The following is a 57671-nucleotide window of genomic DNA, read 5'->3' on the forward strand; positions in this document are numbered from 1 at the left end:
TGCTAACAGGTGGTAGTGAAGTTGGAGCGTGGTTGACAGAACACCCTGGCGTGGCAAAAGTATCGTTCACTGGTGGTACCACTACTGGCAAAAAAGTGATGGCCAGTGCTTCAGGTTCAACACTAAAAGAAGTAACGATGGAGTTGGGCGGTAAGTCGCCATTGATCGTGTTTGCCGACGCTGATCTGGAGCGCGCCGCTGATGTTGCAGTGATGGCTAATTTCTACAGTTCTGGTCAGGTCTGCACCAACGGCACGAGAGTGTTTGTACATCGCTCGTTGAAAGAGTCGTTCGAGGCCATGGTGTTGGAACGAGTTGCACGCGTCCGTCTTGGTGATCCGCAAGACATGAATACAAATTTTGGGCCTCTGGTCAGTTTTGCGCACATGAATAACGTGCTGGGTTATATCGCTTCCGGGATTGCGGAAGGTGCGCGATTACTCATCGGTGGTGAGCGTGAAATGCACGGTGATTTTACGAGGGGCGCGTTTGTGCAGCCAACCGTGTTCACTGATTGCCATGACGAGATGAAGATTGTCAGGGAAGAGATTTTTGGCCCGGTGATGAGTATTTTGGTGTTTGATGACGAGGACGAGGTGATTCGCCGCGCCAATGATACGCAGTATGGATTAGCGGCTGGTTTGATCACGGAGAATATAAGCCTTGCGCATCGGGTAATTCATCAGTTGGAAGCGGGGATTTGCTGGATTAATACGTGGGGTGAATCAGCGGCTGAGATGCCAGTTGGCGGGTATAAACAGTCGGGAGTCGGGCGGGAGAATGGCTTGGCTACGTTGCAGCATTACACGCGTGTTAAGTCGATTCAGGTGGAGTTAGGTGGTTTTTCGTCGGTATTTTAGGGCGTCTGGTGACGGTCTTACTTTATTTGCCGAGCATCCACAGAGTAAGAGCTGCGTTAATTAGAGATGACCATAAAATACATGAACCTAAAACGCGTGAACGTTATAACTCATCTTCAACGTAGCTGAAATTACCTCAAAAAAACCGAAGGAGTGATCTCTTGCACCAATCAAAAGAATACGACTACATCATCATCGGAGCTGGTTCCGCTGGCAACGTTCTAGCGGCCCGCCTGACCGAAGACCCGGACGTTACCGTGCTATTGCTAGAGGCTGGCGGCCCGGATTACCGGCTCGATTTCCGTACGCAGATGCCAGCCGCATTGGCTTTCCCGCTCCAAGGACGTCGCTACAACTGGGCCTACGAAACCGATCCCGAGCCGTTTATGAATAATCGCCGGATGGAATGTGGGCGCGGTAAGGGGCTCGGTGGATCATCGCTTATTAACGGCATGTGCTACATCCGCGGCAACGCGATGGACTATGACGGTTGGGCGCAACTTGATGGACTGGAGAGCTGGTCTTATCTGGATTGTCTTCCCTACTTCAAAAAAGCGGAAACCCGCGACGTCGGCGGCAATGATTATCACGGCGGAGAAGGGCCGGTTAGCGTGACCACGCCAAAGGCGGGGAATAATGTATTGTTTCACGCTATGGTTGAGGCCGGGGTTCAGGCGGGATATCCCAGAACCGATGATCTCAATGGATTTCAGCAGGAGGGTTTCGGTCCGATGGATCGCACCACCACGCCTAATGGTCGTCGTGCCAGTACCGCGCGCGGTTATCTGGATCAGGCGCGTGGTCGTCCCAACTTGCATATCCAGACACATGCATTGACGGATCGCATTCTATTCTCCGGAAAGCGCGCTATCGGCGTCGCCTATCTACATCGCGATAAGTCAGTTGTATCTCGCGCTAAACAGGAGGTGTTGTTGTGTTCGGGGGCAATTGCGTCGCCCCAAATTTTACAGCGATCAGGTGTCGGACCGGCAACATTACTACGCCAACATGGCATCCCTGTGGTACAAGATCTGCTTGGTGTAGGAGCGAACTTACAGGATCATCTGGAAGTTTATCAGCAGTATGAATGCAAGCAACAGGTCTCACTTGCACCCGCATTGAAGCTATACAATCAGCCAGTGATTGGGGCGCAATGGTTGTTTATGGGAACCGGAACCGGGGCTAGCAACCAGTTTGAAGCTGGTGGGTTTATTCGTTCTGATGAACGCTTTGAATGGCCAAATATTCAGTATCATTTTTTGCCGGTGGCGATCAATTACAACGGTAGTAATCCGATTAAAGTGCATAGCTTTCAAGCGCATATGGGGTCGATGCGCTCGTTAAGTCGGGGGCGTATTCAGTTGCTTTCGAAAGATCCACGTGATCATCCGAGCATTCTGTTTAACTACATGTCTGATGATCAGGATTGGCAAGAGTTCCGCGCTGGTATTCGCATTACTCGCGAGATCATTGGCCAGCAAGCATTGGCCGCTTATGCTGGCAACGAAATTTCTCCAGGCAAAAATGTGCAGACGGATGCTGAGCTTGATCAGTTTGTCCGTGACCATGCAGAAACAGCGTTCCATCCATCTTGTTCAAACAAAATGGGAGTGGACGAAATGGCGGTGGTTGATGCGCAGGGGCGCGTACATGGAATTGAAGGATTACGCGTAGTTGATGCATCGATTATGCCGATTATCACCACTGGTAATTTGAATGCTCCAACGATTATGATCGCGGAAAAAATTGCTGATTTAATTCGTGGGCGTACACCTTTACCACGACTGGAAGTGCCGTACTACAAGGCAGGCGATGCACCTGCAAAACGTCTGAAATAGCGATTTATCTTAGTTGAAAAAAATGCGACCAGATGGTCGCTTTTTTTTGGCTATGCTATCTGTGCCCACTCCGAACTTTGAGTGCTTATAGTTAGATACTAGTTGCCAGGCAACATTTTCTAGGTGGCACACATTACCGTTACAGAGCATAAATACCCAATGACTAATGCCCAAGGAGCATTGGTTAATGACTTATTGACGTTTCTTTTCTTCTTTTTTAACTTTTTTATCAGCCTTTTTTTCTTTCATTGTCTTGGCTGGTTCTTTCTTTACCGCTTTTTTTGTATCTTGACCCTTGCTCATGATTTAACTCCATTGGTAAATTTCGATACGCCATCGTTGATCAAATAATCGCCGTAATCGGTATCGTTGCGTGATGATAATCCTTTAGTCACAGTCTGTGACGGGTTACATGCAATAACCGTAGGTATTGCATAGAAAAAACACTATTTATCTTCAATAGTTATTGGTCTGAGCAACTATCGCGTTGATCCATGCGTATTTTTACACTGAAATTTCTTTTGGTGTGTCAGGTTTTGAATGCAATTTTAATTCATAAACCGACTGTCAGATATAAGCAGATCGGTGCGATTTTGATGGAATCAGTCTATAAGCCAGACCATGATTTTATGAGGCGCTATTCTAGTGCGCTCATCCGAGCGCGTCCTGTTGATTGCTGCGGTTTATTGTCGATTTAAGACATCGCCTTAGAGAGTGTGGAAGCGCGGATAAAATTGACCAGTTCGCGCGCATATACCGGCAAAATATCTAATTTCTGTACCACGATACTTCTTTCACGTAGTGCCCATGGTTCATCCAGTTCAATGATAGAAAGTTGCATGGTGTGACTGTGGCGCTGCGCAGCTGATTGGGGCATGACGGCGATACCGACATTAGTTTCAACCATCCGACACATGGCTTCAAAACTCCGTACCTTAATCCGTAATCGTAGGGTTTTTCCGCTCTCAGAGACGATTTGATGCAAAAAATGCTGTAGCGAACTTCCTTCATACAAGCCGATTTGCTCGTAAGGAATTGTGTCGGCAAAGGTGATATTGCCGGTTACCGCAAGCGGATGATTGACCGCCGTCACCAAAACCAATCGGTCGGTCGAAAAATTAATAATCTCAAGGCCTTGATTGTGAACTGGTCCCGCGACAATACCGATGTCTGCAGTACCTTCCAGTATGCCTTGCAAAATACCCTGATTGAGTCGCTCTTCGAGTGAAATGTTGACATGCGGATACTTGGTGAGAAAAGCACCGAGAACTTCTGGCATGAATTCTGTTACGGCAGTAGTGTTGGCGAAAATCCGAATATGACCTTTGATGCCATTGTTGTATTGCTGCAAATCGCTTGTCAGTCGTTCAACCTGTTGCATGAATTGCTGTGCGTGATGTAAAAAAGTTTCGCCTGCGGGCGAAAGGCAAATGCCTTTATTTTCTCGATAAATCAGCCGCATACCGAAGCGTCCTTCCAACGCCTTGACCCGGCTGCTGGCAGCGGCAAGAGACATGTGAATTCGCTCGGCACTGCGGGTAAGACTTTTCAACTCAGCGATATATATAAATAAGCGTAAATCAGTCAGGTCAAACAACATAGAGTAATTTCCTTCGAAAAATAGCAAATGTCGGAATATTGTCGAACGGTAATGAATATGCTGTCTGCTTTGGTATTACCGCGATTATGAATGGGTTGCGTGTTATAGATTAGTTTGTAAGTTATTAAACTTTAATTTGGCTTTTTTTTTCTATATCCAGTGGGAAAATTCTTTTATTTTCATGTGTTTTTAGACCACAATTTATTCTTGGAAATGTTGTAAAATAAAAAATTCTTAGCTTCACGGTTGTTGTAATAAAACATCTTTCTGATAGTTTGAATGTGAAAATTCCCTATAAATATGTGGATGTAGCTAACTTCTCGTGGTTTGAATTACGAGGTAGCGCAGTTGTACACTATTTTCTGGGTTATAAATTTCTGTGTAAAAAATCCTTTAAACTTTGTCGGATTATGTTTGGTTTGCCGGATTTTATGTTCTGCATTTTTTTAGCTTACGCTTACTGCAATATAGAAAAAAATGGCTATGTGTTTAATTTCTTAAACCTTTTTGTTGTCCATCCTTTTTTAATTGTTGCGGCGCTGTTGATAAGCGTTCGGTTTTTTCTGAAACCTGCGTTGATGCGGACTTATTGCATGGCATGGTTGGCAATACAAGCTCTTTCCGAGATTAAGGTGGCAAGAAAATGTATTGCCCAAAAGATGAATTTTTTTGGGCTCAGGATGGATAGATAAAACTGATTTCTTATGCTATTCAACGGGATCGTTTAGCTATAACTTTTTTACGATCCGCATCTACTCTCTTAGACTAGTTTCTGAATGCCATTATTCAATCACCCTAAAACCCGGCGTTTTATCGAAGCCGGTAACCTATCTCAAATGTCCGCGTGGTACGAGGCTGAGCGAAATGTAATGTGGATGATGCTACACGCGCATCCTCGGCCCTGTTTCAACCCCGAACTTCTGAAGGACATTTCAAATCTCACGCGTGCGGCGCGTGAGTGTCATCTACCGATCGATTTTTGGGTCACTGGTTCAACGGTGCCCGGCCTTTACAATGTGGGTGGCGATCTATCTTACTTTGCGCAGCATATCAGGTCGGGTGAGCGCGCACCATTAATGGCATATGCCCGCGCTTGTGTCGACGCCGTCTATGAGGCGATGAATGGCTTTGGGGTTGGTGCCATTACGATTGCAATGATAGAAGGAACCGCTTTAGGAGGTGGTTTTGAAGCTGCTTTGGCGCACGAATATGTATTGGCGCAAAAGGACGCGAAGCTAGGCTTTCCAGAAATTGCGTTTAACCTATACCCTGGCATGGGAGCTTATTCGTTGGTCGCCCGGAAGGCGCATATGCGCCTTGCCGAACAGCTTATCAGCACGGGTGAAGCGCATAGTGCAACCTGGCACCACGAAAAAGGATTAGTTGATCGCTTATTCGAGCCGGGCGAGGCTTATAAGGCAACGCGCACTTTCATTGATAACGTCAGGCCAAAGCTCAACGGGATTCGCGCCATGCTGCGAACCCGTCGGCGCGTATTGCCGATTACGAAGACGGAACTGCTTGATATCACTGAAGATTGGGCGGAGTCGGCGTTTCGTCTGCAAGAGAAAGATCTCGCTTATATGGAGCGTTTGGTACTGCTTCAAAATAAGCGCGGTATTAAACCCGCTGCGATTTCTTCAAATGAAGGTCTGGCCACATCTACTGTAGTAAATGCCGGACCAGACAAACAAGCGTCGTCGAGCGTATCGTTGTCCAACGGTTAAATCGCGTTGCAAAGGCGGATGCGTGTTGGCACATTTTATTTATCGGTGAGCTGCTAACGCTTTTCATTGACTCGGCGTGTTCAAGAATAACTATTCCTGAGCACGCCGAAGTAGCATAAATTCCCGAGGGAAAGCTATTCTCAAGTCTGCTTTAATTCAGATTCCGGTGCGAATGCGCACTAGTAAATAGGTATTGATTTTGCATTAAATAGAGCGTGCCTTTGTCACGAGGCGCACGACCTTGTTAGAGGATGCTGGCATCCAAGCGTTAAAATCTGACAGTTTCATCGGTTTTGCAAACAGATAACCCTGCGCGTAGTCAATTCCTATATTACGCAGAAATTCTGCTTGCTCGGGTGTTTCGACGCACTCAGCCACAATTTTTAGACTCAACTCATGACCTACTGCAACCATAGAACGGACTAAGGCCTGGGCTTTGGCATCGGTGTGAATCGAATGGATGAAGCTGCCGTCGAGTTTAATGACGTCTAATGGTAAACGGGATAATTGCGATAGCGACGAGTAGCCAGTACCGAAGTCATCCAGATGTACTTCTGCGCCCAGTTCGCGGAACATCCGAATAAGACGATGGGCTAGTTTTTCGTCCTCTATCAGGCAGCTCTCGGTTAACTCAATGTCGACCATGGATGGACATAAATCGTTAGACAGAATGGCTTTTGTAAAGTCTTCTATGATGGTTGGAATACGTAATTGGCGGGCCGATATATTAATGGCTACGCGCACGTTAAGGCCTTGCTTCTTCCATGCTCCAGCTTGCTTGGCAGCTGTCTCCATCACCCAGCGCCCGAGTGGAACGATCAATCCGGTCTCTTCAGCATAAGGTATAAACTCACCCGGCATGATTAGGCCTCGCTCTGGATGATTCCAGCGAATTAAGGCTTCAACGCTATCCACCTTGCCAGTCAAAAGCGATACTTTCGGTTGGTAGTACAACTCGAACTGATTATCAGCCAGTGCGTTGCGCATGTTAGTGTCAAGCCACACGTATTCGCTGGCTTTTTTATTCATCTCCCTTGAAAATATACAAAATGTGCGTTTACCGTTGTCCTTAGCGACATACATTGCGGTGTCGGCGCTTCGAATCAACTCTTCGAGGTTTGCCCCATGTTCCGGGAACATGGCAATACCAATTGAACAGCCGGAATAGACTTCTGTGCGTTTAAGGTGGAACGGCAACTTCATCCGTTCCAAAATACGTTGCGCGGTAGCCTCAATAACGTCCTGCGAAGGACTAGCTATCATGATCAGGAATTCATCTCCACCGATTCGCGCTAGCACATCCTTTTCTGTAAGGCATGATGAAAGAGCAACGGACACTTCTTTAATAAGCTCGTCACCGGTGATATGGCCATAATGGTCATTCACTTTCTTAAAGTTATCCAAATCAAGGAATATTAGCGCAAAGGCTTCAGCATTCGGTGGCGCAATGGCGGTTGTGATTTTATCTTGAATAGCATTGCGGTTCGGCAAACCGGTCAACATGTCCGTTGTAGCCATCTCGACCATTCGCTCTTGCGTACGAAGTTCGTCGGTCACATCGGTACCAGAGCAGACCAGAAATTTTTCTTGTACGCCGCTTCCAGATTCGATGATGGTGTTGCGCCACTTTATGATTCGCACCCCTTTCTTTGTATTGATGGGGCGCAATGTTTCGTAAGTCTTTTCGCGGTGAAAAAAACTATTGACATTTGACCGCGTGTCTTCGCGTTGTTTCTCGTGGACAAACAAATCCAAAGCATTTTTACCCACAACATCGGATTCCATGACGCCTGTCACTTCTTCGCACAGCCGATTGAATCGTTGAATTTTTCCTGCGCTGTCGATGATGACGACTAATGAGTTAACCTCGGAGACAACTTGTTCAGCAAATGAGAGACCGCTTTCTAAGTCCTTTGCGACAGTATCTGTATCCCCGTATTGCGCTGCAGTCCCGCCCCATAACCAGGTATCAGTTTTTCTACCCACGAGATGAAGGCGAATGGGGTTGCCAAAAATAGTTACTGAAATCGCTATGCTTGAAGTGACCCCGGTCATTGATCGAACGTCCCGAGCTTGTGCCGGAGAGAGTTCAACTGAAACGGTGACTGAATTAACGTCGCCAGATAAATCGAGTGCATCGCTATCGGTTGTTAATCTCCAGCAGGGACTAGAGGTGCCGAAATGGGTAAAAAGCTGTGGGTTATCAATGTCTTCTTCGAAGTTAAGCATTGCGACTCTTTCATGTCAGCGTCTAAAGATATGTTGTGGAATATGTTCTTATAAGTAACATTACGCTAATAGTGTTTTTTACGCCAGAAATAATAATTTGTTTTATCATAAGAACGTTCTTTCGACAGAATAGCAAAGGAATAGTCTTAGCAAGTGAAGAAAGTATGACATTAATTAATTAGCACCACTATGACGTAATGTTTAATTAATTTCATCAACCAATTTGAACTAATTTGCCCAATCGAAGGATGCACGATGGCTGTACATAATCAAGGTACCCCAATTGCGTCTCGCTCCCGTGTGTTCCTGAATGTCCAAAAACTCACGGTTAGTTCTTCCCTCAGCGACCGTAAGCTGACTAACAGATAATATATTTTCGCCCTTTTATTGACCTTAACGAAGGCTGACCTAAAGTCGCTATTCTTATTTATGTTGGTGATCTGGAAAACATGGCTGCAACGTTGTATTCTACGAGAAGTTTGGCAATATAATAATCATAAACATCTAGTGAATAATGTTAAGAACTGCATAATCATGCAAGCCTCTAGTGGGAAAAGAAAATGCATAACAAACCAGATCGAGGCAATTTCAAATTGTGTGATGAGTCGGTATATATGAGCAGAGATATAAGCCCAAATACGAACCCAGCCAGACAGGGGTCAGACAGGGGTTGCATCTTGAGCGTGCCGTTCCAATCATGCTGAGGAACGTAAGCATGTAACGGAAAGAGAAAGATTAGTTACTGCTTATTGCGCTTTTGCGTTGCACCATTCTGAGGATGGTGTTGTTGCTTATATAACTGGGCGTAATATTGCCAGCATCACCAGCGAGGCTAGTCTGTAGTCGTGGACATGTTAGCCGGTTGTTTGTAACTGATGGAATGACGACCCGCGGTGATCCCGCCGTACATCTTCGATTAAGGAATATAAAACGTGCGCTACTAAATTGATTCTGAAGTGGCGAATAGTCGACTAGACAGTGTGTGACCAAGAACCACCCAATACAATAATTACATGGAGATAACGATGTTAAAAACAGCAACTGGCAATACCACGCAAGAAAAGAGCTTTGAGGAGGAAACGTATGCCAAGGTGACCTGGCGTCTGATTCCGTTTCTATTCATATGCTACGTATTCGCTTACCTGGATCGGGTGAACGTCGGTTTCGCCAAACTACAAATGCTGTCAGATTTAAAGTTCAGCGAAACCGTTTATGGACTAGGTGCAGGGATCTTTTTCATCGGCTATTTTCTGTTTGAAGTGCCAAGTAACATCGCCTTACATCGTTATGGTGCGCGTAAATGGATTGCGCGAATAATGGTCACTTGGGGCGTTGTTGCGGCAGCGATGGTGTTTGTAAAGACGCCAACCATGTTTTATTTGCTGCGTTTTCTTCTGGGGGTTGCTGAAGCTGGCTTTTTCCCTGGCATCATTCTGTATCTGACCTACTGGTATCCTGCCGCACGTCGCGCAAAAATCACCGCGCTGTTCATGACTGGTATCCCTATTGCCGGAGTCGTCGGTGGACCGCTCTCGGGCTGGATTTTAAACAGGTTTCATGGCGTCAATGGCCTTCCTGGCTGGCAATGGTTGTTTTTGCTGGAAGCGATTCCATCGGTCTTGACCGGTATTGCTGTGTTCTTTTATCTTGACGATAAGATCAACGTGTCCAAATGGCTGACGCCAGCGGAGAAATCGTTATTGGAAAAAAATATCGCGGGCGATCAAGGCAATCTGGAAGTGCATAGTGCCATGGGCGCATTTAAAACCAAACGCGTCTGGGTGTTGTGTGCAGGCTACTTCGGTATCGTGATGGGACTTTACGGAGTCGGTTTTTGGTTGCCAACCTTGATCAAGGCATCCGGCGTTACTGATGCGCTCGATATTGGGTTGCTGACGATGATTCCATATGGCGCTGCCGCGATCGTGATGGTATTGGTAGGTCGTAGTGCTGATCGCATGAATGAGCGCCGCTGGCACGTTGCGGCACCTGCGGTGTTGGGCGCCATCGGTTTGGTGTTCAGTACCTTTTATGCGGACAACACAGTATTAGCCATTCTAACCTTGACCGTCGCAACAGTCGGTATCCTGGCAGCACTCTGCCAGTTCTGGTCAGTGCCAACCGCATTTTTGGGTGGTGCGGCAGCGGCAGCGGGTATTGCGCTGATTAATTCGGTCGGTAACCTTGCCGGTTTCGTCAGTCCTTACCTCGTCGGATGGATTAAGGACAAGACGCATAGTACAGATATTGGTCTGTACCTTATCGCCGTTTCATTGGTGATCGCTGCAGTGATAATGTTAAGGATGCCAAAAGCTATTGTAAATCGATAAATTCTAGCGATTGAGTCAGATTTTTTAGATAAGATTGCTGCGGCTGCGGAAATATTCGGCAGTCGCAGCTTTTGCATTTAAAAGTGCAATAAGCGTGCCATTAAGCGTGACATTAAGCGTGCCCATAAGTATGCCAATAAGCGCGTCAATAAGTCGCTAGACAGCGGTTCGGTCCATAATGCTGGAAGTGCTTTAAACAGGAGGTCATGATGCAAGCAGCCGTTCTCAATCCATTTAGTTTCGACACCGTGGCGCACATTCATTCTGAGCCTGGTGCGACCAAGCGTCTCGGCGCACTCTTGACGCAACGCTTTCCCGCGGCGAAATGTGTGCTGATCGTCACCGATAGTGGCTTTTTATCTACCGGTCTGGTTGATCCAATTGTGGCCAACGTACGCAGCGCCGGTCTAACGGTACAGATTTTTTCCGAAGTAGTGGCCGATCCACCTGAAGCCGTAGTGTTACAGGCGGCTGCTTTCGCGCGACAGCATCAGATTGATGTGGTGATCGGATTGGGCGGTGGTAGTTCTATGGACGTCGCCAAACTGATCGCTGTGTTAGCCGGAGGAGCGCAAGCACTTGATACGATGTATGGCATCGGTAATATCAACGGTCATCGCCTGCCGCTGGTGCAGATTCCGACGACCGCCGGGACGGGATCAGAGGCAACCCCGATTGCGATTGTGACGACCGGCGAGACGACCAAAATGGGCGTCGTTGCGCCGCAACTTTATGCCGATCTGGCGTTACTGGATGCCGAATTGACGCTCGGCTTACCATCGCACATTACTGCTGCTACCGGCATCGACGCCATGGTGCATGCGATTGAAGCTTACACCAGCAAGGTGAAGAAAAATCCACTATCAGATATGCTGGCGCGACAAGCCCTGACGTTGTTATGGAATAACATTCTTCCAGCGTGCAGAGATGGCCGCAATTTGGCCGCCCGACAAGCCATGCTGCTGGGGGCGCTTTTAGCTGGGCAAGCCTTCGCGAATGCGCCAGTAGGTGCGGTGCACGCGCTGGCCTATCCGATTGGCGGCATTTTTCATGTTCCGCATGGACTATCGAACTCTTTAGTGTTGTCGCATGTTTTGCGTTTTAACGCGCCGATTGCAGCGCCGCAATACGCAGAGCTGGCCGACATCATCGCGCCATCTGCAAGCGGCAGCGCTGAAGCACGTGCCGAGACCATGATTATGGCAATGACGAGGCTGGCCCAAGAACTAGGGATTGAAACGCGGTTGCAGCAAGTTGGGATTAAGGCGACTGATCTTGATCGTCTGGCGGACGATGCAATGCTGCAAACACGACTGCTAGGCAACAACCCACGCGAAGTTACCCGGGCTGATGCGCATGCCATTTATAGCGCTGCATTATAAGAAGCAGCTAAAAGCTGGGCGGCTTATTGTGCATCTTGAATACTGAGCCGGTCGCGCATCACGTTTTATGCTGCGCACAGAACTTTGTCAACGTTTGTTTCGCAGCGGTTGAGGCGATATTTATGTAGGCTTATAAGCTGATCTGAAATACCACGGCGACGACCTTAAATGCACGTCGTCGCCGTTTTTTTTTCAAGTTTTTAGAGTTTGCTTATTTCCAGAGTGAGCATTTTGATTCTGCTTTGGTGGTGAATGCCTGATCGCCTGGAATCGTTTGAATGACTTTGTAGTAATCCCAAGGATATTTGGATTCTGCTGGCGTCTTGACTTGCATCAGGTACATCTCATGGACCATGCTGCCGTCTGGACGGATCTCACCATTTTTGGCGAAGAAGTCATTAACTTTGGTTTTGCGCATTTGCGCCATGACTTTCTCACCATCGTCAGTACCGGCGGCTTTAACCGCATTCAGATAAAACATGGTTGCTGAATAATCGGCGGCATGTAGCATCGATGGTTCTTTCTTTTCCTTGGCAAAATATTTTTTCGCCCAAGCGCGGCTTTCTTCATTTTGATCCCAGTACCAACCGTCGGTCAGGTACATGCCTTGGGTCAGCTTCAGACCGAGAGAATGCACATCGTTGATAAACATCAGAAGACCGGCCAGCTTCATGTTTTTAGTCAAACCAAATTCGTTGGCGGCCTTGATCGAGTTAATCGTATCGCCACCAGCGTTTGCCAAACCTAGAATTTGTGCCTTGGATGCTTGGGCCTGTAACATGAATGAAGAAAAATCGGCCGCTGAAAGGGGATGCTTGACTTCACCTAACACCGTACCACCGTTGGCTTTCACCACCGCAGATGTATCTTTTTCCAGTGACGCGCCAAACGCATAATCGGCGGTCAAAAAGTACCATGATTTACCACCTTGCTTAACGATTGCCGAACCTGTGCCTTTTGCCAGCGCCACGGTGTCATACGCATAATGAATGGTGTAAGGAGTGCAATCTTCATTGGTCAAACGGGCAGTGCCACCACCGATGGAGAGGAAAGGTTTTTTCTTTTCTGCCGCGACCTTGGCCATGGCCAGACTGGTTGCTGAATTGGTGCCACCAATCAACATGTCGACGCCTTGCTGATCGAACCACTCGCGTGCTTTGCTAGCCGCAATATCAGCTTTATTTTGATGATCAGCGACTATAAATTCAATTTTTTTACCGTTCAGCGTTCCGCCGAAATCGGCAATTGCCATTCGGATGGCATTGGCGCCACCGGGGCCATCGATATCTGCATACACGCCGGATAAGTCGGTAATGAAACCGATTTTAACCACGTCGCCTGAAATTTGCGCTGAAGCCGGACTGATCAACCCGGCCGTAGCCAGGGTGACGAATGTGGCAGCTAATATCTTCATTTTTGGTTTGATTTTCATGTCTTCTCCGTTGAGTGTCTGAACAGGGTCTTGAGGTTAAAAAATGCGTTGATGGTTCTTGTTTTTTATACGCCGGAATAGTGTGCAACACTGATAGCCTGGCCGTCAACCCCGTCTTATAGAGCTGCCGATAAATTATCCGTGTCGATCACTTAAAACTGATTCGCCAACTTAGTAAAAAATTTATTACTGTATTTTTCATGTTGATCTAATAAATTATAGAATTTACACAAAACCATCCCAACAACGGGCTTGCTAACCCTGCCGACGACGACAGTGTGCTAGTACCGGGCCACGCTGGCCGGGCCACGCTGGCGGCTAGGAGAGCACAACGCAGTTGGGGCGATTTTGCGTAAGTCCTATTACAAACTGCTGCATAAATGGCCACCGTCGACCACGATTTCCGAACCTGTCATATAACGACCTGCATCGGAAGCCAGCAACAGCAATGCGCCATCCAAACTTGAACATTCTCCGAAGCTGCGTGAGGGTATTCGTGACTTGAGCTGATCGCCAGCCGGACTGCGTAAAAATTCTTCATTCAACTCGGTCACAATATAGCCCGGAGCAATCGCATTAACCCGTATTGCGTAGCGTGCCAGTTCCAGCGCCATGGAGCGGGTGAGATGACTTAATCCCGCTTTCGCTGCACAGTAAGGGCCGACGCCACCTGAAACGCGCTCTGCGAGGATAGAGGTCACGTTTATTATGCTGCCGCCACGGTTGAAACCGACCATGCGCTGGGCTGCTTCCTGTGCCAAAATCCATGCACCTTTGAGGTTGGTGTCGATGATGGCGTCCCAATCGTCATCGTCGTACTTTAAGACATTTTTAGTGTTGCTGACGCCCGCATTGTTGACGACAATATCGAGTCGGCCGCACGTCTCAACGGTGGCATCAAGACACGCCTGTATTGAGTGACGACGGGTGACGTCAAGTGCAATTGCATGGGCTTTACCGCCGTTGGCTTCGATTTCCGCGACCAGTGTATGCAGCAGATCAATGCGTCGGGCGGTGACCATAACCTCAGCACCAGCGGCAGCAAGCGTCACCGATAGATGTCGACCGATGCCGCTGGAAGCGCCGGTAACCAACGCGACGCGGCCACTGAGGTCAAAAATGCTCATAATCGATTTAACCGAACTATCAGTCATTTAATTCTCCGGTGACCGCAGCATAATTTTTTTAGCCAGACTCATCCGATGTATTTCGCTCGGACCATCGTAAATACGGAAAGCGCGCACATCGCGGAAGATGCGTTCGACGATGGTTTCACCAGTGACGCCTCGCCCACCGAGGATTTGGACGCAACGATCAACCACGCGCCAGATGGCTTCGGAGCTGATGACCTTGGTCATGCTGGATTCGACGTTACCGCGACCGCCGCCGTCAAGTACATCAGCGCAATGCCAGATCGCCAGTCTGGTTGTATGCATATCCATCTCGTTATCTGCCAACATAAAACCGACGCCTTGATGATCGCCTAGCGGTTTTCCGAAGGATTGCCGGGTGCGCGCGTAGTCGCAGGCGATATCGTGGGAGCGTTGCGCGGCACCTAGCCAACGCATGCAATGCGTCAGGCGCGCCGGTGCCAGGCGGATTTGTGCATAGCGAAATCCTTTGCCGATTTCGCCCAAAATGTCGGTCGCCGGTATCCGCAGATTTTCGAAACGAAGTACTTGATGACCGCCAGCAAAGCAGCTGTCGAGAGAATCCATGGCGCGCTCGATGATAAATCCCGGACGGTCGGTGTCGGTCAGAAACATGGTGGCTGAACCGTCTTCCATTTTCGCCATGATGATGGATACACTCGCACCTTCAGCGCCAGTGATAAGCCATTTGTGACCATTGATCACATAGTCGTCACCATCTCGCACCGCTGTGGTGGCGAGCATTTGAGGATCGGAACCAGCACCATCCGGTTCACTCATCGCAAAGCAGGAACGGGTTAAACCTTGAACCATTGGTACTAGCCAGCGTTCTTTTTGTGCTTCGGTAGCCACCACTTCCATCAGATGGACATTACCTTCATCAGGTGCATGGATGTTTAATGCAACCGGGCCAAGTGGCGAATAACCTGCCTCTTCAAACACGATCGCTTTTTCGATATGCGAAAGACCCAGGCCGCCCATTTTTTTCGACGCATGGGGCGTGAGCAAACCATGCGCCCGAGCTTTCTCGATCAGCACTTGCCGCAGTTCTGCACTTGGGCCATGCGGCGACTGACGTGGATCGTTCTCCATCGGAATAATTTCTTCGGCAATAAAGCGCCGGGTTTTCTTCTGCAAAGCCAGCAGATCTTCGGGAATACTAAAGTTCATCTTGTTATTCCTATCGTAAAAAATTGTGTCAATACCTGCTCAATGCGCCTGAATGTAAGCGCAGTTGGGATCGCCTTAGTGGGCTTGCGTATAGGCCTGGTATATTTTTTCCATGACTGTGAGATTGCTATCGGATTTTGATAAATCATATGGCGTCAGATTAACGGTCCTGACCAGACGACGTATTACCTGATCACCAAGCATATCGATATCGATAATATTGACGCAGGCGGTATCTTGCTCCAACGCAGACAATCCGCTCAGACCGCAGCCGATGGCCCACCCAAGAAGAACGCGATTGACGCCATCGTGACTGGCAATGAGCAAACTGTTCCAATCCGGCTCGGCCAGAAAAAGGAGAAATTGCTCCACAACGCGGCGCTCAAATGCGATCCATGCTTCGCCGCCGATAAACTGCCCATTTGTGCGGTTTGCCAGTTCGTAGGCATAGCCCATTTCCGCCGACTGTTCTGATGTTGGAATGTCTGATAACCGGCCCGCCCTGATCTCGCGTAATGATGCTGTTTCCTGGATGTCGAGGCCGCGCCCTGCGACTAATAGATCCAGCGTTTGCCGCGCGCGCGGGTAGTCTGAACAAACTGCGCGATCCAATGGTAACGGCTGCAACATTTCGGCCAGTTTTTCAACTTGCTGCACGCCTAGTGTGGATAGCGCTACTGTGCGTGGATCAAGCGGTTTTCCATCATCGCTAAAATAGCGCACGTCACCATGACGTACCAGATAACAGCGACGCCGGCGAATTGCGTGCACTGACGTCTCCGACGACGGTGTTAATGTATTTGATATCTCCATAGACAGTTTATCCACGGTGAATTGCTCGCGGATTGGAGATCGCCAGCTTGGCCAGGGTAATCTCTGTCAGCGCTGTTATTAACGCGTCTTGTTTAGTATCGGTGGTATCAAACTCTCCAGCGCGGATAGCGAGACACAATGTACGCTGGTCTTTTGCGATTTTCTCTGCAATAGTGGATGGAGAGATGCTGCTATCGGTCTGCGTGCTGCCGACTAGCTGACTTAATATGTCCAACTCCAGATGGTTGGTGCTGGCACCTAGCGCTAGCTCACGACTGGCAATGCGCATTGCATTGGCAATCATTCTGACTTCGTAGTGCAGTCCTTCCGGCAGGTTCGGCAAAATATTTTGCAGCAACGCGTCGCGTGCGGTTGTCAACAGTTCGCGTGCATCTACTTGCTTATTCATCGTGTGCCCCTTTTGTCAGAGCCAGGATTTCACGTTCCAGGTCTGGCAGCATGCGACCGGTCAGAGCGAGTTCTAAAGATGTCTGTTGACCGGATAAATGACGGTCTGCTTGTTGTAGCGCAATAATGGCCCATCGTAAATGCGCCATGACTTGCCAATACGTCAGATCGCGGCGTGTTACGACCATGTCGGATACCGTGGCATATCCGCGTAAAAAGTCATCAATGTCACCGACACCGCCGGCTTCACGTTGCGGGGCGATAAAACGCCAGCACCTGGCGGTAAACCAGCCGATGTCTTCCCGTGGATCACCCCAGCCTGTGAATTCCCAATCGAGTAAGCCGCTCAATGCGCCGTCGTGAATCATGTAGTTTCCGGTGCGGTAATCCCGATGAAGCAAACAAATAGGGGCAACTGACGGACTGTTGAGTTCGCACCAGCGCAAGCCCCATTCCAACACCGGTGCAGATGCATTAAGTGCATCCAGATAACTTCGGTAGGCGGCAATGGTGGCGAGTGCCGGATTGAGGGCTGGCGGTGGTAAAAATGCGAGATCGTCATTCGGTGGTTTGATCGTATGCAAGCGTGCCATGTTGGCGCCGAGTTGTTCGACCAATGCAGGGCGATCAGGGACGAGAGCGTCATTGCCGGTGATGCGGTGTCCGCCCGCCACGCCCGGCACACATTCCATGAGGAAGAAATCGCGTCCGATGATGCTCCGATCCTGACAGCACCACAAAACCTTCGGAGCCTTCACGCCCGCCTGGTATGCCACACGCAATACGGCAAACTCTTGCGCCCGACTGAGACTGACAGGAACGCTGGACAGTGCGTCTGTGCGTAATACCCAACGCTGACAACCTTCGTAGGCACCACCGCTGACATGGGCAACGAGAAGCCAGTTCTCTTGTATTGCTCCACCTGAAAGTCGTTCGAGTTGCGTGATACGTACTTCCCTCGCGGCAGTCATCGCGCAAAGGTAATTTGTTAGTTGATCCTGTGATTCTGTTATTTCGCCTGAAGAAACGAGGGCTGCCTTATTGTTACTAGTTGTCATGTTTTACGTGCTCGCTTGTTCAAATAGTCGATGTCTGCGACATCAGAGTTTCATGAAGGCTAATACGCGAATAATGCAAAGGGCGTGCCAGATTAATTGGGAAGTAAAATGATTGCATAAGGGAAATTATCCACGTAAAGAAAGATAGGATTTCCTCTGAGGAAGCACGTTCTTATTTTTTCTACAATACACCTATTCGCTGTGAATGTAAGGCGTCTTTTAAGTGTGAGTTTCAAACTATTGATTAACATATAGTGATTTTTTGTATCGCCTGAATATGTGTCATATTTGAAAAATAATGTTTCAAATTTGCGATACACTGAAATGCTAGAATCAATTAGCGTGAATTGATTAAAAGGCTATTTAGTCAAATGCCATGTCAGCAACTATGCGAAATACTATGTTTAACTCTTCTGTCGCCGCCATCTCCCCCGCTTCAGCCATCACTTCCTCTTATCGTCCGCAAGTCGTGGTGCTGATCAGTCACTTGCGACGCCCTGATTTTCCTAGTCGGCTGGCACAAGTGGTACAAGAGGTCATGCCTGCTTATGAAGCCAATGCCCGTATTCAAGTTGTCGATACGGCCCTTTCGGATGCTTTGCAGATTGCGCGTGAACTTGAGAAGAACAACGCTGTAGATGTTTTTGTGTGTGCCAGTGCGACTGCAGCCTATCTGCGAAAACGTCTCTCCAGCGCCGTAATCTCGATGCGCGTGGGCGGACCGGATTTATTGCGCACACTGGACCAGGCCCGTATTGTCTCGCCAAAAGTGGCGATTCTCAGCTATCGAAGGATTAATGCGGATCTCGACAAAATGGGGCCGCTGTTCACTGTACAAATTCGGCAAGAAAGTTACACCACATTGGAAGAGGCGAGGCGCATTGTTCAACGCCTGGCGGTAGATGGCTATAAGGTGCTGATCGGTTCTTCGTCGACTACGGATCTGGCAAAAGAAGCGGGTATCGAAGGTATCTTGTCGTTGACAACAGATGCCGTGCGAAAAGCGCTGGACGACGCATTGGCGATATGTCGTAGTCAGAGAATTGAGGTGGTTAAAAGTCAGCGACTTAACGCCGTTCTACAACATTTGACTGACGGCGTCATCGCGGTTGATAGCAAAGGCGATGTACAGTCGATTAACCCGTCAATGTTACGGCTTCTCGATGTGAGTCTGGAATGGGCGCAAGGACGACCGATTAGTTCCGTTGCTCCGGGATTGGATGTAACCGACGTTCTACGCACAGGAATTAGCGAAGAGAATCGGGTAATTTTGATCAGTCATAAGTCAGGCGTCAGGCCAGAGAATAAGCTCGGTGAAAAGCCAAATGAAAAGATCGGTACTTTCGGAGACGACAAAGTAAGCAATAAATCGGGCAATACGCTTAGTAATCGTACGGTGATCGCTAACATCATGCCGATTCATGAGGACGGAATACTGACTGGAGCGGTGCTGACCTGTCAGGAGATGACGGCAGTGCAGCGCGCAGACCGACGTATTCGTTCTGCTACACGACCTAGCCAGTTTACGGCCAAATACCAGTTGGATCAGATAAATGGGCATTGCCCTGAAATTCGTGAAGTAGTGCGTCTCTCTCAGCGCTATGCCAGTACCGATTCAACCATTCTGGTGACGGGAGAAAGTGGAACCGGAAAGGAACTCCTCGCGCAAGGTATTCATAATGCGAGCCGCCGTCATCGTGGTCCATTTGTCCCGATCAACTGTGCGGGCTTTCCTGAGACGTTAATTGAAAGCGAATTGTTTGGTTATGAAGAGGGCGCTTTTACTGGCTCACGCAAAGGTGGGAAGCCTGGTTTGTTTGAAGCAGCGCATACCGGCACGGTATTTTTGGATGAAATAGGCGATATGCCGGTTTTTTTACAAACGCGGCTACTCCGCGTTTTGCAAGAACGTGAAGTGTTACGTCTGGGGGCCACAGAGCCGATCCCGATTGATATTCGGATTGTGGCGGCTACGCATTGTGATCTTCGTCAGCGGATACGCGAGGGGCGATTCCGTGAAGATCTATTTTATCGATTGAATATTTTACGTCTGGAGGTACCCTCCTTGCGTGAGAGAAAAGCCGATATTCCAGTTATTGCACGTAGCGTATTGCAGCATATGATTGCGCGTTCGGATAAGCCGATACAGATTGATTTGTTGCTTGAAGCACTCACACCTTATCTGCAAGAATATCACTGGCCAGGCAATATTCGGGAGCTTGAGAATATTATTGAACGTGCGGCATTATCGGTCGGTGATTTGGCCCAAGGTCGCGGTATTGACCAACACTGGCTGCGTAGTCTGGTCCCGGAGTTTTTTGAAAAGTCAGCCAGGATAGATTTTACAGATGGTATAGAGGGGATATCAACAGTAGGATCTGTCCCCGCAGTGTCTGATTTGCGCTCTCTAAGCAAAGCCGCAGAAATTTCGCATATCAAACAGGTACTCGACGATTGCGATGGCAATCTGGAAAGTGCAGCTCGCCAATTAGGCGTAAGTCGATCAACCTTGTGGCGGCGCTTGCGTTCCGGTCGGATAGTGGAATAGAAATAGGGTTTTTCAATTGCGTCCAACGTGTCATTTTTGTTTTGAGATTATCGCGCGCGATTGTGTTCGGTTGATTGTCTAAAATTGTGACCGGAAAAACACACAAAAATGCGCTGCGGGAACGCGCAAAAAATTATAGTGCGCGAAAGATATGTCCGGCAAATTGCACTCGGGAATATTATCCGATCGAGTTGTCGGGTAGATGTGAAGGCATTGAATAACTTTATTTCCCAGGTGATATTTTCATGGCGGATGTTGTATAATATTTAATTAATACATAATGTTTTATATCGTTTATGATCGGATTTTATGACCTTCTAAATGGTATGAAATGCTTCGCCGTCGCCTTCCTGTTTCCCTAAAGTTATCGGCGACTTGCATTTTGATGTTCGGATTACTTGTGTCCGTTGCGTTGTTTTTCTGGGTCTGTCATCAAGAGCAGCACAGCGAACAGATTAATTTTGAACGGCGTGCGCAGTTCCGGGCGGCAATGGTGAAACAGGGCATGCGGGATGCCGTGGAAGCGCTACGCGTGGTCAATCAGTTATTTGCGACAGACGGCAATGTCACTCGGGAGCAATTCCATTCTTTCACGCAGCCGCTGCAAGAACGCTATCCCTATATTGAAGCATTTGGCTTTCATCGATTGGTTTCTGCAGCGCAGAGATCTGCCTTTGAGGCGCGTATTCGTGCGCACTCTCCCGGTTTTACCATCGATGACATGGTCAACGGAAAGCGTGTAGTTGCAGGCGTAAAGAAAATTTATCGGGTGGTTGAATATATTGAACCGATGAAAGGTAATGAAGAAGTTTTTATTGTAGATGCCTCTTCTTTACCCTATCAAAATGAAGCGATTCAACGTGCCGAAGATACCGGTCTGCCTTCGGCAACCGGGTTGTTTCGATTCTTCAGGGTGACGGGTGAGCAGCGCGGTTTCCACATTATGATGGCGGTGTACCGGGATGGTGCGGCCCATGATAGTGTTGCTTCACGGCGACTCGCTGTCGTTGGCTATACCGTGGCGATGTTAAGGGCCGGCGATCTGTTTGAGAAAATATTTGCACCTTCGGATGGCTTTGCGAATGCTGGTCTGGATGTTCGTGTGTACGCTTCAGCGGCGGCGGATGAAAGCAAGCGTGTATATGGTGCATCAACTAGCATGGACGGTCAGCTTGACGGTAGGTGGTCGGAATGGATGCTTGGCGCTTCACCGCAACCTCTTGGCTATAGCATTGATATCGCAGGTACGACATGGCACATGATCGTTTCTGCACTTCCTAATCCGTTCATGGCAAGCCATGCCAGCGCAGTGTATGTCCTGATAATGGGGCTCATGGCCACGCTCGCCGCTACTGCTTACTTACAGTCGAACGCATTGGCCGCTCAGGGCGTAAAAAAATTAGTGACTCAGCGTACCGCCGAACTTAAACAGGTAAACCATCTGTTGATTGCAGATATCAAAGCGCGGAAACGGGCCGAAGAGGCGCTCCAGATTTCTCGCGCAAAGCTGCGCAAAATGGTTGATCACCAAGAGAGTATCAAAGAAGAGGAGCGCAAACGGATTGCGCGAGAAATACACGATGACCTGGGCGGCGTATTAACCGGCATTAAAGCAAACGTCTCGGTGTCTATCGAACGGGCTATCCGCGCAGGATACGCTGCAGACCCATTACTCCTTGAAGCAGCCGATCAGGCAGATACGGCCATCGAAACTGTTCGCCGCGTGATTTCTGACTTGCGACCAAGCGTACTCGATCAGCTTGGCGTATGGGCGGCGTTGGAGTGGTACGCGGAGCAAATTCAAGAGCGGACCGGACTCCTTTGCATCTGCAGTATTAGCGAAAGCGTTGGCAAGATTGATCTTGATCCCGAGCGTAGCACGATGTTGTTTCGGGTAGTGCAGGAAGCGCTCACGAACGTGGTGCGACATGCTGGCGCAACTCAGGTATTGATCGTAATATTGCACGAAAAAAACACCATCATTGCAGATATTAGAGATAACGGTAAAGGCATTGATGCGCAGCAATTACTCAATGGCGAGGCTTGGGGTATCTTGGGTATGCATGAGCGTACGCGGCATTTCGGAGGAGAGTTAAAAGTCAGTGGCGTGTCAGGTGTTGGTACGGCGGTGCTGTTGCGCCTGCCATTGGAACAGGATTATGTTGAATAAAAAAATACAAGTATTACTTGTGGACGATCATGCTGTCGTAAGAAACGGGGTGCGACTGATGCTGAGTGTGGCACAGGATATCTTGGTAATGGGCGAGGCAGAAACAGCCGAGCAAGCAGCAAGGCTGGTGAGAAAACAGGAGTTCGATGTTGCGTTGGTAGATATCGCACTCGCGGGACAAAGTGGTCTGGATCTGTTGAAGCGTCTGCGTGTCGAAAAGCCGACATTGGCTGTGTTGATTCTTTCGATGTATTCCGAAGAAGTGTATGCGGTCAGGGCGCTTAAGTTAGGTGCGGCCGGTTATCTGACCAAGAGCAATTCAGCTACAACGATGATTGAAGCAGTACGAAAAGCCGCCACAGGGGGGAAATATCTCAGTCCAGCCTTGGTAGAACGGTTAGCAAACATGATTGGGAATGACCGCGTGATCCCGCATGAGGCACTTTCTGATCGCGAACTGGAGGTGCTAAAACTGCTTGCACTGGGTGAAAGCTTGGTTAACATCGCCAAAAAACTACATCTAAGTCCGAAAACCGTCACGACTCACCGAACCCACATTTTGGAAAAAATGGGTATGAGTAGTAATACTGCTTTGGTGCGCTACGCCTTGGAAAATGGCCTCCTGATTTGATGGCACGCGCAAGGCGTGTCAGTTGGTTTCCGTCAGCAATAAGTCTGGTTATAGCAAAATATTCTCATTCCATATGGAACATTGTTTCTGTGTGGTATCAGGCAATCCCTTATACATAAAACTGTATTCCCCGATGGTAACTATCCCCTTGATTGGGGATACTTGTTGTGGAATCGCGATTCTATGCACCTTCTTTGCAGTTGCGGTGGTTTATCATTTTTATTGCTGTAAGGCTATTTATGGGGAGATATATATGTCGATTTCCAACGAATCGTACGGCACCATGGTTGCCGATTTTATTAATTCACAGCGCGCATTATCGAGGACACTTGGAGAAGCCTCTAGCGGCTGCTCTGAGGAATTAATGCGCGTTAGTATGGTTGCTGTTAAAACCGGGCTCGCAGAGAGCATAGTTTTTACCCGTCAATTAATGACCGCGGTCAATGCTAGTGATCGGTTTGAATTGATCTCCGCTCGGATGCAAGCGCGGATAGAAAGTTCTCTTTCTCTCACGCAACGGATTAGCGACATTTGCTTCAATGCACGATCACAGATGAGCGATGCAGTTCAGCGACAGATAGAAGTCGTAAAACCCAATGTTGATGGCATAGAAAATAATGTTGTGATCGCGGCGATTGATGGTCTGGAAATTCCTGCCGAAGTTACGGAGCCAGTAGTAATCAACGCGCAACAAGAGCCTGACAATTTAATTAGGTTAGAGAAAAATAAATTGCAGATCGACAAGATTTGACTGAAATTTATGTAGTTGATTTACCCTAAATAACCAAAATCGTTACGACGAACCGTCGGCGTCCTTCACCGGCGAACCGCTCATGAGTAGCGACAAAAATAAGATGGAGACGTACAGATGAAACGTATTGCGTTAGTGACTGGTGGTATGGGTGGCTTGGGTGAAGCGGTGTGCATAAAGTTGGCTGCCTTGGGTTATCAGGTAGTGACGACTTATTCACCTGGTAATAAAACAGTGGATCAATGGTTGACGGCAATGCGTAAGATGGATTTTGAATTTCGTGCTTACCCGTGTGACGTCGCGGATTACGAGTCCGCCAGAGAGTGTATCAAAATGATTCAGACCGAAATTGGCGCCGTTGATGTGCTGGTTAACAACGCCGGTATAACGAGAGATATGACATTCAAGAAAATGGATAAAACCAACTGGGATGCAGTGATGAGTACCAATTTGGACTCAGTGTTCAACATGACCAAACCGGTCTGCGATGGCATGGTCGAGCGTGGTTGGGGGCGTATTGTGAATATTTCGTCGGTCAACGGTCAAAAAGGCGCATTCGGTCAAACCAATTATGCCGCGGCAAAAGCGGGTATGCATGGCTTCACCAAGGCTTTAGCGCTGGAAGTAGCGCGAAAAGGCGTAACTGTTAACACGATTTCGCCAGGGTATATCGGCACCAAGATGGTCATGGCGATTGATAAAGAGGTATTAGAGGCCAAAATCATTCCGCAAATTCCAATGGGGCGCTTGGGAAAGCCAGAAGAGATAGCAGGGTTGGTCGCATACCTTGCATCGGATGAGGCGGCATTTTTGACAGGCGCGAATATTGCGATCAACGGTGGACAACATATGTCCTGAAGTGGACTGGATTCGTCGAAGTAAGGAGTTACTTATCGTTGATGTAGAAGCAGTCGAGCGCGCTGACCAGCGCATTCGCAGAGAATTTATTTTTAAAAATTTGTGCAACGTCTGGGGCGTCTCGGAAAAAGCGAATAAGGACAATATGGAACGCCAACAAAAAAGTAATCCGGAGATGCGGGAAATTGGACATCTTCAACCGGCCTTATTCGCAGAGCTTACAGCGCTTCGCTCCTGTGACGACAGTGAATTTGAGGACGGTTTCAGCACGTTTATTGTGAACCTTAAAGAGGATTTTTTTATTAAAGAAAAATTAATGGAGTCCAAGAATGTTCGTCAAGTCAAAGCCTATAAAAAAACGCATGCGGAGTTATTGATGCTGCTGCAACATGCGGAAGCACGTGCGATGTTAAAAGACCTCAATCTTGGTCGAAAAATTGTAGATATGCTTCCGCATTGGTACCTTCGCCATTGTTTTGTTTGATGGCATAAGCGTAATTCTTTCATTCGTGTGTCCGGTCATGAATGAGAAAGACGACTTTTAAGCGTTTTTTAACCAGACATTGGTTTTACTTTCATCCGAATTTTCAGGATGGATGTCGTTGTACTGATTAATCGGGGACGCATTAGACGGTCTTCATACGCTTATTTGAATTTTCTGTGGGATCAAAGGCGATCCTGCTCAAGATTGTTCATTCAAAATATCGCCTGTCCTACCCTCGTGCGTGCGCGTCCAATGTCAGATCATGCTTAAACATTAATTGAGGCTCAGCAATGCCGATTTTCTGGAATGGCTACTTGATAGCTCTCTCTTTATTGGTTCCTATGTTCGGCGTATTTGCAGCGCTTTCCCATGTTGAAAATATGCGCGAAAGTAACGGCAGAGTGGCATTTTTATTGATGTGCTGTGGCGCCGGTACGTTGGGAGTAGCTATATGGTCGATGCATTTTATTGGAATGTTAGCATTCAATATGCCAATTCGTATGGCATACGATATTTCGCTCATCGCCTTGTCAATCGTACCTGCCATAGCGGGCACACTTGCCGCGTTTTTGTTAGTTCAAAATCAAAAGTTAACGTTGGATCGGATTTTAATCGGTGGAACTGTAATGGGCCTTGGCATCGCTGCGATGCACTACACCGGTATGGCGGCATTGAAAATGCAGCCCGCCATTAGCTATGATCCATTGTTGTTCTCCCTGTCGATTTTTATCGCGATTGCTGCGTCTATTGGAGCTCTTCTGATCGTTTTCAGTGGGGAAAAAAAAGAACCGATGGCACTTAAACAGCAAATGATGGGTGCTATGGTGATGGGGTTTGCTGTTGCTGCCATGCATTACACGGCGATGGCTGGAGCGAGCTTTTCTGCCCAGAGTTTTTGTATGGCTAAGGGTTTCGGTATTGACACCACTTCACTTGCTTTGATTGTGACGGCTCTGGTGCTGATTTTGTTCATGGGAAGTTTTATTATTAGCACTTTCAGGCGCAGCGCCGTGCTGGAAAAACTGCGTATGGCCCATTCGCGGTTAATGTTGCACAGTCATGAGCTCTCGGAGGTAGAAGATAAACTGTCTGGAATTTTAGAGTCCATTCCGATGGTGCTCTGGTCTGTCTCTACCACGCACGAGCTACTTTATATAAACCAGGCTGCCGATGTTATTTATGGTCGTGCGGTGGCCGATTTTAAAGCTGATCCAGCGTTGTGGAGAAGTATTGTTCATCCGGATGACCGGTTGCGCGTGATGCAATGGCTGGTGCAAGTGTTAGCCGCTAAGCCTCTAACGCTCAAATATCGGATCGTACGTCCAGACGGTGAAATTCGCTGGTTAGAGGACCGCGCGAGGACAGTACGTGATGCGGAAGGACACCCGTTGCGTCTGGATGGCGTTGCGACAGATATTTCTGAACGCAAGGCGAGTGACGAACGGATTGAATATCTGGCGAATTACGACGCTTTAACGAACCTCCCTAACCGCAATTTGTTGATGAACAGATTGCATCAGGGATTAATCCGGGCACGCCGATCACATGGAAAACTGGGAATTTTATTTCTGAACATTGATCGGTTTAAAAATATCAATGACTCCTTCGGACACCCTTTCGGCGACAGCTTGCTCAAGGAGTTCGCGCACCGTTTGAAATTAACATTACGAGAGGGCGATACAGTCGCCCGTCTAGGAGGTGACGAGTTTGTGATCATCCTGAGCGATATACGCGAATCTGGGAATGCAGCGCATTTAGCGATGCGGGTTTTAAAAACATTCTCACAATCAGTCTTTTCGGGCGGTCGCGAACTGCATGTTACGACCAGTATCGGCGTCAGTGTTTATCCTGAAGATGGCGACGAAGCGGATTTGTTGCTGAAGCATGCGGACGTCGCGATGCTCCGTGCAAAAAAGGAGCAGGGCGGTAATTGTTTTCAGTGCTATACGCTGGAAATGGGGTGTAAAGCTCTGGAAAAAGCAAAGCTCGAACATGCCTTACATCAGGCACTCGATAATAAAGAGTTCGTTTTGCATTATCAACCGCAGATAGATTTACAAAGCGGCCACATCGTCAGCATTGAAGCATTGATACGCTGGAATCATCCAGAAATGGGTGCGATTCCCCCAGGACGCTTTATTCAGTTGGCCGAAGAAACCGGGTTGATCATTCCGATTGGCGAATGGGTGTTAAAAACAGCGTGCGCTCAATTGAGTGCATGGCGCGATGAAGGGTTCCAGTTGAATGTTGCCGTCAACGTATCGGGGCGGCAGCTTGAGCAAAAAAATATGCCTTTAATGGTGCAGTCCATATTGGCTAGTAGCGGGCTGGATCCGTCATGTCTTGAGCTCGAGTTGACAGAAAGTATGTTGATGAATGATTCCGAAGGTACGATTTTAATATTGAATCAGTTGAAAGAAATCGGCATCAAGATGTCAATTGATGATTTTGGAACCGGTTTCTCTAGTCTGAGTTACCTCACGCGGTTTCCTGTCGACATTATTAAAATTGATCAATCATTCATTGCAAATTTAGATAAAAAACCGGAAGCCGGATCCATTATTCTGACTGTCATTGCACTCGCAAAATCGCTTGCACTTCGTACCGTCGCCGAAGGGGTTGAGACGGTTGAACAATTGGATTTTTTACATGCGAACGCGTGTGATGCAATCCAAGGTTATTATTTTAGTCGACCATTACCCAGTAGCGAAGTCCTCGCATTATTGCGTTCAGGGAAACGCCTAAGCCTCGACAGCGTTGCGCTATCCGGTCCAGCCCTCCAATTGATTCGATGTTAGTAATCCACTTCCATGACCCGACTTTTTATCCCCACCCTGTTGATGATTTTTTTTATTACCGTATTTCTCACCGCATGCAATCGGCAAAATGCAACGGACGATAGCGGTGCTAACGGTACTGCGCCAGCCGGTTCAGTCCTGAAAGGACATTTGCTGATAACTGGATCAAGTACGACAGCACCGTTGATGGCACAAATTGTCAAACGTTATCAGTTGCTGCATCCAAACGTTAACATTAGGATCGAAATGGGTGGTGCCGAGCGTGGTATTACCGATACGCGGAATGGTATCGCGGACATAGGAATGGTATCGCGACTGGTGACAGATGAAGATGTCTACTTGAAGGGTTTTCCGGTAGCACGCGATGGTGCCGGATTGATTATCCATAAAAGTAATCCGGTAACGTCGCTGACTTCATCCCAGATTGCGGATATTTTTAGAGGGCGTATCAAAAACTGGAAAAAGGTTGGGGGGGTAGATGCTCCGATCATGGTCATAAACCGAGAGGAAGGGCGTGGTACCGTGGTACTGTTTATGCATCATTTTAAGATGAACTATAGCGAGATGAAGGCAGAACAAGTCTTGGGTGAAAATGCCGATGTCATTGATGCAGTTGCAGCAAGCTCGAATGCAATTTCGTTGATGTCAGTTATCGTAGCCGAAGATCAAATACGGGGAAGTGTTCCGATCAAGATTCTATCGGTTGATGGGATTGCAGCAACCCAAGCGAATATTTTCAGCGGTGATTATCCGCTGACGCGGCCGCTGATGCTCGTAACACGCGGTCTTCCACAAGGTTTAGCCAAAAAATTAATTGAGTATTCTCTTTCCCCTCAGGTGGCCGATATCATTGATAAAATGGGCTTTGTGCCCTACCAGGAATGATGGCGCTTTTGCGGCTTATAGTAGCGCTACTTCGGAAATTTTGGACGTTTTGCACAGTACCTTCCATGAGTTTAAGCGGCTCTCTAGCGGCTGGTTTTGGTGTGGTTCTGGGACTTTTTGCGATTGTTCTTGCGTTTGCTATTTCGGCAGAGCGTACGACGGTTGGAGATTTCAACAAACTTTTGGCCATCGATATCAAAACTGCTGGTTTGAGTCAAAAGAGCGTCGTATCGATGATGAACGCGCGGCGTTACGAAAAAGCATTTTTAATGACATATCATGAGTTCGGCTTTGAGGAAGCTAAGTCGCGTTACGTGATGCTGATGCAAGCCAATCTGGCTGATGCTCGGCAGTCGCTTGAGGATATTCGCCATTTAGTAACCGCTCCACGTTCGCTAGAACAACTTAGGTTGGCAGTGGACGGTATCGATAATTACGAAAAATCTTTTGTCACTGTCGTAAATCTGCACGGGCGATTAGGGTATATCGATACCGGTCTAGAGGGTGAATTCAGGGATATGGGCCGGCAGATGGAGGCGCTGCTAAATCGAGACAAGGAACCCTTACTTATAATCGACATTTTGGCGATACGTCGACATGAAAAGGATTATTTGTGGCGTGGTCGCAGTATTGACAATCAAGTTGTTCAATTGGCGCTAACCAAATTTAGAAAAGATGTTTCTTTGGCAGTAAAGGGTGATCGCGAGAAAAAATTATTTGAGTTAGCGGACCTTTACGAAATACATTTTTCAAATTACGTAGAAACAAATCTGCAAATCGAGCGTGAAAAACGTCGCTATCTGGCTGCAGCCCAGACTATCGAACCCTATTTGGAAAACTTGTTAGCTGACGCTTTGACTAAAAGCAACGTGACCCAAAATATGATTCTCAGAAAGGCAATGCGGACCGAGAGATTGATCGAGGCAGTTGGTGTGATTGCTATCTTTCTTGGCATCTTGATGGCATGGAAGGTGTCGCAACGGATCACGACGGCGATCGGCCTAATGATAATCTTCGCCAAGCGTATCACCGCCGGTGATCTGCGTACTCGTACTTACACTGGTAAAGATGAGTTCGGCGTACTTGGCCGCTCATTAAATCACATGGCAAATGCGCTGCAAGAGGCGATACAGGCACGGGAAGATCGTGCAGCGGAACTAGAAAGTATTAACGCGACATTGAAAAATGAAATTATTGGTCGAAAACAAGCAGAACTGGAGATAAGAGAAGCTAATGCAGCGCTGGAGCAGCGCGTCTTAGACCGTACCGCAGAGTTGGTAAAAAGCGAAAAACGTTTCCGCCAGTTGGTGGACTTGTCATCAGATTGGCATTGGGAGCAAGATGATAGTTTTTGTTTTGTCGTTATTTCGAATGCATTGACGACGCTTTGTGGCCAACATATTCAGCAATACGTTGGACGTCCACGGTGGGATATGCCGACTAACTTGACTCCAGACCAATGGGCAGCCCATCGGCTAATATTGAATGCTCATCAAACGTTTTCCGATTTTGAATTCCAAATTTTATTTGATCCTGCCAATCCTCAATGGTTAAGCGTCTCGGGTGAACCGCAGTTCGATGTTCATGGCACGTTTACCGGTTATCACGGAATGGGAAAGGATATTACAGAACGTAGGAAAATCGAAGAAAGCATCAAACATCTTTCACTCCATGACGTGTTGACCGGGCTACCTAATCGGACCTTGCTGCATGATCGTCTGGCGCAAGCATTGACCTATGCGGCACGTTATACACACGCTGTCTGGGTCTTGTTTATCGACCTTGATGACTTTAAGTGCGTCAATGACACATTTGGACACAAAGCTGGTGACAAGGTGTTGAATTTGGTTGCAAAACGGCTTCAATCGGCTGTCCGTGAAAGCGATACCGTAGCGCGTTTGGGAGGAGATGAATTTGTTTTGGTGTTGGCAGAACACACGCATGGTGAGGAAATTTCGAGTGCGATAGAGCGTATTATGAAAAAATTGAGTCCGCCATTAATCATTGATGAGAAAGAGATTACTCTGGGATGCAGTATCGGTATTTCTTCGTATCCCCGCGATGCGACCGATGCTGATGCGCTAGTCGATTGTGCGGACGTGGCAATGTACCGTGCCAAGCAACGCGGTCGTAATAACATTCAGTTTTATGAATACAAAGCGAAAGAGAGGCTAAGAACTAAAAACGATTTTCGTTACGTCTCTTAGGCCCACAAAATTATATAGTTGAGAGGACGATGTGGAAGAATCGCACTTTTTTGATTCTTCTTACGGCCCTCATTCCCTTTAGATCTCTTGAATTGGTCTGTATCTTGCCGTCAAACCTGGACTCAGAGACACGACTTAAATGACAGATGAATCATCGTTGCCAGTATCGTTATCATTGGAAGCAATGTCATCTGCGCTACTGTCCGAATTATCCGAGCTTGAATCGTCGCCGTAATAATTATTGACGGTGGTATTTTCTACAGTTCCAGCTGATGGGACCATGCCATTTTGATTCATTAGTCCTGAACCGCTGTTCGGGTGCATTAGATGTTCGATTCCCTGAAATAAAAATGCACCGCCCGCGACGCCAGCTGCAGTAGCAGCAACGGTCCCAAGTATATTGCCAGCACCACCGCCAAAAAATCCCGGTGATGCGGCTGGCGCGGCACTTTGCATAGTCGATGCTGGCTGATATACCGGCGCTGGCGCAGCCATCATAGGGGCCGCCGGGCGGGTCGTCGGCGCAGGCGCTGAATTACCCCAGGCATTTGCATCGAAGAAATTGCCTGCTGGCGCAGCCTGCAGCGCTTGCGATTGTATTTGGCGCTGTAATGTGGCGATTTGCGTTTTTGCGGTATTTAATGCTTGCTCCATCAATAGCGTGCGCTGGACGAGAAGGTAGGCCGCGTCCGGTTGTTGTGCTACAGCATTATTGATCACCGCATCGGCTTGCGGATCTTTCGCAATGCCGCGTACCTGAATAAGCTGATTTAAAAAGTCCTGCAGCGACTGGGTTTCTTGTGGTGACATGTTTGTTGCTCCTTTGGCAGCGAAGGGAAGTAGTTTCGACCAATATTATGCGCTTTATTTGCAACCGGGAGTCGGTGGGGGCTGCTTTGATTCTGGCTAGCTATGGTGAAAATATCCTCCGTGTACCAGCCAAAAAACGTGACCATTGAAACTGCCGTTGTTAAGTACTCAATTAGAGGCGAAAACACTTTGACGAACACGCAATGGATCCACATAATTCAGAGGTAACGTTACGAACAGAGTCTTTGTTAAATCTGATGACTCCTATGGAAAAGGAAAGTTGATTCTTTTTTGAACTACTTATTTATCCTATTTTGACCATACAAAAAATGACAATGTGATGTTCTTTCATCGCACAAATACCGGAGACCGCAGCATGTTTAATGCAATATTGCTTCACAAGAATGATGATGGGTCAACTAGCGCCAAATTGACTCAGATTAGCGATGAACAATTACCAGCAGATGGGGATGTAACGGTCCGTATTGATTATTCCACCGTTAATTACAAAGACGGCCTGGCGATTACCGGTAAAGCGCCGGTAGTGCGCAACTGGCCAATGGTGCCGGGCATTGATGGCGCGGGAGAAGTGATTGCATCTTCCCACCCGGATTGGAAAGTGGGGGACGCATTTATCCTCAACGGTTGGGGTGTTGGAGAAACGCATATGGGTTGCCTCGGGCAACGTGCCAAACTGAAAGGCGATTGGCTGATTAAACGACCCGCAGGCATGTCGGCACGGACGGCGATGGCGATCGGCACAGCAGGTTACACGGCGATGTTGAGCGCAATTGCGTTGCAAGAGCAAGGTGTCGATAAGGACGACGGTGAGATTTTGGTCACCGGCGCTTCGGGCGGCGTCGGAAGTATTGCTATTGCCATTTTGTCGGGTTGGGGTTATCGGGTAGTTGCGTCAACCGGTAAGTTGGACGAGTCCGATTATCTGAAATCTTTGGGGGCGACGGAGATCATTGATCGTGCAACCTTATCAGCCGCGGGAAAACCATTGCAAAGAGAGCGCTGGGCGGGAGTCATCGATTCAGTTGGCTCGCATACGCTGATGAATGCCGTCGCGCAAACTTGTTACGGTGGAACGGTCACGGCATGCGGTTTAGCGCAAGGGCTAGATTTTCCAGCGTCGGTTGCTCCGTTCATTTTACGCGGTGTCAAATTGATCGGGATCGATAGTGTGATGGCACCGTTGAATAAGCGCATCGCTGCGTGGCAATGTCTGGCCGATGAGTTGGACCTGGATAAACTGGCCACGATCACGCAGGAGATTTCACTGGCTGAGGCGCTGGTTAAGGCACCTGAAATTCTGGCAGGAAAAGTACGGGGTCGTCTGGTGGTGAACGTTAATGCCTGAGATGGTCAGCGACTGCTTACCTTTTTAAGCTAGATATAATCAGCAAGGTCATAGATAGCTATGTAAAAGATAGCAAGACGTCAAAATGCCGGGCGTGCCCGGCATTCTGGTAGGAATTGCGTTGAGTTAAATCGTAGTAAACGATCTTTAACCACATAATCTGCTACCTATAAGAAGCACAATGTCCCAGGATTATTTACATCCTCAGTAACAGTGTTACGCGGTAACTGCTACTTGCTCCGCAGGGGCAACTACTTCTTCGTCATCAAACGAATTCCGGATCAGGTGATCGAATGCACTCAACGATGCTTTAGCACCTTCGCCCACGGCAATCACGATCTGCTTGAATGGGACCGTTGTGACGTCACCCGCTGCAAACACACCAGGAATAGAAGTTTGACCTTTTGCGTCTATTTCGATCTCACCATGACGCGATAAAGCAACCGTACCTTTTAACCATTCAGTGTTTGGCACCAAGCCGATTTGGACGAATACGCCTTCCAGTTCAACCTTTTTGCTGTTGCCTGACACGCGATCGGTGTAGCTTAAGCCATTAACTTTTTTGCCATCGCCATGGATTTCTGTGGTTTGTGCTGAAGTATGAATCGTTACGTTGCCAAGACTTTTCAGTTTCCGTTGCAGGACCGCGTCAGCGCGCAATTCTGCACCGAATTCGATCAGGGTGACGTGGCCGACGATACCAGCCAGATCAATTGCTGCCTCGACACCAGAATTGCCGCCGCCGATAACCGCCACGCGTTTGCCCTTGAATAACGGACCATCACAATGCGGGCAATAGGCAACGCCGTGGTTACGGTATTGCTGTTCGCCAGGAACATTGATCTCTCTCCAGCGTGCACCGGTGGCGAGAATAACGGTTTTGCTTTTCAAGATGGCGCCGCTTGCAGTTTTGATTTCGATCAGCTTGCCAGGAACCATACTTGTGGCCCGTTGCAAGTTCATGATGTCGACTTCGTACGACTTAACGTGCTGCTCCAGCGCGACCGCAAAATGCGGACCATCGGTTTCTTTCACCGAGACAAAATTTTCAATCGCCAACGTATCGAGAACCTGACCACCAAAACGCTCCGCCAGGACACCTGTGCGGATGCCTTTACGTGCTGCATAAATTGCGGCAGCCGCGCCAGCAGGTCCGCCGCCGACGATCAATACGTCAAACACTTCTTTACTGCTAAGTTGTTCGGCCTTACGTGTACTTGCACCACTATCCAGTTTTGCGAGGATTTCTTCGACGCCGGAACGACCTTGGCCGAACACTTCACCGTTCATATACATAGTCGGTACAGCCATGATCTGGCGACTCTCGACTTCTTTTTGAAACAGTGCGCCGTCGATCGTGACAGTGCGAATACGCGGGTTGATGATCGACATGACGTTGAGCGCCTGAACAACTTCAGGGCAGCTTTGGCATGACAAAGAAATATAGGTTTCAAACTGATAGTCGCCGTCCAGATTGCGGATTTGTTCAATCACAGCATCGTCCAGCTTGACTGGATGGCCACCAACTTGTAGCAGCGCTAAAACCAGCGAGGTAAATTCATGGCCCAACGGAATACCGGCAAAACGTACGCTGATATCTGTTCCAGGGCGGTTAATACTAAACGACGGCTTGCGCTCTTCGTCGTCAGTGCGTTCAACCAACGTAATGCGGTCGCTCAACAGGAGGATTTCCTGGAGCATGGCCTGCAATTCGCGGGATTTGTCGCTATCATCGAGAGACGCGATGATCTCAATCGGCTGCACGACCTTTTCCAAATAGGTTTTCAACTGGGTTTTGAGATTTGCATCTAACATGATGTTGCTTTCTATTTAAATAATTTTTGAAGCCGGTCTGGACAATTCCCGACCGGCGTCGGTGTTGCTAGTAGACCCTGAGTGGGATCTTAGATCTTGCCAACCAAATCAAGCGATGGTGTCAATGTTGCAGCGCCTTCAGTCCATTTCGCAGGGCAAACTTCGCCTGGATGTGATGCGACGTATTGTGCTGCTTTTACTTTACGCATCAATTCTGAAGCGTCGCGGCCAATACCGTTGTCATGCACTTCCATGACCTTGATCTGACCTTCTGGATTGATCACAAAAGTACCGCGCAGTGCCATGCCTTCTTCTTCGATCAACACTTCGAAGTTGCGTGACAACACAGCAGTTGGGTCACCGATCAGTGCGTATTGCACTTTTTTGATGGCTTCTGATGTGTCGTGCCATGCTTTGTGAGCAAAATGGCTATCAGTTGATACGCCGTAGACTTCAACGCCCAATTTTTGGAATTCAGCATAGTTATCGGCCAGATCTTCTAATTCTGTCGGGCAAACAAAAGTGAAATCTGCTGGGTAAAACATAACGATAGACCACTTGCCTTTGAAGGATTCTTCAGTCAAGTCAATGAACTTGCCGTTCTGGTAAGCGGTTGCTTTGAATGGTTTTACTTGGGTATTGATGAGAGACATTGTGTTTTCCTGTAAGGGGTTGTGAATCATTAAGACTGAAGTGTAAAGAATCCAGATCCATATGTAAAATTAATTATTAAATTATATTTAATAAATTTTAGCTATCGATCGATGGGATTAAAGATCGTATGATGCGATCTTCGAGCGCTTTTTCGAAATCCCATACGCCCTATGAAAAAAGCCGTTTTCCTCATGAGGGATACGGCCTTTTTGTAGAATGTTGCGCTGATGTTGCTATTACTATTGCTAATTAATAATTAATTAATTTTGTTAAAGACCCAGTTCACTGAGACTCGGGTGATCGTCTGGACGACGTCCCAATGGCCAGTGAAACTGACGATCAGTCTCTTTGATAGGGAGATCGTTGATACTGGCATGACGTACAGCCATCAGACCATGGGCATCGAATTCCCAGTTTTCATTGCCATAAGAACGAAACCAATTGCCCGCATCGTCGTGCCATTCATACGCAAAACGTACTGCAATACGGTTGTCCGCACACGCCCATAGTTCTTTGATCAGACGATAGTCCAGCTCCCGATTCCACTTGCGTGTGAGCAGCGCAGCAATCTCTTTTCTGCCAGTAATAAATTCCGCCCGATTACGCCATTTGCTTTCTTCGGTGTAGGCCATTGAGACCCGCTCGGGGTCGCGTGAGTTCCATCCGTCTTCGGCTGCGCGTACTTTTTGGCGTGCAGTCTCGGGCGTAAACGGAGGTAGCGGCGGCCTGGACGTGTTCTCTGTCATACAAAACTCCAATATAAGAAGCCAAGCGAATTGGTCGAACTAACAGTGTTGAGAACAGGATACCAATCAAGCGTTAAGGCGAGCATTTTGCGGAAACATTTGTTTGCGCGCATCGTCATCCATCTCTGCCTTAAAGGTGAACTTTGTTTTTAATGCCTCTGCGCGCTGCGCTGCCGGTCTGGCGTTGATTTCGTCTAAGTGGCGCTTCAAGTTCGGGAGCTGATCCCATGCATCTGGTCCAAGGATGAATGGAACGGCGCGAGCCCAACCCCAGACCGCCATATCGACTAGTGTATAGGTGTCGCCTAGCATATAGCGGTGCTTTGCCAGTTGCGCCTCAAGGATGGCGTAATGGCGTTCCGCTTCAAAGATGTAACGATTGACCGCGTATTCCTTCGGCTCAGGCGCGAAATGTTTAAAGTGGACTGCCTGACCAGAATACGGACCGATCCCGCTGGCGACAAACATCAACCATGACAACATCTGACCGCGCGCAGCCGGTGTATCTGCAGGCAGAAATTGACCCGATTTTTCAGCCAGGTATAGCAGGATTGCGTTGCTGTCAAACACCGTCGCATCGCCATCAACAATTGCAGGTGTCTTTGCATTTGGGTTGATTTTAAGGAATGCCGGCAAGTGTTGTTCGCCTTTGCGGGTATCGATGGGAATCGCTTCATAGGGAAGGCCGGACTCCTCGAGAAAAAGCGCCACCTTGAGTGGATTTGGTGAAGGATGGAAATATAACTGAATCATGATGATGTCCTTTTCTGGTTAATGTTGAGAACTTGCTCAATGGGAAATATGTGCTGCCGAATCCGTGTCTGCTGATAATACACGCATCCCCGAAACGCTTCAGCGCACCTTCTGATAGCCAAATTCTTACCGTCAATTTTGGGATGCGGGTATTAACAATGCTTCTAACGACCCGGGCGATACATGCGGAACAAGCTTTGAGGTAAGGTTTGAAAGTAGTCGCCAGGCCCACCGCCGCGCAGAATTGGTTCAGCGGCGGCGGTATCGTAGACGCCGTCGACCAGTAGTGCCGTATTAATGTGCACGCCAACGACTTCGCCTAACACGAGCCAACTCTCTACCGCCGCTCCTGACACGCCGCGTAACTGGATAACTTGGGTCAATTTACATTCGAACGAGACCGGGCTTTCGCCTACGCGTGGAGGGCCAACTATGTTTGAGCGGACCGGCGTAAGTCCGGCTAGCTCAAATTCGCTGACGGTGGGAGCGACTGGCGCCGAGCATTGGTTCATGGCTTCTGCTAATGGCATGGTGGCTAAATTCCAGACGAATTCGCCAGTGGCTTCGATGTTGTTAAGCGTGTCTTTGCGTCCGATACTGGAAAATCCAACGATGGGTGGCGTGTAATTGAATGCATTGAAAAAACTATACGGTGCCAGATTAAGTTTCCCGTCGGCATCCTGCGATGAAATCCAGCCGATGGGGCGTGGGCCGACAATGGCATTGAAAGGATCATGTGGCAGACGATGGCCCTGCGATGGCTGGTAGAAGTGGATTGAATCTGTCATGGTCTATGGCTTCTTGTTACAGTCTAGGTCTGGTGTGTTGCTGAAATGTGGTCACCCGTGCACAACCATTTTTATATGCTTTAGGAAGATAACGTTAATATGCAGAATGGATTGTAGTGGATGGGGTTATTAGAATAGCGCGAACGTAAGCGTACCAGTAATATCGAAACGGCGAGTGTCATGCCAAGTTAACGGTTTTCATGCATAGTATTAGCGCGTGAAGAAAAACACTATGACCGATCTGATTCGCGGGGTAATCATGGAGAGTACTTCGTGGAGATCACTAAAAGCGGTCTGTGAGGTTCCGCAAGCTTGGTTATAAATCGCAAGATTGCTTTATGCACCCTTTATTTTCCCAATATTTTTAAGGATTAAGCTATGCCAGATACCAAACTCGCTAATATTCGAGCGTGTGTTTTCGATGCCTATGGAACCTTGTTTGACGTCAACAGTGCAGCCGAACAGGTGCAAGACATGCTGGGAGATAAATGGCGTCCGCTGGCCGACATGTGGCGCACCAAGCAGCTTCAATATACGTGGCTGCGCAGCCTGACCGGACGACACGCGGATTTTTGGGATGTTACCGGTGATGCGCTCGACTTTGCACTAGAGAGTTTAAAGGTAACCGATGCGGGTTTGCGTCAGCGGTTACTCGATCTTTATTTGCAACTCCGCCCTTATCCTGAAGTCGAGAGTACGTTAGTTGCCTTGAAAGCTAGCGGCTTACGATGTGGGATTCTTTCAAATGGTTCGGCAGGTATGTTGTCGAGCGCGGTCAACAATGCCGGTATTGGTCATTTACTTGACGCTGTGCTGTCAGTGGATGAAGCAGGGATATTTAAGCCGCATCCGTCTGTGTATCAAATGGCGGTCGACCAATTCGGCTTAATGCCGAGTGAGATATGTTTTGTGTCTTCCAACGGCTGGGATGCTTATTCTGCCAAAGCATTTGGCTTTCGCGTCATCTGGTGTAATCGTTTTGCGCAACCTGCGGAGAGAATTCCCGATACGCCTGACGGTGAAATTATCAATTTGTCAGAGTTGCTGGGGATCGTTGGCGCCCGGTGACCTTCTTTTGATGTTCTCCCGTTCGGTAAGTGTTAGTAAATGTACCATGGTTTTATCGTATCAAAGGAGTGCTGAGATCAGTGATAGCGTTGGCGTGATTCTCTTTTAGATGCAAGGCTTCAAACTGTTCTAGCGGAAGCGGTCGGCTAAATAAATATCCTTGATAAGCACTGCAGCCGTTATTGGAAAGGAACGTCATCTGTGATGCCGTTTCTACCCCCTCTGCGATAACCGATAAACCGAGACTTTGCGCAAGTGCCACGATAGTCCGAACAATGGCGGCATCGTTCGGGTCCGTAAGGACATCTCTGACGAAAGTTTGATCGATTTTGAGTTGATCGAGTGGTAGGCGCTTAAGATGGGAAAGTGACGAATAACCCGTCCCGAAATCATCTAAAGAGAAGCGGATGCCCAATGCGATCAAGGCGCTCATCTTGATGATAATATCTTCCACGTTCACGAGCAGCATACTTTCGGTCAGCTCAAGCTTCAGCATGCGAGGATCAGCCCCCGTCAGCTCTAGCAATTCCGTGACGTCTTTGACGAAGTCTGGTTGTCTGAACTGACGCATACTGACGTTGACCGCCAGCGTCAGGTGCGAGGTTTCCGGTCGCAATGACCACACGACAAGTTGGGAACAGGCTGTTTCCAGAACCCAACGTCCCAACGTAAGGATTAACCCGTTCTCTTCAGCTGCCGGGATAAACTCGGCAGGACTCACCAATCCCCGTTTCGGATGCTGCCAGCGTATCAGTGCTTCGGCCCCGGTCCAACGTCCGCTATGATCTACCTGCGCCTGATAATAGAGAATAAATTGTGCGTCTTGTTGCCCGTGACGCAAATCAATCTCAAGCTCTGCGCGGGCAGAAACGGCTGCTTGCATATCGGGCTCGAAGAATCGTAAAGTGTTACGGCCCGCTGACTTTGCCTGATACATGGCAAGATCGGCGCGTTTCAGCAGATCATCTGTCGATTCGTCCCGTCCGCTGAACAGCGTGACGCCGATACTTGATGTGCTGCGGTACAAGTGATCAGCTAGTTGATACGGCTGATTCAGGTGCATCAGGATTTTTTCGCCGACTTGTTCAACCTGAACTGCTGCCGCTTCAAGGTTTTCGCTTAGTTCACTGATCATGATGACAAACTCATCCCCGCCTAGTCGGGCGACAGTGTCGGCAGTGCGTACGCAACTCACAAGGCGCCTGGCGACCTCTTGCAATAGAAGATCGCCCTTGTCATGACCGAGCGTGTCGTTGATGGTCTTGAAGTTATCAAGATCTATAAATAATAACGCGTTGTGTAATTTATTACGCGTGCTGATAGCCTGGACGTGTTCTAACCGATCAATAAGAAGGCGGCGGTTTGGCAGACGTGTAAGAGGATCGTAGAATGCCAACTGCCAAATTTCTTCTTTTGCTGCTCTGCGTCCGATGAACTGACCAATTTGCAAGCCTATAGATCGCGTTACTGCAAGCAGCGCGGGGTCGGAGTGGCGCACATCACGGGCGTAAAATTCCATTACGCCATACAGTTCAGTACCGATTTTGATTGGAAATGCGAACGCGCCCAACGGTCCGGCTGTGGATGTCATCTGTGTAAGCTTGAAACCGGCGTGTTCGGCAACGTGGGGGATCCATAGCGGTTCGCCTGTTGACCAAACACGTTGGATCAATTCGGGCATGATCGAGGCCGGTGGACGTTGCTTGCCCATGCTGACAAATGCGCTTAAATCGCTTGATGCCGCGCTCCATGACTCACCGCGTGTCAGGATTTGTGCTGATCTATCCCAATGCCAGCAAGCACCGCAGTCCCATCCGAGTGTTTCGCAAACGGTCTGAATTATTTTTGGAACAACGTCCTCAAGGGTCTCGGATTTTGCCAGTAACAAGGTGACGGTATATTCCATCGCCTGTTGCTGCTGGTTTTGTTTCTGCTCGCTGATATCTCTACCCACGCCGACAATGCCGCCACTGCGCGTATGTTGCTCTGTCACCTCCAGCCAGCGTCCATCGCTTAGCCGTAATGTGTGTGTGGGGTGACTTGGGTCGCGATGGCGCCGGACTTGTTCTGCGACCCACGCTTCCACATTGCCGTGAAATGCTGGCTCGATTACTTCTCCTTTGGCAAGCGATGATCGCACAATATCTTCAAAGCGCATCCCGGCGATTTCTTCGAATCGTTCGAAATCTGTATAACTCCGGGCGAACTTTCGATTACATAAGACCAAGCGGTCATCGGCGTCAAATAACCCGAAGACTTCGGTCAGGCTTTCGATAGCATCTACCAACGACGCGCGCGCCGCCGCCGCCTGATCGCGCGCAAGGGTGAGTGCTTCTTCCTGAGCATTATGTTCGGTGGTATCCATGACGGTGCCGCGCAAGAAGGTTGTCGGCCCTGCGACATCGAATACTAACTGTCCTAACAAGTGGACCCAGCGAATTTCACCGGTCGGCAAAATGATACGAAATTGAGAGTCTATGGTGCCGCTCTCGGAGCGCGTGGCGTCCATCAACGTGTAGTAATGGGTATGATCTTCGGGATGTACTATTTGCAGGAACTGCGCGTCCGTCGGTGCTGGAAGGGTGGGGTCAATGCCGAACAAGCGGTAGGTTTCCAGCGACCAAATAGCGGAGCGATGAACGAGATCAAACGTCCAGCTTCCAAGTCCAGCCGTACGCTGAGCCTCAGCCAGGCTTGATTCGCTGGCCAAAACCTGTTGCAACACACTGGCAAGTTCGGCGTTGGTTTTACGTAACTGGTTGCGTAATCCACTAATGAAACTACCCATGGTAGCGAACCAGGGCAAGGTGAGTGCGAGAGTCAGCCACTGCAATACTTCGAGACGCAAGTCTAGGGATTGAGGTTTAAATCGTATCAATAGTCCAATTATCAGGCCATAAGCGACCAAAATACTCGCAGCGTAAATCAGTAAGGCACGGCTCGAGAACTGTAGAACGCTGAATAGAAAAGCCATCAGCAAAAGTATGATAAATACCGACCGTCCTCCGTTCGCCGCGTACATGGTGTATAGCGTGATCAGCGTTGCCGCTCCCATTTGAGGAAGGGCCAGATTCGGATCTCGACATTTGAGATTGAGTCCGCTCCGGAATAATACGTAAAAAATGACTACTCCGAGCAACACCATCGTGCTGCTTTGATAGAAAGAATTAAGTGACAGAAGGCCCTGGAAGTAGCAAGCAAACATCAGGCAAATCGCCAACAAGGATGTCCCGGCAGCCATAAAATAGCGACGCATGCGAAGTGCCTGTTTAGGGTCGTACTGGCGTACGAATAAAACGTTGGGGAATGTCTGCGGATGTAGTGATTTCCCCGACTCCTGATGTGATTGTGCATCCAGGAGGTTGTGGTCTTTTAACGTCTGCTCGCTCGAAAGTATGGTCTTCTTCAACTTATTCTGTGGCATGTGAGGAGAGAATGTGCTGCTTGTGTTACTGCTACCTGCTTCTAATCACTTAAGCTAAGGAGTCCGTGTGTGGCGAATGATTGTTTAACGCTGCATCTGTTCCAGTCGGTCGCAATGCAACTTAATTGTCTGTATAGACCTGAGTCGGTCGGTTTTTTTTATATTGTGTATTTTATGATAGTACAGTCTTATGAATATATCGTCATCTGGAAAAAGGCACTATTAACAATTACATTTTTGTTAAACCTTTTATAGAGGATTCGGGTTAATACCTTGAATTTTTTATGATTAAAATAACACTCTTTCTACTTTTTATCACCTTGGTAAACAAAAAAGCGCGACCCTAAGGCCGCGCTTTATGATTTATCTGACTACAGCAAAATCATTTCTCGCATTTTATGTCGTCGTTCGGGTTTAATAGGCGCCCATGAAGTCACGCTTGCCAATTTCAACGCCGTTGTGACGCAGAATGTCGTAAGCGGTGGTGACGTGGAAGAAAAATTGCGGCAAACCGTATTGGAGCAAATAAACCTGACCTGTCAGTTTCTTTTCTTTCGGTGTGCCAGGACGCAATACGATTTCTAACGTTTCGCTGCCGTCAATTTGCGCTGGTGTCAGACCTTCGATAAACGCAAGCGTCTTTTGGATACGCGCTTGCAGTTCAGCAAAGCTTTGCTCGTTATCGTCGTAAGCGGGTACTTCAATACCCGCCAATCGTGAGGAAACGCTTTTAGCGAAATCGGCAGCGATTTGGACTTGGCGCGTCAACGCAAACATATCTGGAAACAAACGTGCTTGAAGAAATGCGTTAGCGTCAATTTTCTTTTCGGTAGCGTGGGCTTCGGCTTTGTTTAGTACGTCGCTTAAACCGTTTAGTAATTGTTTGAAAACGGGGATAGATGAGGTGTACATTGAGATCGTCATTTTTTAGCTCTTGGTGGGTGAAGTCGACTTGAAAGTGACGAAAGTATAGCCGGTTACCCGAATTCGTGAATAAATTGCCACCGACTATCAAAGCCTGCGCATCTCTTCCACTTTGATCGCTCCACCAGGCCGACTCTGCTGTTGATCCGGATAGCGCTATATATCGATCCGATAACCGTTTTGAATTAGGCAAAAGCACAAATAGATGTAACTTCGACGTACTATTGTGTGCTTAGCTAGAAACGCTTTATTGACGTTTTTTAGTAAGGATCTGCGTCTGGAGCAACGCCCAGCCAATAGCTCGGACAACGCGCTATGTACGGATAATGGGTGACCAACTACCTTACTAATTCATTAATTAGTATGGTAGCGGAAACCTATGAGCGATTAAATAATAGTCAATTGAAATAATTAATTACAATAAGGGAATAAGACAATTAATTATTTACCCCAACTATCTTTCAGTGTCACTGTTCTGTTAAACACAGGTTTACCAACGCTGCTATCGACCCGATCAGCGACGAAATAGCCATGACGTTCAAATTGATAACGTTCGTCGGGCATTGCAGCCGACATGCCTGGCTCAAGATACGCGGTGACTACTTCTTTGGAGTGAGGGTTCAAGGCTAGTTTGAAATCTTTGCCGCCCGCATCAGGATGCGGATCGCTAAATAATCGGTCGTACAATCGGACTTCCGCTTCTAACGCGTGGGCTACGCTTACCCAGTGGATGTTGCCCTTGACCTTATAGTTGGCGCTGCCTTCGGTTCCGCTCTTGCTATCTTCGAAACGGGTGCAGTGCACGGCGGTCACATTGCCCTCGGCGTCTTTGTCGAAACCGGTACATTCAACCACGTAACCGTGGCGCAGACGAACGCGGCTACCGGCTTTATCTTCAGTCGGGGGCGTCAGACGGAAATACCCTTTTACTGGCGTTTCCATGAAATCTTCCCGTTCGATCCACACATTTTTTGTCATGGGAAAGTGACGCAACGCGGTGGCGTGATCCGGATGGGCTGGCGGATATACAGGTGCATGGCATTCGACGATTTCATCTTCCGGGAAGTTGTCGATGATGAGTTTGAGCGGGCGCAACACAGCGGTTGCGCGTGGGGCTTTTGGGTCGAGATCCTCACGCAATGCACCTTCCAGCGAACTCATATCAATCCAACCGTCCGACTTGGTGACGCCAGTGCGTTCGCAAAATAGTTGCAGCGATTCTGGCGTATAACCGCGTCGACGGATGCCGACCAGCGTGGACATACGTGGATCATCCCATCCATCAACAATCTTCTCGTCCACCAGTTGACGCAACTTGCGCTTGCTGGTGACAACGTAAGTAATATTCAGGCGCGAAAATTCATACTGATGCGGAACCGGCTTTTGGAGGAAGCCACCATCGCTCAATTTTTCGAGAACCCAGTCATAAAAAGGTCTGTGATCCTGAAATTCCAATGTGCAAATCGAATGGGTGATGTTTTCGAGCGCGTCCGAGATCGGATGTGTGTAGTCATACATCGGATAGATGCACCACGCGTCGCCGGTGCGATGATGATGTGCATGGCGGATACGATAAATCGCAGGATCACGCAAATTCATGTTGGGCGACGTCATGTCAATTTTGGCGCGAACGATGTGCGCACCATCCTTGAATTCGCCCGCTTTCATGCGCCGAAACAGGTCCAGCGATTCTTCTGGCGAGCGTTGACGGAATGGCGAGTCTTTGCCTACTTCGCCAAAGTTGCCGCGATTGGCAGCCATATCTTCGGCGCTTTGGCTGTCAACATAGGCCAGACCCGCGGTGATCAGATATTCGGCCATTTGATACAACTGGTCGAAATAATCGCTGGCGAAGAATAAGTGATCGCCGGTCGCATCTTTCCAGTCAAAACCTAGCCATCTGACACTATCAATGATGGTGTCGACGTATTCCTGCTCTTCTTTTTCCGGATTTGTGTCATCAAAACGTAAGTGACAGCGGCCAGCATAATCACGTGCCAAACCAAAGTTCACGCAAATGGCTTTTGCATGACCAATATGCAAGTAACCGTTAGGCTCAGGCGGAAAGCGGGTGACGATGGACGGTATGGCTTGACCCTGACCATCCTTGCGACCAGCGTAGACACCCGCAGTCATATCGGCTTCGATAATCGTGCGCAGGAAGTTGGACGGTGTCGGCGCGGGTGCTTGATTACCGTTAGCGGGGATATTCTTGGGATCGTTGCTCATGAATGTTTTTTGCGCAAGCGCTTTGCGGAATAAGTATAAAGATGAAAAGCATTTTACCGTAGCGAGGTGGTTTGTCGTTCGGTTTGTCAGTTCTGAGAGGGTGTTTTTTGTTAACCTGTCAGGCGCAGTCAATAATCCGCGCGTGAATAAGATAAATGACAGACAATTTAGTCATCTCATCGTAAGGACTTAGCAATGCCTCCAGACGCAACCCAAAACGCTGGTATGCGCGCCATGACAGTGCGTCGCGCCGATCATCCATCCATGCCGGTTGCACTGTTTTATCCCAGTAAATCCCCGGCCAAAATGATGCGGCTAGGTCCGTATGCGCCTGTTTTGGCATTTAATGGGGTACCTGAACTTCCCCTAAAAGGGGTAATTTTATTGTCGCACGGCTCTGGCGGCAGTCAGCTGGCTCACTATAATCTTGCCATACAATTAGCAAAAAACGGTTATCTCGTGGCCGCACCACAACATCCTGGAGATAACTGGGATGATCGCTCTTTGGTGCTTTCTGACGATTATTTTTCCGAGCGGCCCCGGCAATTATCGCGTTTGTTGGATGCTTTGCTGATCGATTCCTATTGGAGCGCGCATATTGTAGGACTGAAAATCGGTGCGTTAGGGCATTCTGCCGGTGGTTTTAGTGTCTTGGCGTTGGCCGGAGGGATGGCCGATCGTCAGCAAATGCTGCACCATTGCGCCACCACCATTGATGATCAATTGTTTTGTCAGTTGGGCGGTGATCCCCATGGCTTGGCCAAGGTTACTGGTTTTGAGGCGAACGAGGCAGAGAGGGTTGCCGGATCGGCTTCAGCGGGAGCTTCGGTCATAAATACCACGCTAACTGACGCTGATGCTGATGCAATTGATTTTGACGTACGTGATCCGCGCATTCATGCGGTATTTGCGATGGCTCCAATTGGTTTGGCGTTCGCACCGGCTTCCCTGAAGCGATTAGACGTGCCGCTTCACATCGTCACTGCGCAAAAAGATACGGTACTGACACCCAAATATCATGGAAACTGGCTTCGTGCACGGCTGCCACAGGCTGTCTTTGAGGAGGTCGCTAATGCTGGCCATTTCGCGTTTATGGCACCGCCTTTAATACAGTTGAACTCAGATGCCGGTGACCCAGGAGAGGATCCCCCGGGCTTTGATAGAGCAAATTACCTGTTAAGGCTCGAACAGCAAGTCGTGCGGTTCTTTGATAGCGTATTGCTTAAAATCGAAAAGGCTCGAGTAAGCGACAGGTAATAGGGCGCTCCTGTTGGCGATGATTCAAATGATTGACCATTCGACTGTTGTTAATTAATTGGGAGAAAATAATCATGTGGCCGTATCCTAAAATCGTCGCCCATCGAGGCGGTGGGACGTTAGCACCCGAAAACACTCTGGCGGGGATGCGCTGCGGACTTCTACACGGGTTTCGCGCTGTCGAGTTCGACGTGATGTTGTCCGGAGATGGCGAGCCGATTTTGATGCACGATCCGGTTTTTGGTCGCACTGTCAGGGGAGTAGGCAAGGTCAATGCATTTACGACGGCGCAATTGACAGCCATGGACGCTGGTGGTTGGTTTGGCTCAGAGTACATCGGCGAACCGGTTTGTACCTATCAACAGGCAATGGCCTTTTGTCGGCAGCACGGAATTTGGATGAATGTAGAAATTAAACCGGTGGAAGGGTTTGAGGTCGAAACCGGACGCATCGTGGCACAAATGACGCGCGCGGTTTTTGAGGTGGAGGCAGCGGCTCACAGGGTTTCACCGAGTCTTGCTACCGCGGCTAATTTACCGTTGTTATCTTCGTTTTCGTTAGAGGCCTTACGCGCCGCACAGATTGCTGCTGAAGTGATTCCCAGGGCTTATTTGACAACCACGGTTAAAGATGACTGGCTTGAGCGCCTAAAAGAGTTGGAGGCGGTTTCTCTCCATACTAATCACAAGTATCTATCACCAATGCAGGCGAGCGCTGTTAAGGCATCAGGCGCTGGTCTGTTCTGCTACACCGTCAATTCAGTAAAGCGAGCCAGAGAAATACTGGCTTGGGGCGTTGATGGTTTTTGCACTGACCGGATTGACCTTATTTCGGCAGATTTCTCTAGTGTTAGGTTTGATCAAGAGGCGCTTTAGTAGCGTTTAAGTTGCACCTGCGCTAGAAAACGCATAAAGGATTACACTAAATAGTGCCTGGAAAAAACTTATTGTGAGTTTCATGTCAACCTCAGCGATTAACCTCGCGTTAAGAAGGGGCAGGTCACACTGGTTGACCTTATTCAATTTAACCTTTGTTGGTTAACGTCTTAATTAGGATTTATTACGGTAGCAATAAATTGAGTAAGTTGAGTAAGCGCCAGTTTTTCGCAGCAGTAGATAGTATTTTTTTAATCAACGATGATGAAAAGGAACTCAAAATGAAAATCAATAAACTGTTAGCCGCCGTAATCGTCGCTGCTTTCGCTCTGCCTGTGATGGCGCAAAATGCACCTGTTCCACCAGCACCAGCGCCGGCAGCAACAATGGCAGCGCCTGCCGCTCCGGCTGCTAAACCGGCGCCTAAACATCACGGCAAAAAACATCACCATCGTCGTCACCATGCCAAAGCATCAGCCACTGGAAAGATTAATACAGGTCATTAATTAACCTTTGGCAGTTCGCGTTTGGCGAGGTTGCGCCATATTCTCTTAAAAAGCCCGTCAAAAGTGATTTTGATGGGCTTTTGCAATAGGAGGTCGGGCTGTCCGACTGACAGGAAGCGGTCGCAAAATGGTGTGGTCGTTGCGTGCATTGCAACGGGGGCCACAATTTGTCCTCATCTAACCCGTTTTTCTCCCTTTGTCTGACTGTCCGACAGCCGCCCGGCTTTTTGAAGCGCGTGGCTGGTATCACGTATAATCAGTGCTTTGCAAAATGACACTTCCCTTGCACGCTTTTTTTTCGCCCAAGAACATGAACTCAGCCGATATACGCGATAAGTTTCTCACTTTCTTTGAATCCAAAGACCATACCGTGGTTCGTTCCTCCAGCCTTGTGCCGGGTAATGATCCGACGCTGCTATTTACCAACTCTGGGATGGTCCAATTTAAGGACGTCTTTCTCGGTACCGAGAAACGTAACTACGTTCGTGCGACATCCGTACAGCGGTGTTTGCGTGCAGGCGGCAAACACAACGATCTGGAAAATGTTGGATATACCGCTCGCCACCACACTTTTTTCGAAATGCTGGGAAATTGGTCTTTCGGGGATTATTTTAAACGCGACTCTTTAAAGTGGGCGTTTGAACTATTGACTGAGGTCTATGGTTTGCCAGCTGAAAAGCTTTGGGCCACCGTATATGAGACCGATGATGAGGCCTACGATATCTGGGTGAATGAGATCGGCCTACCGCCAGAGCGCGTTGTCCGGATTGGCGACAATAAAGGTGCACCATTTGCATCAGACAATTTCTGGCAAATGGCAGATACCGGCCCTTGCGGTCCCTGTTCTGAGATTTTTTTCGATCATGGCCCGGATATTTGGGGCGGTCCTCCGGGCAGTCCGGATCAAGACGGTGACCGTTACATCGAAATCTGGAATAACGTTTTCATGCAGTTTGACCGTCAGGTCGACGCCAAAACCGGTGAAGCGACATTGACGCCATTGCCGCGCCAATGTGTTGATACCGGCATGGGTTTGGAGCGATTGGCCGCTATATTGCAGCACGTGCATAGTAATTATGAGATTGATCTGTTCCAAAATTTGATCAAGGCAGCAGCGCGCGAAACCAATGTTGCCGATTTGACAAATAACTCGTTGAAAGTGATCGCCGACCACATTCGTGCTTGTGCGTTCCTAATTGTGGACGGCGTTATTCCCGGTAATGAAGGTCGTGGTTACGTCTTGCGTCGCATTATCCGTCGCGCATTACGTCACGGACATAAGCTGGAGCAAACCAAACCGTTTTTCTACAAACTCGTCAAAGATCTGGTCTTAGAGATGGGCGCAGCCTATCCTGAATTGCCGGAAGCTGCCGAGCGCGTTGAGCAAACTTTGAAGCAGGAAGAAGAGCGTTTTGGGGAAACGCTAGAACACGGAATGAAAATTCTGGAAGCCGCCTTGGCAAAAAATCCTAAAAAATTAGATGGTGATACAGCTTTCACGCTATATGACACTTTCGGGTTCCCGCTTGATTTGACTGCAGATATTTGTCGTGAGCGTGAAGTTGCGCTCGACGAGGCTGGTTTTGACGTCGCAATGAAACGTCAACAAGAAGCTAGCCGTGCTGGTGGTAAATTCAAAATGGCGTCGGGCGTTGAGTATAGCGGTGAGAAGACAAATTTTGTCGGTTATACCGCGCTGGCGCACGATGCCAAAGTGTTAGCTTTATACGTTGATGGCAGTGCGGTACAAAAAATCGAAGCTGGTCAAAATGCGATTGTCGTGCTCGATACCACACCATTTTATGCCGAGTCAGGCGGTCAGGCTGGCGACTCCGGCGTACTTGAAACAGCGACGGCAACATTTGTGGTGACCGATACCCTCAAGATTCAGGCCGAGGTGTTTGGCCATCATGGTCGATTGGAGCAAGGCACACTGAACGTCGGCGATCAACTTGGTGCCAATGTCGATACTGCGCAACGCGCACGCACTATCCGGAATCATTCAGCGACGCATTTAATGCACAAAGCATTGCGCGAGGTGCTGGGCGTGCATGTGGCGCAAAAGGGTTCGTTGGTTGATGCTGATAAAACCCGATTTGACTTTAGTCATAACGCGCCTGTCAGTGCCGATCAAATTCGTCTGATCGAAGACATAGTCAATGGCGAAGTGTTGGAAAACATCGCCACCAGCGCCACCTTGATGTCATTCGACGACGCCGTTGCAAGCGGTGCTATGGCCTTGTTCGGTGAAAAATATGGTGATGAAGTACGCGTGTTATCGATCGGTTCTTCGACCGAATTATGCGGCGGTGTCCACGTCAATCGTACTGGTGATATTGGCTTGTTCAAAATCGTTGCAGAAAGTGGTGTCGCGGCCGGTATTCGTCGTATTGAAGCGGTAACAGGACTTGGCGCATTGGCACTCGTTCAAAGCTTGAGTAGCCGTGTCACCGAAGCGGCGACAGCGTTGAAATCACCGCCGGAAGAATTAACGCAACGTATCGGTCAGGTGCAAGATCACGTTAAGGCGCTAGAAAAAGAGATGGCTGCGTTGAAGTCTAAACTGGCTGCAAATCAGGGTAATGAACTGGTTAATCAGGCGGTGGATGTCAACGGCATCAAGGTATTGGCTGCAATGCTCGAAGGCGCGGATAGCGCGACTTTACGTGAAACGATGGATAAGTTAAAAGATAAACTGAAAACCGCAGCGATCGTGTTGGCGACCGTCAAGGACGGAAAAGTCAGCTTGATCGCAGGTGTCACAGCCGATGCGATTGCCAAAGTAAAAGCCGGTGATCTGGTCAATTTTGTGGCCCAGCAAGTTGGCGGTAAAGGCGGCGGGCGGCCTGACATGGCGCAAGCTGGCGGTACTGATCCAAGCGGATTGGCGGCAGCGCTGCAAGGAGTCGTTAAGTGGGTTGGCGAACGCGGCTAAAAATGCCCCTTGCCAAGCGGCGGCTAGTACTTGAAGCGGGTTTGAGGCGCTCTTAAATCTTGCCTGGTGTTTGCTTGCGGCTGAAATAATGCATGCTGCCGGTTGGCATTTTGTCTTGTAGATGAATGGTGAGCGATTGATTTCGCCGAATGGTTGCTGATGAGTGAATTTAAATTTTGCCCGATCTGTGCTGCTTCTTTGACGTTGCGTGCAGATGAGGGCGAGGCAGGAAAACCCCGGTTATCCTGCCCGGAAGGTCACTGGACGCATTGGGATAACCCGCTGCCCGTATTGGCCGCCGTGGTTGAGATCGATGGGAAAATTCTGTTGGCTCGGAATGCAGCATGGCAGGAAAATATGTTCGCGCTGATCACTGGTTTCATGGAGCGTGACGAGACGCCAGAACAGGGAATCGCCCGCGAATTAAAAGAAGAAACGAATCTCGATGCTGATCAAATTACATTGATCGGGGTGTATGAGTTTATGCGTAAGAACGAACTGATCATTGCTTATCACGTAAAAGCTTCGGGAACGATTCAGTTGTCAGAAGAGTTACTGGAATATCGGCTGTTATCGCCGGCCAAGTTAAAGCCGTGGCGTGCCGGCACTGGTTACGCCGTGGCAGAATGGATGCGCCAACAAGGGCTGAATGTCGAGTTTGTGGATAGGCCTATTTTGGTAGATTAAGCACGACTATTCGTCGGAAAAACGTAGCGTGCAAGGACGTATTCATTAGCGCGAGGTTTTTTATTTAACTAGCAATATGGGCGAGTTGAGTAGCGTTATTTCAGAGCTAATTTTCAATATGCGGTCGTACATTCTCTTATGTAACCTATTCAACAAACTGCTTTGAATGGGCGCATAATTAAGCAGCAGAAACGAGCAGTTGAACGCATTTGATAAGGGGATTTGCAATAAAAATTATCAGAATTATGATTTTTATTCATGGTGTGCGGAATTTGTTGTAAAACTGGTGGATTTTTGTTGCAATGCATCATGCGGCAAGTGTTTGGAGTAGAATCGCCAAAAAGCAGCAACGTTAAAATAATTTTGATACAAACTGGTTATGGAATTTAATAGAGAACTTGATGCTCGCGGTCTACACTGTCCGCTGCCGATTTTGAAAACAAAAAAAGCGCTGGCCGATATGTTGAGCGGGCAAGTTTTACGCGTGTTAGCTACCGACTCTGGATCGGTGCGTGATTTTCAGGCGTTTGCCAAACAAACCGGCAATGACTTGTTATCTCAAAGCGAAGAAAATAGAGAATACGTTTTCTTTATGAAACGTAAGTAATCACGCTTATTGTGAATCAGACGCATTTCAAGGCGCAGGTGAAACATGTTAGTTGTATTGTCAATATGGTAATTAAGCGACTTGCACTTGTACCGCTATTCAAGGCTTTGGTATGCCGTACCAAATTCGCTATTTCTTTTCTAGCCTCCATTTCGATTCCCTATTTTAGTTCACGCCTCTAGGTAATTTCATCTACAAATTAATAGTACGTTCGTGCTAAATTTTGGTTGCGGAGCTATTTCTCTCTTATAATCGCATAATCAATTAACGTTAACGTCAACTCGATTCTCAATTTTTAATTAAAAGGCAGACCGATGAAAGTATTAGTTCCAGTCAAACGTGTAGTCGACTACAACGTCAAAGTGCGCGTTAAATCCGATGGCACAGGTGTTGATATTGCAAACGTCAAAATGTCGATGAATCCGTTCGATGAGATCGCTGTAGAGGAGGCGATGCGTCTGAAAGAGGGCGGCAAGGTCACTGAAGTGATCGCGATCTCTTGCGGCGTTACCCAATGCCAGGAAACCCTGCGCACAGCAATGGCAATTGGTGCAGATCGTGCGATTTTGGTGGAGTCGGATGTTGATTTGCAACCACTGGCCGTTGCTAAGTTATTGAAAGCGATTGCGGATAAAGAGCAACCACAATTGATCATCCTTGGTAAGCAAGCAATTGATGATGATTGCAATCAAACCGGTCAGATGTTGGCTGCTTTGCTAGGTTGGCCACAGGCAACATTTGCCTCCAAAGTCGTACTGGAAGAAGGCAAAGTGTTAGTGACGCGTGAAGTAGACGGTGGCCTGGAGACGCTTGCACTGACGTTGCCAGCGATTATCACAACGGATTTGCGTCTCAACGAGCCACGTTACGTGACGTTGCCGAACATCATGAAAGCCAAGAAAAAAACGCTGGATGTGTTTAAACCAGCTGATCTGGGTGTTGATGTCACGCCGCGATTGAAAACCTTGAAAGTGGTAGAGCCAGCCAAACGGAGTGCCGGTATCAAAGTGCCGGATGTTGCTACGTTGATTGCGAAGTTACGCAATGAAGCAAAAGTAATTTAAGACTTAATAGAGCGTATTGAAGGCGCATATTTGTTGCTATTAAAGTGATGTGGTGTGCAAGCGCCCCATTGTGCAAAATACCTTTATGCGTTTAAACAAGTGAGGATCGAACGCGATAAATCGCGAACATTGTCACCCGAAGAAAACCAGCCGGCCGCCGCACAACATTTGATGCCCTCTAATGGGTGGCGACCGTAATACCCATCATCAGGAGATACCATGACTGCTCTCGTCATTGCTGAACACGATAATGCAACCTTAAAAGGTAGCACCCTTAACACCATCACTGCGGCAGTGCAATGCGGTGGTGAAGTCCACGTACTAGTGGCAGGAAAAGACTGCGGCGCGGCGGCGCAAGCTGCGGCAAAGGCTGTTGGCGTCACTAAGGTGTTAGTCGCCGATACTGCTTATTTCGCCGATGGTTTGGCAGAGAATATCGCTGAGCAAGTGCTTGCGCTGGCAGCTAACTACAGCCACATCCTGGCACCGGCAACCGCGTACGGCAAAAATATCCTGCCACGTGTCGCGGCCTGTCTGGATGTCGGTCAGATTTCAGAAATCGTTAAGGTTGATAGTCCAGATACGTTCGAGCGTCCTATTTATGCGGGCAACGCCATTGCTACCGTCCAATCTATTGATCCGATCAAAGTGATTACGGTACGTACCACTGGTTTTGACGCAGCTGCTGACGGTGGCGCGGCCACGGTCGAAAATATCACTGCGGCTGCAGATTTTGCTAAGTCGTCGTTTGTATCGCGTGAGCTAGCTAAATCGGATCGTCCAGAACTGACGGCCGCCAAAGTGATCGTCTCCGGCGGTCGCGGTATGGGTTCGGCAGAAAACTTTAAGATATTGGAGCCTCTGGCTGACAAACTGGGCGCGGCGATGGGCGCTTCACGGGCTGCGGTCGATGCGGGTTTTGTGCCGAATGACTGGCAAGTCGGCCAGACCGGGAAAATCGTGGCACCGCAGCTCTATATTGCGGTCGGTATTTCGGGTGCGATTCAGCATCTCGCCGGGATGAAAGACTCTAAAACGATCGTTGCAATCAATAAGGATGAAGAGGCTCCGATTTTCTCGGTCGCTGATTACGGCATCGTGGGTGATCTGTTTGAGATCGTTCCGCAATTTGTGGCCGAACTTGGTTAATTGTCACCGCGACAATATATTGAGCAAAGTGTAAAGAGACTGGTCTGGGATTCAGGTAACTCATTGGGTAGCTGCAGCTTGATTGCTGCTTAGCTGCTGCTCAATTGCAACTTTATGGTACCTGGCGGTTAGACCTATTAATGAGAACGTTTGCAAAAACGCCAAGGCAGTATTACGGAAGTGGTACTGCCCATTTTTTTGGAGTACTTGATGAGTTATGTCGCGCCGTTAAAAGATATGTTGTTCGCCCTGAACGCCCTCGCTGGGCTTGAGCAAGTCAGTCAACTGCCGGGTTGCGCAGACGCGACACCGGAAACTGTCGAAGCAGTACTCCAGGAAAATGCCCGATTTTGTAGCGAAGTGGTGGCACCTCTGAACCGCTCGGGAGATCAGGAGCCAAGCTTTTGGCGCGATGGCGATGTGATTACCAGCAAGGGTTTTAAGGAGGCGTTCAAGTCATTTGCAGAGGCGGGATGGCAAGGAGTTCAGCATCCAGAAGAATATGGCGGCCAGGGTTTGCCAAAACTCGTGGCCACACCGTGCATCGAAATGCTGAATGCCGCTAATCTGTCCTTTGCGCTATGTCCGTTACTAAGCGATGGCGCGATTGAAGCGTTGATGACGGCTGGCACAGATGCGCAAAAAAGCATGTATTTAGAAAATCTGGTATCCGGAAAATGGACAGGTACTATGAATCTGACTGAACCGCAGGCTGGTTCCGACTTGGCACAAGTGCGCACGCGCGCTGTGCCGCAAGGCGATGGCACGTTCAAGGTTTCGGGTACAAAGATTTTCATTACCTTTGGCGATCACGACATGGCCGAGAATATCGTCCATCTGGTGTTGGCACGCACTCCTGATGCGCCTGAAGGCGTAAAGGGGATTTCGTTATTTGTTGTCCCGAAATTTCTGGTGAACGCGGATGGTTCACTTGGTAATCGCAATGATGTTCATTGCGTCTCCATCGAACACAAGCTTGGCATAAAGGCAAGTCCAACTGCTGTCCTCCAGTTTGGCGATCACGGCGGTGCAATCGGGACATTGGTTGGGTTAGAAAACCGTGGTCTGGAATATATGTTCATCATGATGAACGCCGCACGTTTTGCTGTTGGCATGCAAGGTGTTGGCATCGCTGAGCGGGCTTACCAAAAGGCGGTGAGTTTTGCCAAAGACCGTATGCAATCACGCGATTTAAGTGGATCAGCGGGGCCAGTTGCCATTATCAATCACCCTGACGTGCGCCGTATGTTGATGTCTATGCGCTCGCAAACTGAGGCGGCACGCGCCTTGGCTTATGTCACAGCCGCGGCATCTGATATAGCGCATCACCACGTTGACGAGGCTACGCGCAAAGCCAATCATGCGTTTTACGAATACCTTGTACCTATCGTCAAGGGTTGGTCTACTGAGATGTCGATTGAAGTCGCCTCGACCGGTGTGCAGATACATGGTGGCATGGGTTTTATTGAAGAGACCGGTGCTGCGCAGTTTTACCGCGATGCACGTATTTTGACAATCTATGAGGGTACAACAGCGATTCAGGCGAATGATCTGATCGGCCGTAAGACTGCTCGCGACGGCGGTGCTGTTGCGAAAGGTATTGTTGCGCAAGTCAGAGCAACTCAAGTTCAATTGGCTTCTAGTAGCGATGCTGATTTACTTGCCATTGGCAAACAATTGGCAATTGGAGCAGATGCATTGGAGCAGGTAATTGACTATGTCGTCGCAAATCTAAAAAGCGATATTAAAGCAGTATTTGCCGGCAGTGTGCCGTACCTGAAGTTAGCCGGCATTGTCCTCGGCGGTTGGCAATTGGGGCGGTCGGCTTTGATTGCTTCAGAAAGATTAGTGGCGGGTGAGGGCGACGCTAGCTTCTATCGCGCCAAAATAGGCACTGCACGGTTTTTTGCCGATCATATATTGGCGCAATCGACGGGACTGCAAACGTCGGTGATAAGCGGAAGTGCAGGCGTGATGGCCTTAACTGAAGATCAATTTTAATCAGGGTTAATTTGTTTGAGTAATAAAAAAGCAGCCATAGGCTGCTTTTTTATTTACTCATTTCTCTGGATGCAAGACTTGCACAGTCAATACCTGACTAAACATTCTTTATCCGTACGAACCACCAGTAAATAGCAGGTCAAAAGTGCGAGCGATGGTTCCTATCAAGCCAATTGCGCCCACGCCGACACTTAGTACGATAATTAATGCTATCAGCCATGTCGATTCCGATTTTTTGCCTGAGTTGGTATTTTGTTGTGCATCCCATTTTTCATCAGGCATTAAGCCAGTGACCAATGCCTCCAGAATCGCAATTAATGCCGAGGCGATAAGAGGTGCAAATACAAACAGTTTTTGCTGTTCAGGCCACAGTGTGAGAGCTAATAAAGATAATGGCAATGTGGCAAGATGCAGCCAGCCCCAAACGTCTTTTGCTCCGTGTAAATAAAATCTGTGTAACCCAATGCTGCCAAATACGGTGGTTATAAAGGTGGTGAAGGTCTTGTTTTTATGGTTTGTCGTCATTGAAATGAGAGGCAATAGGGTGTTGCGTTGTCGGTAACGGGGCCGTGAGTGAAACGGATATCGGGAAAAGATGAAAAGTCAGCAGCGCTTCGCAAACTGTTATTGATGTTGGTGCGCTAACTATCTCCGTAGTGTAACGTAACCGTTGCGATGTTGTA

General features: G+C 48.5%; 42 protein-coding genes and 1 pseudogene (1 of these 43 only partly in view). 25 read left to right on the forward strand and 18 right to left on the reverse strand.

The genetic code is table 11. The features are described 5' to 3' along the window. Together betB and betA are read left to right on the forward strand one after the other, a co-directional pair. A protein-coding gene (gene betB, locus QN379_RS03965) for a betaine-aldehyde dehydrogenase (RefSeq protein WP_323506074.1) crosses the window boundary here: on the forward strand, positions 1-860 show its 3' portion. Its footprint begins 610 nt before the window's first position; 860 of the gene's 1470 nt are visible here — the last part of the coding sequence; the start codon falls outside the window, past its left edge; it ends in the stop codon at positions 858-860. A 161-nt stretch (positions 861-1021) separates the two neighbouring features. Then, complete coding sequence (gene betA, locus QN379_RS03970) at positions 1022-2698, forward strand: choline dehydrogenase (protein WP_322236291.1); 1677 nt, start codon at positions 1022-1024, stop codon at positions 2696-2698. Between the two features lie 694 nt (positions 2699-3392). On the opposite strand, the gene QN379_RS03975 is transcribed toward betA, so the two are convergent. Next, on the reverse strand, positions 3393-4298 hold the full coding sequence (locus QN379_RS03975; RefSeq protein ID WP_322236293.1) for a LysR substrate-binding domain-containing protein: 906 nt from the start codon (positions 4296-4298) through the stop codon (positions 3393-3395). 776 nt (positions 4299-5074) lie between these two features. Between QN379_RS03975 and QN379_RS03980 the strand changes: the two are divergent. Beyond that, positions 5075-5914, forward strand: a pseudogene (locus QN379_RS03980) (crotonase/enoyl-CoA hydratase family protein); the annotation flags it as partial. A gap of 315 nt (positions 5915-6229) precedes the next feature. Here the strand turns inward: QN379_RS03980 and pdeR are convergent. Further along, positions 6230-8254: a cyclic di-GMP phosphodiesterase gene (gene pdeR, locus QN379_RS03985; protein WP_322236295.1), complete on the reverse strand. Its 2025-nt coding sequence runs from the start codon at positions 8252-8254 to the stop codon at positions 6230-6232. Between the two features lie 1025 nt (positions 8255-9279). Between pdeR and QN379_RS03990 the strand changes: the two genes are divergently transcribed. Together QN379_RS03990 and QN379_RS03995 are read left to right on the forward strand one after the other, a co-directional pair. Then, positions 9280-10584 (forward strand): MFS transporter, encoded by a 1305-nt coding sequence (locus QN379_RS03990; RefSeq protein ID WP_322236297.1) that lies wholly within the window; start codon positions 9280-9282, stop codon positions 10582-10584. Positions 10585-10790: 206 nt separating this feature from the next. Next, the gene (locus tag QN379_RS03995; protein WP_322236300.1) at positions 10791-11966 is read left to right on the forward strand and encodes an iron-containing alcohol dehydrogenase; all 1176 of its coding nucleotides are present in this window, start codon (positions 10791-10793) and stop codon (positions 11964-11966) included. 211 nt (positions 11967-12177) lie between these two features. Here the strand turns inward: QN379_RS03995 and QN379_RS04000 are convergent, their stop codons facing one another. The 6 genes from QN379_RS04000 to QN379_RS04025 form a co-directional block, all read right to left on the reverse strand. Beyond that, positions 12178-13380, reverse strand: coding sequence for an ABC transporter substrate-binding protein (locus tag QN379_RS04000; protein ID WP_322240482.1), 1203 nt, complete (start codon positions 13378-13380; stop codon positions 12178-12180). A 380-nt stretch (positions 13381-13760) separates the two neighbouring features. Then, positions 13761-14552, reverse strand: a complete 792-nt coding sequence (locus QN379_RS04005) for a glucose 1-dehydrogenase (RefSeq protein WP_322236302.1) — start codon at positions 14550-14552, stop codon at positions 13761-13763. Beyond that, positions 14553-15719: an acyl-CoA dehydrogenase family protein gene (locus QN379_RS04010; RefSeq protein ID WP_322236304.1), complete on the reverse strand. Its 1167-nt coding sequence runs from the start codon at positions 15717-15719 to the stop codon at positions 14553-14555. A gap of 75 nt (positions 15720-15794) precedes the next feature. Further along, positions 15795-16490 carry a histidine phosphatase family protein gene (locus QN379_RS04015; protein WP_323506075.1) on the reverse strand — a complete coding sequence of 232 codons (696 nt, stop codon included), beginning with the start codon at positions 16488-16490 and terminating at the stop codon, positions 15795-15797. 49 nt (positions 16491-16539) lie between these two features. After that, on the reverse strand, positions 16540-16941 hold the full coding sequence (locus QN379_RS04020) for a DUF6285 domain-containing protein (RefSeq protein WP_322236308.1): 402 nt from the start codon (positions 16939-16941) through the stop codon (positions 16540-16542). Further along, entirely contained in the window at positions 16934-17998 is a 1065-nt protein-coding gene (locus tag QN379_RS04025; RefSeq protein ID WP_323506076.1) for a phosphotransferase family protein, read from the reverse strand. The genes QN379_RS04020 and QN379_RS04025 overlap by 8 nt, the downstream gene beginning before the upstream one ends. A 400-nt stretch (positions 17999-18398) precedes the next feature. On the opposite strand from QN379_RS04025, the gene prpR reads away from it, so the two are divergent. The 9 genes from prpR to QN379_RS04070 all read left to right on the forward strand — a co-directional run bounded on the left by prpR (position 18399) and on the right by QN379_RS04070 (position 31330). After that, positions 18399-20546, forward strand: a complete 2148-nt coding sequence (gene prpR, locus QN379_RS04030) for a propionate catabolism operon regulatory protein PrpR (protein WP_323506077.1) — start codon at positions 18399-18401, stop codon at positions 20544-20546. A gap of 400 nt (positions 20547-20946) precedes the next feature. Then, positions 20947-22716 (forward strand): CHASE domain-containing protein, encoded by a 1770-nt coding sequence (locus QN379_RS04035; protein ID WP_323506078.1) that lies wholly within the window; start codon positions 20947-20949, stop codon positions 22714-22716. Continuing rightward, entirely contained in the window at positions 22706-23347 is a 642-nt protein-coding gene (locus QN379_RS04040) for a response regulator transcription factor (RefSeq protein WP_323506079.1), read from the forward strand. The genes QN379_RS04035 and QN379_RS04040 overlap by 11 nt, the downstream gene beginning before the upstream one ends. A gap of 22 nt (positions 23348-23369) precedes the next feature. Beyond that, positions 23370-24098 (forward strand): phasin family protein, encoded by a 729-nt coding sequence (locus tag QN379_RS04045; RefSeq protein WP_323506080.1) that lies wholly within the window; start codon positions 23370-23372, stop codon positions 24096-24098. Positions 24099-24215: 117 nt separating this feature from the next. Further along, positions 24216-24956: an acetoacetyl-CoA reductase gene (gene phbB, locus QN379_RS04050; RefSeq protein WP_322236318.1), complete on the forward strand. Its 741-nt coding sequence runs from the start codon at positions 24216-24218 to the stop codon at positions 24954-24956. 1 nt (position 24957) lies between these two features. After that, positions 24958-25440: a hypothetical protein gene (locus QN379_RS04055; RefSeq protein ID WP_323506081.1), complete on the forward strand. Its 483-nt coding sequence runs from the start codon at positions 24958-24960 to the stop codon at positions 25438-25440. A 290-nt stretch (positions 25441-25730) separates the two neighbouring features. After that, entirely contained in the window at positions 25731-28238 is a 2508-nt protein-coding gene (locus tag QN379_RS04060) for an EAL domain-containing protein (protein ID WP_323506082.1), read from the forward strand. Between the two features lie 12 nt (positions 28239-28250). Then, positions 28251-29123 (forward strand): phosphate ABC transporter substrate-binding protein, encoded by an 873-nt coding sequence (locus QN379_RS04065; protein ID WP_322236326.1) that lies wholly within the window; start codon positions 28251-28253, stop codon positions 29121-29123. Between the two features lie 65 nt (positions 29124-29188). After that, positions 29189-31330, forward strand: coding sequence for a diguanylate cyclase domain-containing protein (locus tag QN379_RS04070; RefSeq protein WP_323506083.1), 2142 nt, complete (start codon positions 29189-29191; stop codon positions 31328-31330). A gap of 135 nt (positions 31331-31465) precedes the next feature. Here the strand turns inward: QN379_RS04070 and QN379_RS04075 are convergent, their stop codons facing one another. Continuing rightward, complete coding sequence (locus QN379_RS04075; protein ID WP_323506084.1) at positions 31466-32140, reverse strand: DUF2076 domain-containing protein; 675 nt, start codon at positions 32138-32140, stop codon at positions 31466-31468. 376 nt (positions 32141-32516) lie between these two features. Between QN379_RS04075 and QN379_RS04080 the strand changes: the two genes are divergently transcribed. Further along, positions 32517-33506 carry an MDR family oxidoreductase gene (locus QN379_RS04080; protein ID WP_323506085.1) on the forward strand — a complete coding sequence of 330 codons (990 nt, stop codon included), beginning with the start codon at positions 32517-32519 and terminating at the stop codon, positions 33504-33506. 216 nt (positions 33507-33722) lie between these two features. Here the strand turns inward: QN379_RS04080 and ahpF are convergent, their stop codons facing one another. The 5 genes from ahpF to QN379_RS04105 all read right to left on the reverse strand — a co-directional run bounded on the left by ahpF (position 33723) and on the right by QN379_RS04105 (position 38262). After that, entirely contained in the window at positions 33723-35321 is a 1599-nt protein-coding gene (ahpF, locus tag QN379_RS04085; RefSeq protein WP_322236334.1) for an alkyl hydroperoxide reductase subunit F, read from the reverse strand. Positions 35322-35410: 89 nt separating this feature from the next. Beyond that, positions 35411-35974, reverse strand: coding sequence for an alkyl hydroperoxide reductase subunit C (ahpC, locus tag QN379_RS04090; protein ID WP_322236336.1), 564 nt, complete (start codon positions 35972-35974; stop codon positions 35411-35413). 270 nt (positions 35975-36244) lie between these two features. After that, a complete protein-coding gene (locus tag QN379_RS04095; RefSeq protein ID WP_322236338.1) occupies positions 36245-36721 on the reverse strand; it encodes a nuclear transport factor 2 family protein in 477 nt (158 codons plus the stop codon). A gap of 66 nt (positions 36722-36787) precedes the next feature. Further along, entirely contained in the window at positions 36788-37474 is a 687-nt protein-coding gene (locus QN379_RS04100) for a glutathione S-transferase family protein (RefSeq protein WP_322236340.1), read from the reverse strand. Positions 37475-37638: 164 nt separating this feature from the next. Further along, positions 37639-38262, reverse strand: a complete 624-nt coding sequence (locus QN379_RS04105; protein WP_322236342.1) for a flavin reductase family protein — start codon at positions 38260-38262, stop codon at positions 37639-37641. Between the two features lie 378 nt (positions 38263-38640). On the opposite strand from QN379_RS04105, the gene QN379_RS04110 reads away from it, so the two are divergent. Beyond that, entirely contained in the window at positions 38641-39330 is a 690-nt protein-coding gene (locus QN379_RS04110) for a haloacid dehalogenase type II (protein WP_323506086.1), read from the forward strand. A 52-nt stretch (positions 39331-39382) separates the two neighbouring features. Here the strand turns inward: QN379_RS04110 and QN379_RS04115 are convergent, their stop codons facing one another. The 3 genes from QN379_RS04115 to QN379_RS04125 form a co-directional block, all read right to left on the reverse strand. Next, a complete protein-coding gene (locus QN379_RS04115; RefSeq protein WP_323506087.1) occupies positions 39383-42739 on the reverse strand; it encodes an EAL and GGDEF domain-containing protein in 3357 nt (1118 codons plus the stop codon). A 429-nt stretch (positions 42740-43168) separates the two neighbouring features. Further along, positions 43169-43678, reverse strand: a complete 510-nt coding sequence (locus tag QN379_RS04120; protein ID WP_322236348.1) for a DUF1993 domain-containing protein — start codon at positions 43676-43678, stop codon at positions 43169-43171. A 441-nt stretch (positions 43679-44119) separates the two neighbouring features. Continuing rightward, entirely contained in the window at positions 44120-45907 is a 1788-nt protein-coding gene (locus tag QN379_RS04125) for a glutamine--tRNA ligase/YqeY domain fusion protein (RefSeq protein WP_322236350.1), read from the reverse strand. 195 nt (positions 45908-46102) lie between these two features. On the opposite strand from QN379_RS04125, the gene QN379_RS04130 reads away from it, so the two are divergent. From QN379_RS04130 to QN379_RS04170, 9 genes are all read left to right on the forward strand, one after another. Further along, positions 46103-47164, forward strand: a complete 1062-nt coding sequence (locus tag QN379_RS04130; RefSeq protein WP_322236352.1) for an alpha/beta fold hydrolase — start codon at positions 46103-46105, stop codon at positions 47162-47164. Positions 47165-47238: 74 nt separating this feature from the next. Beyond that, entirely contained in the window at positions 47239-48039 is an 801-nt protein-coding gene (gene ugpQ / locus QN379_RS04135; RefSeq protein WP_322236354.1) for a glycerophosphodiester phosphodiesterase, read from the forward strand. 209 nt (positions 48040-48248) lie between these two features. Next, positions 48249-48545, forward strand: coding sequence for a hypothetical protein (locus QN379_RS04140; RefSeq protein ID WP_416348520.1), 297 nt, complete (start codon positions 48249-48251; stop codon positions 48543-48545). Positions 48546-48855: 310 nt separating this feature from the next. Next, a complete protein-coding gene (alaS, locus tag QN379_RS04145) occupies positions 48856-51480 on the forward strand; it encodes an alanine--tRNA ligase (protein WP_322236356.1) in 2625 nt (874 codons plus the stop codon). Positions 51481-51639: 159 nt separating this feature from the next. Next, positions 51640-52167: an NUDIX domain-containing protein gene (locus tag QN379_RS04150; protein ID WP_322236358.1), complete on the forward strand. Its 528-nt coding sequence runs from the start codon at positions 51640-51642 to the stop codon at positions 52165-52167. Between the two features lie 373 nt (positions 52168-52540). Further along, positions 52541-52774, forward strand: a complete 234-nt coding sequence (locus tag QN379_RS04155; protein WP_108439951.1) for a sulfurtransferase TusA family protein — start codon at positions 52541-52543, stop codon at positions 52772-52774. A 314-nt stretch (positions 52775-53088) separates the two neighbouring features. Then, a complete protein-coding gene (locus QN379_RS04160; RefSeq protein WP_322236360.1) occupies positions 53089-53838 on the forward strand; it encodes an electron transfer flavoprotein subunit beta/FixA family protein in 750 nt (249 codons plus the stop codon). Positions 53839-54057: 219 nt separating this feature from the next. Beyond that, positions 54058-54987, forward strand: a complete 930-nt coding sequence (locus QN379_RS04165; RefSeq protein WP_322236362.1) for an electron transfer flavoprotein subunit alpha/FixB family protein — start codon at positions 54058-54060, stop codon at positions 54985-54987. A 210-nt stretch (positions 54988-55197) separates the two neighbouring features. Beyond that, entirely contained in the window at positions 55198-56988 is a 1791-nt protein-coding gene (locus QN379_RS04170; RefSeq protein WP_322240488.1) for an acyl-CoA dehydrogenase, read from the forward strand. A 108-nt stretch (positions 56989-57096) separates the two neighbouring features. Here QN379_RS04170 and QN379_RS04175 read toward each other — a convergent pair whose 3' ends face one another. Continuing rightward, the gene (locus tag QN379_RS04175) at positions 57097-57513 is read right to left on the reverse strand and encodes a hypothetical protein (protein ID WP_322236364.1); all 417 of its coding nucleotides are present in this window, start codon (positions 57511-57513) and stop codon (positions 57097-57099) included. Between the last annotated feature and the right edge of the window lie 158 nt (positions 57514-57671).

The sequence above is a fragment of the Glaciimonas sp. Gout2 genome (genome assembly GCF_035018905.1).
Classification (GTDB): domain Bacteria; phylum Pseudomonadota; class Gammaproteobacteria; order Burkholderiales; family Burkholderiaceae_D; genus Glaciimonas.

Bases quoted from the DNA above. Each gene is read 5' to 3' on its own strand.
- QN379_RS04120 (WP_322236348.1), bottom strand. From the start codon at position 43,678: ATGACGATCTCAATGTACACCTCATCTATCCCCGTTTTCAAACAATTA.
- QN379_RS04080 (WP_323506085.1), top strand. From the start codon at position 32,517: ATGTTTAATGCAATATTGCTTCACAAGAATGATGATGGGTCAACTAGC.
- pdeR (WP_322236295.1), bottom strand. From the start codon at position 8,254: ATGCTTAACTTCGAAGAAGACATTGATAACCCACAGCTTTTTACCCAT.
- QN379_RS03990 (WP_322236297.1), top strand. From the start codon at position 9,280: ATGTTAAAAACAGCAACTGGCAATACCACGCAAGAAAAGAGCTTTGAG.
- QN379_RS04095 (WP_322236338.1), bottom strand. From the start codon at position 36,721: ATGACAGAGAACACGTCCAGGCCGCCGCTACCTCCGTTTACGCCCGAG.
- QN379_RS04060 (WP_323506082.1), top strand. From the start codon at position 25,731: ATGCCGATTTTCTGGAATGGCTACTTGATAGCTCTCTCTTTATTGGTT.
- QN379_RS04125 (WP_322236350.1), bottom strand. From the start codon at position 45,907: ATGAGCAACGATCCCAAGAATATCCCCGCTAACGGTAATCAAGCACCC.
- QN379_RS04025 (WP_323506076.1), bottom strand. From the start codon at position 17,998: ATGACAACTAGTAACAATAAGGCAGCCCTCGTTTCTTCAGGCGAAATA.
- ahpC (WP_322236336.1), bottom strand. From the start codon at position 35,974: ATGTCTCTCATCAATACCCAAGTAAAACCATTCAAAGCAACCGCTTAC.
- phbB (WP_322236318.1), top strand. From the start codon at position 24,216: ATGAAACGTATTGCGTTAGTGACTGGTGGTATGGGTGGCTTGGGTGAA.
- prpR (WP_323506077.1), top strand. From the start codon at position 18,399: ATGTTTAACTCTTCTGTCGCCGCCATCTCCCCCGCTTCAGCCATCACT.
- QN379_RS04010 (WP_322236304.1), bottom strand. From the start codon at position 15,719: ATGAACTTTAGTATTCCCGAAGATCTGCTGGCTTTGCAGAAGAAAACC.
- QN379_RS04070 (WP_323506083.1), top strand. From the start codon at position 29,189: ATGAGTTTAAGCGGCTCTCTAGCGGCTGGTTTTGGTGTGGTTCTGGGA.
- ugpQ (WP_322236354.1), top strand. From the start codon at position 47,239: ATGTGGCCGTATCCTAAAATCGTCGCCCATCGAGGCGGTGGGACGTTA.
- QN379_RS04075 (WP_323506084.1), bottom strand. From the start codon at position 32,140: ATGTCACCACAAGAAACCCAGTCGCTGCAGGACTTTTTAAATCAGCTT.
- QN379_RS04110 (WP_323506086.1), top strand. From the start codon at position 38,641: ATGCCAGATACCAAACTCGCTAATATTCGAGCGTGTGTTTTCGATGCC.
- alaS (WP_322236356.1), top strand. From the start codon at position 48,856: ATGAACTCAGCCGATATACGCGATAAGTTTCTCACTTTCTTTGAATCC.
- QN379_RS04170 (WP_322240488.1), top strand. From the start codon at position 55,198: ATGAGTTATGTCGCGCCGTTAAAAGATATGTTGTTCGCCCTGAACGCC.
- QN379_RS03975 (WP_322236293.1), bottom strand. From the start codon at position 4,298: ATGTTGTTTGACCTGACTGATTTACGCTTATTTATATATATCGCTGAG.
- QN379_RS04065 (WP_322236326.1), top strand. From the start codon at position 28,251: ATGACCCGACTTTTTATCCCCACCCTGTTGATGATTTTTTTTATTACC.
- QN379_RS04020 (WP_322236308.1), bottom strand. From the start codon at position 16,941: ATGAATAAGCAAGTAGATGCACGCGAACTGTTGACAACCGCACGCGAC.
- QN379_RS04150 (WP_322236358.1), top strand. From the start codon at position 51,640: ATGAGTGAATTTAAATTTTGCCCGATCTGTGCTGCTTCTTTGACGTTG.
- QN379_RS03995 (WP_322236300.1), top strand. From the start codon at position 10,791: ATGATGCAAGCAGCCGTTCTCAATCCATTTAGTTTCGACACCGTGGCG.
- QN379_RS04040 (WP_323506079.1), top strand. From the start codon at position 22,706: ATGTTGAATAAAAAAATACAAGTATTACTTGTGGACGATCATGCTGTC.
- QN379_RS04105 (WP_322236342.1), bottom strand. From the start codon at position 38,262: ATGACAGATTCAATCCACTTCTACCAGCCATCGCAGGGCCATCGTCTG.
- QN379_RS04160 (WP_322236360.1), top strand. From the start codon at position 53,089: ATGAAAGTATTAGTTCCAGTCAAACGTGTAGTCGACTACAACGTCAAA.
- QN379_RS04175 (WP_322236364.1), bottom strand. From the start codon at position 57,513: ATGACGACAAACCATAAAAACAAGACCTTCACCACCTTTATAACCACC.
- QN379_RS04165 (WP_322236362.1), top strand. From the start codon at position 54,058: ATGACTGCTCTCGTCATTGCTGAACACGATAATGCAACCTTAAAAGGT.
- QN379_RS04100 (WP_322236340.1), bottom strand. From the start codon at position 37,474: ATGATTCAGTTATATTTCCATCCTTCACCAAATCCACTCAAGGTGGCG.
- QN379_RS04005 (WP_322236302.1), bottom strand. From the start codon at position 14,552: ATGACTGATAGTTCGGTTAAATCGATTATGAGCATTTTTGACCTCAGT.
- QN379_RS04000 (WP_322240482.1), bottom strand. From the start codon at position 13,380: ATGAAGATATTAGCTGCCACATTCGTCACCCTGGCTACGGCCGGGTTG.
- ahpF (WP_322236334.1), bottom strand. From the start codon at position 35,321: ATGTTAGATGCAAATCTCAAAACCCAGTTGAAAACCTATTTGGAAAAG.
- QN379_RS04130 (WP_322236352.1), top strand. From the start codon at position 46,103: ATGCCTCCAGACGCAACCCAAAACGCTGGTATGCGCGCCATGACAGTG.